We start from the raw sequence: 41,873 nt of genomic DNA, 5'->3' as shown, positions 1-41,873 counted from the left end.
TTCCTTGGGGGGGTTGTGAGGGGGAGGAGGGGCTGCCCCTACGACACTGGCTTCCCCCGCCACTCTAGTGGATCAGGCGCAGGTCAGGCGCCCGCGGCGAGGCGGACGAACCGCTTCACGGTCACACCGTTCTCCTTGAGGAGTTGGCCGACGGTCTTCTTGTCGTCGGACACGGACGGCTGCTCGAGGAGGGTGACTTCCTTGAAGAAGCCACCGAGACGGCCCTCGACGATGCGGGGGATGATGTTCTCGGGCTTGCCCTCCTCCTTGGCGGTGAGCTCGGCCACGTGGCGCTCCTTCTCGAGCACGTCAGCGGGGACGTCCTCACGGGAGACCCACTGCGGCTGCATCGCGGCGATCTGCATCGCGATGGCGCGGACGAACTCGTCCTCGCCACCGGTGTACTCGACCATCACGCCGACCTGCGGGGGCAGGTCCTGGCTGCGGCGGTGGAGGTAGATGGCAGCGGGCGCCTCGAAGGTGGCCACGGCAGCCAGCTCGAGCTTCTCGCCGATCTTGGCGGCCAGGGTGGCCACGGCCTCGTCGACGGTGGAGTCACCGAGCCGGACGGCCTTGGCGGCCTCAACGTCGGTGGCGCCGGCCTTGGACACGGCCTCGGCGATCTTTGCGGCCAGCGCGACGAACTCGTCGTTCTTGGCGACGAAGTCGGTCTCGGCACCGAGCTGGATCAGCGTCGTGCCGGCGGCGGCGACGAGGCCGTTGGTGGCCTCACGGTCGGAGCGGCTGGACACCTTGGCGGCGCCGGTGACACGCAGGATCTCGATGGCGGCGTCGAAGTCTCCCTCAGCCTCGGTGAGGGCCTTCTTCGCATCCATCATCCCGGCGCCGGTGGCGTCGCGGAGCTTCTTGACGTCCTGGGCGGTGATCGCCATGACAATCTCGCTTCCTGGTTGTTCGCTTGGGTGGGTGTCACTGCTCGTCGGACGCCGACGCCGGGCTGGCCGGGGAGTCGGGCGAATCCGGGGACGCGGGGGAGTCCGGGCTGTCCGGGGAGCCGGCGGACTGGACGGTGGCGGGGACGGGCTCGTCACCGACGGAGGCCGGGACCGGGGCCGCCTGGTCGACCTCGACGGACTGGGCGCGCTCGTCGACGCCGGCGGGCGCCGTGGCACCCAACAGCTCGCGCTCCCACTCGGCCATGGGCTCGGCCTCGGCCACACCGGTGGCGATGCCGCCCGAGCTGCGGGACAGCAGGCCCTCGGCCGCGGCGTCCGCGATGATGCGGGTCAGCAGGGCGACGGAGCGGATCGCGTCGTCGTTGCCCGGAATCGCGTAGTCGACCTCGTCGGGGTCACAGTTGGTGTCGAGGATGCCGACGATCGGGATGCGAAGCTTGCGCGCCTCGTCGATCGCGAGGTGCTCCTTCTTGGTGTCGACGACCCAGATGGCCTGCGGCAGCCTGTGCATGTCGCGGATGCCACCGAGGGTCTTCTCCAGCTTGTCCTTCTTGCGCTCCTCCTGGAGGAGTTCCTTCTTCGTGAGGCCGGACGCGGCGACGTTGGTGAAGTCGATCGCCTCGAGCTCCTTCATCTTCGCGGTCCGCTTGGAGATCGTGGCGTAGTTGGTGAGCATGCCGCCCAGCCACCGCTGGTTGACGTAGGGCATGCCGACGCGGGTGGCCTGCTCGGCGATGGCCTCCTGGGCCTGCTTCTTGGTACCCACGAAGAGGATCTGGCCGCCGCGGGCGACGGTCTCCTTGACGAAGGCGTAGGCCTTGTCGATGTAGGTGAGGGACTGCTGCAGGTCGATGATGTAGATGCCGTTGCGCTCACCGAAGATGAAGCGCTTCATCTTGGGGTTCCAACGACGGGTCTGGTGTCCGAAGTGGACACCGCTCTCGAGCAGCTGACGCGTGGTCACGACGGCCATGGCCGTTCCTTTCTCGGCGGACGGGCGCCGGCACGCTCACGCGCCCGGGCGAGACCGCCTGGTTCGGTTGAGGGCTGACGTTCAGCCCCGCCTGGTGCAGCGCCGCTCCCCCACCCCGTCACCGGGGACCTGCGGAGGTTCGACGTGGCCTGCACGCGAAGTCGACCCGGATCTGCCGGGTCGCTGGGGACATGCTATGGCCCAGCCGGGCCGTGCTCCAAACCACCGGCCAGCGTGCCGTTCAGGGAGTTGCCGGCAGGACGCGTTCGAGCGTCACCAAGGTGTAGCCGCGCTGGCGCAGCCCCACGATGATCGCCGGCAGGGCGTCGGCGTCGAGCGTCGTCCCGTCATCCGGGTTCGCGCCGAGGTGCATGAGGATGATGCCGCCGTTGCTGGCCCCGTCCAGCACCCGCTGGGTGACCTTCTCCGCGGTCATACCGCCCTTCAGGGTCCCCTTCCACCCGAGGGTGTCCACCGTCCATCGGAACGGGACGTAGCACTCGTCGTTGACGAGGGCGATCGTGCGCGCGTCCCGGTCCCCGTACGGGAAGCGGAAGTAGGGCCGGGTATCCACCCCCGTCGCGCGCTTGATCGAGGCGGCTCCGGCACGGATCTCGTCGACGACGCGCGTGTTCGACTGCAGGGTGAGCTCCGGGTGGTTCTGGGTGTGGTTCCCGATCGGATAGCGGGCTGCGATGGTCCGCGCCGCGTCGGGGAAGCGCTCCGCGAACTGCCCGGTGAGGAAGAACGTGGCCGGCTTGCTGGTGTCCGCCAGGGTGCGCAGGATGGACGCGGTCCCCGAGTTGTCTCCCCCGCCGTCGAAGGTGAGCGCGATCACCTTGCCCGTGGTGGGCATCCGGGTCAGGTCCACGCCGCGCAACCCACTGGGGATCGAGCACGCCGCCGACGGCTGGGTCGTGGGCGGTTTCGTCGTCGGTGCGCTCGTGGGCGGTTTGGTCGTCGGTGCGCTGGTGGCCGGCGGCGGAGTCGTGGGGGCGACGGTGGGCTCCGGCGCGGTCGGCAACCAACTGGCCGTGGGTTCCGTGGGCGGGAGGTTCGTGGCCGCGCTTGTCGGTACGGCGCTCGTCGGCCCCTCACTGGGACAAACGGTGCTCGCGGGTGTTGGCTCACAGTTCGGCATGGGCGTCGCCGGGGCGGCCGGGGGCGACGAACAGCCTGCGGCGACCAACGCCACCGCGACGAGCAGGAGGGCCCTCGCCCGGGACATGCTCCAGTGTCTCACCGCCAGCCCCGAGGCGCACGCCCGATGCCCAACTCGTAAGGCAACCGACGTGGAGGGCGCCGCCTAGTGTCCCCGGCATGCGGAGATTCTGGATGTGGGTGGTGGCGTTGGCCATGATGACGTGGTGGAGCACTCCGGCCGCGGTGGCGGCGTCCGGCTCATGGCCGCTGGCCGGCCCCGTGGTGCGAGGATTCGACCCGCCCGAGGTGCGCTGGGGTGCGGGCCACCGGGGCGTCGACCTGGCCGGCGAGCCGGACGCCGTGGTGGCCTCCCCCGCGCCCGGCGTGGTGTCGTTCGCGGGCGTGGTCGCGGGCAAGCCGGTGGTGGTCGTCGACCATGGCACCGAGCGCACGACGCTCGAGCCAGTCGTGGCCACTGTGCGGGTCGGCCACCGCGTGGGCGCCGGTGACGGGGTCGGACGCCTCGTGGCGGGGCACCAGCCCTGCCCGGCCGCCGCCTGCCTGCACTGGGGATTGAAACGGGGCGACGAGTACCTCGACCCCTTGTCGCTCGTCGCGGAGCAGGTCCGACTGCTGCCGGAGTCGGCTGTCGCCGGCGTTGCGAAGCGAGCAGCCTCGCGGGAGGCGGCGCGGGTGGTCACCAGCTTGGTGGGGCCTAGTGGCTCGGGTCCGCTCTCCCAGCCGACCGCCGGACGCCTCGGCTCCCGCTTCGGCATGCGGTTGCACCCGATCTTCCGGGAATGGCGCATGCACAACGGCGTCGACCTGTCAGCGGCCTGCGGCACACCCCTGTACGCCGCCGCCGACGGGGTGGTCACCCACCGGGGGTACGACAGTTCGGGCGGCTGGCGGCTGGTCCTGTCGCACGGGCAGGTCGGCGGCGTGGACCTGCAGACGATCTACCTGCACGCGGAGGGCTACCGCGTGCAGGTCGGCGACCGCCTCACGCGCGGTCAAGTGGTGGGCACGATGGGCAGCACCGGTTGGTCCACGGGTTGCCATCTGCACTTCGGCGTGAAGGCTGACGGGCGCCACGTCGATCCCTTGAGGTGGCTCGGTTGAGCAGCCACAGCACAGGCAGACTCAAGAGCCATCCAATTCAGCACAGCCACAGGAAAGTCCCTCGCCCTTCCGGGCGAGAGCCTCTCCGCTGGAGTTGCGAACGCCTCAGCGAGGCGCGAACCTCTCCCAGACCCGGTGACCGGCCAGCAGCCGGGTGAACTCGGCGACCACGGCGTCCGGGTCTGCGACCACGACACCGGCAGCCTCATCGGGGACGCCCGCCGCGGCGAGGGCAGCAGCGGCGTTCGGCGTCGCACCGATCGCCTTGCTGTGGCGGAACAGCTCGGCGACCAGCAGCGTGACGCGCGGATCGACGTCGGCCGGGCCCGGCTGGCCGGCCTTGGCGTCGAAGGTCGGGTCGGCGTCCGCGCCCGGAGCGGGGGCGTCGAGGAGGAGCACAGCGTCGAATTCGACCGACGCCGCGGTGAGGAAGGTCCGGTCGATGGTCGTCTTGCCGATGTGGCCGCCCTGCGGCGCCACCACGAACGGCAGCATGCCGGCGCCGACGACGGCGTCCCGTGCTGTCTTGAGGCGGGCGGCGGGGGTGTCGGCGTCCACCACGAGCGCGACCTTCCGGCCCGTCACCGGCCACGCCCGGCCGACCTGCGACAGGGCGGGGCTGGGCTGGACGTCGGTCGCCGGCGGAACCGTGGGCTCCGGGGCGGGCAGGCCCAACCCCTGGGCGACCTCGGCGCAGAGGGCGGCGTCGATGTTGGCCAGGCACTGCAGCTGGCGCACTCGGATCGACTCCTCGTAGCACTTGCCGAGCTCGAAGGTGTAGGCGCGGGCCAGGTGCTGGCGCTCGACCTCGCTCAGCGAGCGGACGAAGAGCGTCACCTGGCTGAAATGGTCGTCGAAGCTGGCAGACAGGGCGCGCACCTTCTCACCCGCCACCGGCGTCGGCACGTCGATGAAGGCGCCATCGGCGTCCGATGCCTCGGCCGGGTTGCCCCCGTCGAGCGAGTTGGGCCGGTAGGGCGCGACACCGCCGTGCACCGCGTGCTGGTGGAAGCCGTCGCGGAACATGTCGTTGACCGGGCAGTGCGGGCTGTTGATGGGGATCTGGCTGAAGTTCGGGCCACCCAAGCGGGTGATCTGGGTGTCGATGTAGGAGAACAACCGCACCTGGAGGAGCGGGTCGTTGGTGATGTCGATGCCGGGCACGAGGTTGCCGGGATTGAACATGACCTGCTCGGTCTCGGCGAAGAAGTTGATCGGGCGTCGGTTCAGGGTCATGGTGCCGATGAGCTCCACCGGGCAGAGTTCCTCCGGCACGATCTTGGTCGGGTCGAGCAGGTCGATGCCCTCGAAGGTCTCGTCCTCGGTGTCCGGCATCACTTGGACGCCGAGGTCCCACACCGGGTGGGCGCCGGCGTCGATGGCGTCGTAGAGGTCGCGGCGGTGGTAGTCGGGATCCTTGCCGGCCGTGAGCTGCGTCTCCTCCCATACCTGGGAGTGGACGCCCTGGCGCGGCTTCCAGTGGAACTTGACCAGGCTGGTCTCGCCCGCGTCGTTCATCAGGCGGAAGGTGTGGACCCCGAAGCCCTCCATCATGCGGTAGGACAGCGGCACGGCGCGGTCCGACATGCTCCAGGCGACGTGCGCCTGCGCCTCGGTGTGGAGCGACACGAAATCCCAGAACGTGTCGTGCGCGCTCTGCGCCTGCGGTATCTCCCGGTCGGGTTCCGGCTTGACCGCGTGGACGATGTCAGGGAACTTGATTCCCTCCTGAATGAAGAAGACAGGGATGTTGTTGCCCACCAGGTCGTAGTTGCCCTCGGAGGTGTAGAACTTCGTCGCGAAACCGCGCGTGTCGCGCACCGTGTCGGACGAGCCCCGGAACCCCGCCACGGTGGAGAACCGGACGAACGTCGGCGTCTCCACGCCGCGCTTGAGGAAGGCGGCCCGGCAGATCTTGGTCGCCCTGCCGTTGGCGATGAAGACGCCGTGCGCGCCGGTGCCGCGGGCGTGCACCACGCGCTCGGGGATGCGTTCGTGGTCGAAGTGCGTGATCTTCTCGCGGAGATGGTGGTCCTGCAGCAGGACCGGGCCGCGTGGCCCCGCCTTGAGGGCGTGGTCCGTGGTGCGGAGGCGAGCACCCTGGGCGGTGGTCAGGTACTCGCCCTGCTGCGCGAACGCCTCCGGTGGCGCGCCGGTCGGGGCGCCGGTCGGCGTGACCGTCGCCGGCCCCTGCTGCGACGGTTTGGGCGGCGGCGGTGCGACGGCAGCGGTGGGCTCGTCGACGGGTGGGTTGGCCACTCCCGGCCCTGACGGAGGGTTCAGCGGGACGTCGTTGCGCGGCTGGTTTGGGGACATGGCGGGGTTCCTCTGCTCGCCGGGCCGAACCCGGGTGCCCGGGCCGGAGGTTTGCCGGGTCTCGTACCCGCTTGGGCCGCGCCGAAACCGGCCGTGCGTGCGACGGTTCCCGATGGCGTCGGGTCATGCTCACGGGATGCGCCCCATCAGGGTGGGAGGGGACGCTCAGCGCAGGTCGAGCCTCATGAGCACGCGCGGGAAGCCGTTGATCACGGAGTCGGTGCCGGCGGCCTTGGTGAACCCGGCCTTCTCGAACAGGGCGCGCGTGCCAACGTAGGCCATGGTCAGGTCGACCTTCTGCCCTTGGTTGTCGACCGGGTAGCCCTCGATCGCCGGCGCACCAGACTGTCGGGCGAACTCCACCGCACCAGCCAGGAGCGCATGGGAAATGCCCCTGCCGCGGTGCCCGGGCCGCACCCGGATGCACCACACCGACCACACGTCCAAGTCGTCGAGGCGAGGGATCTTGCGGCTGGTCGCGAACGAAGTGTCGGCACGGGGGTGCACCGCCGCCCAGCCGACGACGTCGTTGCCGTCGTGCGCGAGCACGCCGGGTGGGCCCTGTCGCATCAGCTCAGCCACCCTGTCGCCACGGTCGGTGCCGAGCAAGGCGCGGTTCTCCTTCGCTGGGAGTCGATAGCTCAAGCACCAGCACACGTTGGCGCCAGGACGCTTGGGTCCCAACATCGTCGCCACGTCGGCGAAGTCCGTCGCCGGTCGTACTTGGATCCCCATGGTGGTGTCTCACATCTCCAGTTGGCCGCCCATCACGATCGTGCGTTCCCTGGGCAGGTGGAAGACGGTGGTCCGATCGGCGGCGTTGCGGGCCAGCCAGAGGAACAGTGACCGGCGCCAGCGGGGCAGCGTGGGAACATCCCGGCGGGTCAGACGCAGGGACGAGAGGAAGTAATAGGCCTTGTCGGGGTCCAGGTTGTTGGTTTCGCGTCCCTTGGCGCGGGCCCACTCCAGGGCGCGGGGGACGTGCTGGCTGTCGTTGAAACCGACGTGGTAGCTGATGTGGATGATGCCGTCGTCGACGTAGCCCAGGTCGTCGACGACGGCCCGGTCGACGTGACGGATGTGGGGCACGTTCTCGTTCACGATGCTGACGATGGCGATCTGCTGATGCAGCACGTGCGTGAAGGCGACAATTTGGCGCAGCGCGAGCGGTGTCGTGACCTTGTTGGGGTGAGGGAACACGGCAAGTCCAGGCACCCTGGGGATGGCCCGCGAGTGGAGAAGGTCGATGAAGTCCGACAGCGGGCCCTCGATCTCCTCCCGCCGGGCGTGGACGGACGCCGCGCCGGCGCGCCACGTGAGCATGACCACCACCACCGCACTGGCGATGAGCAGGGGCAACCAGCCCCCGTGCAGGAGTTTCGCCAGGTTGGCTGCGAAGAAGACCAGTTCGACGCCCATGATGAGCACGACCGCGACGGTGATCTTCCAGACCGCGACACGCCACACGAAGCGGGCCAGGATCAGGAAGATCGACATCTCCAACAGCAGCGTGCCGGTGACTGCGAGACCGTAGGCGCTGGCCAGCGCCTCGGAGCTTCGGAAGACAGCGATCAGCATCACCACGCCCACGAACAGGATCCAGTTGATGGCCGGGATGTAGATCTGACCGCCCTCCTCCTTGGAGGTGTGGTGCACGTTGAGTCGCGGCAGGAGGCCTGCGCGCACGGCCTGCCGCGACACCGAGAACGCCCCGGAGATGACTGCCTGTGAGGCGATGATGGTGGCCATCGTGGCGAGGACGACCAAGGGGATGCGGGCCCACGGGGGCGCCATCAGGAAGAACGGGCTGGCAACGGCGCTCGGGTTGCGCAGGATCTCGGCACCCTGGCCCAGGTAGTTGATCGTCAGGGCGGGGAAGACCAGCGCGAAACCACGCCAACCGGATCGGCCTGGCGCCGAAGTGGCCCATGTCGGCGTACATCGCCTCCACGCCTGTCACCGTCAGGACCACGGCGCCAGCTGCGATGAACGCGATCCCGGGGTGGGTGATGCCGAAGGCGAGCGCGTGGTGCGGAGAGATCGCACCGAGGATCTCCGGCGTGGTCACCACGTGCGGGATCCCCAGCGCGGCGAGGGTGAGGAACCAGGCCGCCATGATGGGTCCGAAGAGCCGGCCCACCTTGCCCGTCCCGAAGCGCTGCACCGAGAACAGCCCGGTCAGGACCAGCACCGAAAGAGGGAGCACCAGGCTGTGGAAGCTCTCGTTCACGACCGAGAGGCCCTCGATGGCCGACATGATGGAGATGGCCGGCGTGATCACGCTGTCGCCGTAGAACAGGCCGGCACCGACGACTCCCATGACAAGCGTGACGGCCATCGGCCGGCCGTTTTCCGACAGGTGGCGGCGCAGGAGAGCCACCAGTGACAAGATGCCTCCCTCGCCGTCGTTGTCGGCGCGCATGATCAAGGCCGCATACCCGTAGGACACCACGATGGTGATCGCCCAAAAGACCATTGAGATCACTCCGAAAACGTCCTCACGCGTCGGGGCGACTGCATTGTGCTCCGCGCTGAACACCGTCTGCAGGGCGTACAGGGGGCTGGTCCCGATGTCGCCGAACACCACCCCCAACGCCCCCAGCGTCAAAGCCCCCAAGGCGCCGTGCCCCCTCGCCAACTTTTGCTGTGGACTGGGGGGTGTCAACGCGTCAGCCTGCGCGGGGGTGGTCGGTTCCCCCACCTCGGCGAAGGTCGGCTCCGGGTTGCTGGTCATGGCAACTCCTGTGATTACCAAGGCTGGGAGGCACCCCTGCCACTGACAACTGTTCTCCCTGCGTGCGCGCAGCACAACCCTCCGAGGCTCGCCCCGCCATCGCACGGTTCCCGCCGAGGGCCACGTGGCCAGCTAGACTGCGGCCGCCCAGGGGGACGCCCGTTCGCGCGAGGAGCTGACATGGCGGTGGTCGACAATGCCATCTATGTGGATGGCCGACGCGTGGCGGAACCGTCATCCCTCGACATGGCGTACGAGGCCCTGCGCGATCAAGGTGGGATGGCGTGGATCGGCCTGTACCGACCACCCCGCGAGGAGGTCCTCTCCGTCGCGCGGGAGTTCACCATCCATCACCTCGCCATCGAGGACACGATCAAGGCGCACCAGCGGCCCAAGCTCGAGCGCTACGACGACGTCCTGTTCACGGTCCTGCGCCCTGCTCGCTACATCGAGACGGAGGAACGAGTCGAACTCGGCGAGCTTCACATCTTCACCGGTAAGGACTGGGTGGTGACCGTGCGCCACGCCGAATCGCCCAACCTTGCCTCGGTGCGCAGCAGGATGGAACGCACACCGAACCTGCTGAAGCTCGGCCCCGAGGCGGTGCTGTACGCCATCCTCGACCAGGTCGTCGACGAATACGCGCCGGTGGTCGCCGGCGTCGAGAACGACATCGACGAGATCGAGGACCAGGTGTTCTCCGGCGACCAGTCGGTGTCGCGGCGGGTCTACCAACTGTTTCGGGAAGTGATCGAGCTGCAGCGGGCCACCCGACCGTTGGCAGGCATCCTGAGCGCGTTGCGCGCGGGCTTCGACAACTACAAGGTCGACCCAGAGTTGCAGCGCTACCTTCGCGATGTCGAGGACCACGCGGTACGCGTCATCGAGCGAGTGGACGCCTTCCGTGTCCTGCTGGAGAGCATCCTCACGGTGAACGCCACCCTCGTCGGAGAGCGGCAGAACGAGGAGACGCATCGGCTCACCCAAGCGAGCCTGGCCCAGAGTGAAGAAGTCAAACGCATCTCCTCGTGGGCTGCCATCCTCTTCGCGCCCACACTCGTCGGCACCATCTACGGCATGAACTTCACGCACATGCCCGAACTCGACTGGGTGCTGGGCTATCCTTTCGCCGTCTTTCTGATGGTCCTGGTATGTGCCGGTCTCTACCTCGCCTTCAAACGACGCGGTTGGATCTGAGCAGGAACGCCAGTTGGCGGGACCCTCCCGGCGCCTTCACAGCGCCCTCGGCGCGACCGTGCGGGACACACCGGGTCAGGGCTGTCCGGCAGACAGCGGCGCCTCCCGACGAGCCAGGACATGGACGACCAGGCCGATGATCACGAATCCGCAGATGGCGGCGTGGGCGGGTGCCGGGCCCTGGGCGAAGGTGGCGAACCAGATCCCGGGGACGATGGCCATGCCGATGGCGCTACCGACTCGCTGTCCAGTCTGGAGGATCCTCCCACGGTGCCGCCACTCTCCACCGGCACGTCCACGAGGGCGAGGGTCTGGATCACGTAGACGTTGATCGTGCCGGTGTAGAAAACGCCAGGCAGGCGGAATCCATCCCCACCAGTTCTACCATCCGGCTGCGGCCACGGGCCGCCAGTTCTCGACCCTCGACGTCAACGCCCGCTACCGGGCGCGACCGACGGGCTCTCGGCGTCTCTCAGGCGCGCGGATGTGCCTGCCGGAACGCGTCGCGCAGGCGGTCGTTGCTGACGTGGGTGTAGATCTGCGTCGTCCCGACCGAGGCGTGCCCGAGGATCTCCTGAACCGATCGCAGGTCCGCCCCGCCCTCGAGAAGGTGCGTGGCCATGGCGTGGCGCAGCCCGTGGGGACCGAGGTCGGGGGCGTCCGGGACGGCGTCCAGGGCCGCATGCACCACCCGACGGACGACGCGCGGGTCGATCCGGCTCCCCCGCGCCCCGACGAAGACCGCGGCGCCGGCGTCCGGCCCGGCCACGTGGCTGCGCTCCCGCAGCCACGCCTCGAGCGCACGCCGCGCGGGGTCGCCGAGCGGGGTGGAGCGCTCCTTGTCGCCCTTCCCGCGCACGCGCAGCAGTCCGCGGGCCCGGTCGATGCCGGTGGTGTCGAGTCCGCACAGTTCGGCGACGCGCAGGCCCGCGGAGTACAGCACCTCCACCATGGCGAGGTCCCGGGTCGCCAGCGCACGCTCGGTGTCGTCCTCCGCGGCCCCCACGCGGCCCTCCAAGTGGGCGAACAGGTCCGTCATGACGCCGCGGTCGATGGTCGGGGGCAGGGTGCGCGCCGCGCGCGGCGACTGGAGCGCGCTACCGGGATCCGTGGCCACCCGTCCGTCCGCATGGGCCCAGGCGAAGAACACCCGCGCGGCGGTGGCACGCCGGGCCATCGTCGTCCGCTCGGCCCCGCGCCGGTGCAGGTCGGCGAGCCAGGCCCTCAGGAGGCGGTGGTCGACCTGTCCCCACGACGAGACGCCGCGGGTCGCGACCCAGGTCGCCAGGTCGAGCAGGTCACCGGCGTAGGCGCGTCGCGTGTTCTCGGACAGGTTGCGGCCCAGCCGCAGGTGGTCGGCCCAGGCCGCCAGGTCGCGCGCGAGGCCGGGGGCCACCGTGGCCTCGGAGGAGGGCTGCATACCCGCCAGCGTGCCAGAATGGTGGGGTTGCCCAGCGCACAGGCACGCGGAGGAGAGAGATGGCGATCGAGGAACTCATGACCGGCGGGAAGATCCTGCCCATCACCCGGTGGGGCACCCCGGTGATGCATGAGGAGACCGAGCCGATCACCGTGTTCGACGACGAGCTGCGTGAGCTCGTCCGCGACATGTTCGCCACCATGCGGGCCGCCCGCGGCGTCGGTTTGGCGGCCACGCAGGTCGGTCTGGGCCTCTCCCTGTTCGTCTACGAGTGCCCGGACGCCGACGAGCACGTTCGTGTCGGCGCCGTCTGCAACCCGGTCGTGACGACCCCCACCGGCAAGGATCGTGTGCTGGACAAGACCGACGAGGGCTGCCTGTCGTTCCCGGGCGGCTACCAGCCGCTGGCCCGTCCGGACCACGCGACCTGCACCGGCGTCGACCCGTGGGGCAACGAGGTGGTCATCGAGGGCGACGGGCTCCTCGCCCGCTGTCTGCAGCACGAGACGGACCATCTCAACGGCACCGTCTTCGGCGACAGACTCTCGACGCGCTCCTTCCGGAAGCTCCAGGAGCAGCACGACGCCCTCGTGCACCTCTACCCCGACGACTGGCCGGTCACGCCCAAGAAGGTCACCGGCAACGACCTCTGACGCGGCTCAGCGCAGCGACCTCTGACGCAACTCAGCGCAGCGCCCAGCACGCCACGGCGGTCGCGGCGGCGACGTTGAGCGAGTCGACCCCGTGCTGCATGGGGATCTGGACGACGATGTCCGCCTGCTCGACCCAGCGCCGCGACAGCCCCTCGCCCTCCGTCCCGACCACGACGGCGAGCTTGTCGGGCAGCCCCGCGGCCACGTAGTCGTCCAGCGCCACGGCGTCCTCGGTGAGCGCCAACGCCACCACGGTGAAGCCGGCCCCCCGCAGCGTCGGCAGGGCGGTGGCCCAGTCGTCCACCCGGGCCCACGGCAGCGAGAAGACCGTCCCCATGCTGACCTTGATCGACCGGCGGTAGAGTGGGTCGGCCGCGCGCGGGGCCAGCAGGACTCCGTCCCAGCCCAAGCCCGCAGCGTTGCGGATGATGGCCCCCACGTTCGTGTGGTCGACGATGTCCTCGGCGACGACGAGTCGGCGCGCCCCCAGCAGATCGACCATCGGGGTCGGCTCCGCCCGGTGCAGGGACGCCAGCGCCCCGCGGTGCACGTGGAACCCCGTCACCTGCTCGGCGAGCGCCTCGGACACGACGTAGACCGGGGCCTGGGGATGTCGCTCGATGACATCGGCCAGCCCCGGGATCCAGCGCTCGGCCAGCAGGAACGACCGCGGCACGTGCCCGGCCTCCACCGCACGCCGGATGACCTTCTCCCCCTCGGCCATGAAGAGCCCGCGCTCGGACTCCAGGTGCTTGCGCAGCGAGGTGTCGCGCAGGGCGACGTAGTCGGACAGCCGCGGGTCGGCGGCGTCCATGACGGGGACGAGGTTCACGCCCAAGTGACCCGGACGCGCTCGGCCCACTCGGCCCACCAGGCCGGGTCGGACGCCGTCGCCGCGTGACCGCGATTCCACACCGACAGGAACAACTCGCGGGCCGTGCCGCTCACCGTGACGTCGGCGTCCGGCGCGTCGCCGGTGTGGCGAGTGGTGATGGCGCCGTCATGGGTGAATTCGACACGCCAGGCGCGATCGACGTCCGTGGCACGGAACAGGACCGAGCCCGCGCGTGGCAGGTCGGTCTCAGGGGGGCGGCGCACGAGGAAGCCGGTCAGGAACTCGTCGACCCCGTCCGCGGCGAGGCCGGGCGTGAACCAGAGTTCCTCTCCGCGCGGGACGCGGCCCAGCCGTGCCGCCATCGCGTCCACCGCGTGGATCGTGGTCTCGTGGACCTGGCGCCGCAACCACGCGTCGCGCGGCGGTGGGGCGTCCGGGAGGAAGAAGCGGACGTCGAGGTCCTCGGGGGCGCCGGCCAGGGCGTTCAGCAGCTGCACCATGCCGTCGTCGAACCAGTCGAGCAGGTCGGGGACGGCTTCGGCCTCGGCCAGGACGAGCGCCTCGGGCTCACCGCGGCCCCCGGACACGCGGGAGGCGGCCCAGCGGTGGACGAGCCCGACATGGGTGACCAGGTCGCGGACCGTCCAACCGGGACAGGTCGGGACCGCCGCGTCCAGACCTGCCGCCACCGCGTTGCTGCGCAACACCGCGGACGCGTCCCCCAGTGCCTCGCCCATCTCGTGGAAGTCCCGTGCTACGACCATGGGTCAGAACAATAGTCGTGCCCGCACCGGGGTGCGGGGGCGGGCCAGTTGTGCGCACACGCGTCGGCGGCGCGGGCTAGTGTGTCGGGGTGGCAAACGCAGCACGGCTCAGGCTGGACCCCTTCCTCATGGCGATCATCGCGGCGGCCGTGGTGGCATCGTTCCTGCCCGCCTCCGGGGTGGGGGCCGACATCCTGTCGGTGGCCACCAAGGTTGCGATCTTCCTCCTGTTCTTCCTCTACGGGGCGCGCCTGCATCCGAGCGAGGCGCTGCAGGGCCTCAAGCACTGGAAGCTTCACCTGACGATCCTGACGTTCACGTTCGTGGTGTTCCCCCTCATCGGGCTTCTGATCGGGCTCCTGCCGCACTGGGCGCTGGCCCCCGCGTTGGTTCCCGGCATGGTGTACGTCACGCTCTGTCCGTCGACGGTCCAGAGTTCGATCAACTTCACGTCCATCGCCCGTGGCAACGTGGCCGGCGCCATCGTCAGCGCGTCGGCGTCCAACCTGCTCGGCGTCTTCCTGACGCCCCTGCTCGCGATCGCCCTGATGAACACGACGGGCAACGCCAACGTCGGCCTGGGCTCCATCGTCGACCTGGTGCTCCAGATCCTGCTGCCGTTCATCCTGGGCCAGCTGTCCCGCCGCTGGACCGCGGACTTCGTGAAGCGGCACAAGAAGCTCAAGCTGTTCGACCAGGCCTCCATCGTGATGGTCGTCTACTCGGCGTTCTCCCAGGGCATCCGCGAGGGCATCTGGTCGATGGTCGGCTGGACCGACATCGTGGCCCTCGTCGCCGTGTGTCTCGTCCTGCTGGTGTTCATGCTCTGGCTCACCTGGTTCACCGCCAAGCGTCTGGGCTTCAACCGCGCGGACGTCATCGCCATCCAGATGTGCGGTACCAAGAAGTCGCTGGCCACCGGCCTGCCCATGGCGGTCGTCCTGTTCGCGGGCCAGCCGATCGGCCTGATCATGCTGCCGTTGATGGTGTTCCACCAGGCGCAACTCATGGCCTGCTCGTGGTTGGCCTCGCGCTACGCGCGCCAACCCGAGGCGGACGCCGTGGCCGCCTGACGCTGCAACGGCGCGCTCAGGCGACCTTGCGCAGCACGGCGAAGCCGTCCCACCCCTTCTCCCCCACCGTCTGGGTGATGGAGACCTGGACGCGGTCGTCGGATTGGAGTGCACCCAGCGCGGCCACCACCCCCGCGACCTGCGGGTCGCTCCCGGGCTCGAGGATGCGTCCACCGCGCACGACGTTGTCGATGACGATGAGCGCCCCGACCCTGGTCAACGCGAGCGCGCGCTCCACGTACGTGGGCAGGGAGGCCTTGTCCGCGTCGAGGAACACGAAGTCGAAGGGTTCGACCCCGGCGGCGAGCATCCGCGCCGAGACGTCGGCGGCGTGTCCGCAGTGGATGTCCACCCAGGCCGAGACGCCGGCGTCCTCGAGGTGCCGCCGGGCCACGGCCGCGTTGCCGCGATCGACCTCGATCGACACGACGCGGCCGGACGGGCCCACCGCACGCGCCAACCAGATGGTCGAGTAGCCCGCCAGCGTCCCGAACTCGAGCACGCGACGGGCCCCGGACGCCGCCGCCAGCAGGTGGAGCAGGCGCCCGAACTGGCGGGAGACCTCGATGCCCGGGCTCGTCACCTCGGCGGAGGTGCGGGCCGCGGCCAGGGCGGCGTCCTCCCGGGCGAAGACGGCCAGCCGCTCGTCGACGGCCGCCCACTGCTCGGGCCCGGACGCCACCATCGGCTCAGACCTCCGTGGGAACGACCGGCGCCCACGCGGGGCCGGTCTCGCCGAGTTTCTCGTCCAGCTTCGTGAAGATCGGGGTGGGCTTGACCAATGCGGTCCCCACGGCGATCGGATGCGACTCCCACCGGGCCTGCTCGGACTTGTAGTCCCCCATGAGCACCGGGTAGTCCGGCGCTCCCTCCTCGGAGACGGTCACGATTTCGGGCTGCGCCGCCCAGACGCCGGTGCCCCCGAGCGCCTCGTGCACCTTCTGCGCCGAGTGCGGCAGGAACGGCGTCAGAAGGGTGTTGCAGTCCTGCACTGCCTGGAGGGCCACGTAGAGGATCGTGTCCCGGCGGGCCGGGTCTCCCTTCTTCTTCCAGGGCTCCTCGTCGGACAGGTACTTGTTCGCGAGCGAGACGATCCGCATGGCCTCGGTGATGGCCTGCTTGAACTTCGCGCGCCCCAGCAGTCCGCCGATGGTCTCGTAACCCGCGCGGCAGGCGTCCAGAAGGGCGCGGTCGGCGTCCGTCAGCTCGCCCGCAGCGGGGATGGCACCGACGTTCTTGTGCGCCATCGAGACCGACCGGTTGACGAGGTTGCCCCACTCGTTGGCGAGTTCGTAGTTGGTGCGGCGAACGAATTCGTCCCACGTGAAATCCGTGTCCTGGTTCTCGGGGCCGGCCACGGCGATGTAGTAGCGCAGCGCGTCCGGGCCGAACTCGGCGAGGAAGTCGCGCACGTAGATGACCTTGTTGCGGGAGGAGCTGAACTTGGACCCCGACATGGTCAGGAACTCCGAGCTGACGATCTCGGTGGGCAGGTCGAGGCGACCGAGCGTCTCGGACGGCGTGCCCCCCTTCGAGCCCTCACCGTTGGCACCGAGAAGGATGCCCGGCCAGATGACGGTGTGGAAGGTGATGTTGTCCTTGCCCATGAAGTAGTAGGACTCGGCGCCCCCGTCGTGCCACCAGTTCTTCCACGCCTCGGGATCGCCCGAGCGCCGCGCCCATTCCACGGACGCCGACAGGTACCCGATCACGGCGTCGAACCACACGTAGATGCGCTTCATCGCGGCGTCCGCCCACCCCTCCAACGGGATGGGGACGCCCCAGTCGAGGTCACGGGTGATGGCGCGGGGTTGCAGTTCCTTCGCGAACTGCTCGCTGAACCGGATCACATTCGGCCGCCAGTCGGTGCGCGTGGCCAGCCACTGCTGCAGCTGCTCGGCCAGGGCCGGCAGGTCGAGGAAGAAGTGCTCGGTCTCGACAAACTGCGGAACCTCGCCGTTGATGCGGCTGCGCGGGTTCTTCAGGTCGATCGGGTCCAACTGGCGGCCACAGTTGTCGCACTGGTCGCCGCGTGCCCCGTCGAAGCCGCAGTGCGGGCACTCGCCCTCGATGTAGCGGTCGGCCAGGGTCCGGCCGGTCGACGGGGAGATGGCGCCCATCTGCTTCTTCGCCACGACATAGCCGTTGCGGTGCAGGGAGGTGAAGAGCTCTTGCACGACGGCCCGGTGGTTCAGCGTCGTGGTGCGCGTGTAGAGGTCGTACGAGAGGCCGAGGGCCTGCAGGTCCTCGACGATGACCTGGTGGTACTTGTCGGCGGTCTGGCGCGCGGTCAGGCCCTCGGAGTCGGCCTTCACCTGGATCGCGGTGCCGTGCTCGTCGGTCCCCGACACCATGAGGACGTCGTTCCCGACCATGCGCTGGTAGCGGGAGAAGACGTCCGCGGGCACGGCGAAGCCGGACACGTGCCCGATGTGGCGCGGCCCGTTCGCGTACGGCCAGGCTGCGGCGGTGAGGATCCGAGAAGTCATGGGTTCGATCCTAGGGCAACGGCGGTTGCCGACCGGTCTGCGGCGGCCCCACGACCCACCCGTGGCAACCGGCTCGCCGAAGGTGAACTCTCGGTCAACACGAGGATACAAATTTTGAGACGTGACCCCCGAGCTGGTCCTGCTGGTGCTGGCCGTCGTGACGGCGCTGGCCTTCGACTTCACCAATGGTTTCCATGACACCGCCAACGCGATGGCCACCTCCATCGCCACGCGCGCGCTGACCCCGAAGCTGGCCGTCGCCCTCTGCGCCGTCCTGAACCTTGTCGGCGCCTTCCTCTCCGTGGAGGTGGCGCTCACTGTCACCAACGCTGTCATCCGCATCCAGAACCCCGACGGGACGCCCCGCGCCGAACTCCTCACCGACGGCGGACGCCCACTGCTCCTGATCCTGCTCGCCGGCCTCACCGGCGCCATCGTGTGGAACCTCATCACGTGGCTGCGTGGCCTCCCCTCGAGCTCCTCGCACGCCATGTTCGGCGGCCTGATCGGGGGGACGATCGCAGGCCTCGGCATCGACGGCGTCAAGTGGGTCGGTGAGGGCGCGAAGCTGGACGGCGTGGTGGGCAAGGTCATCCTGCCCGGCCTCGCGTCGCCCCTCATCGCCGTCCTGGTCGCGACAGTGGGCACGTGGCTCGTCTTCCGGATCGCCCGCGGCGTGGCCGAGGGCATCATGGACGAGGGCTTGCGCTGGGGTCAGGTGGGTACTGCGTCCTTGGTCTCCTTGGCGCACGGTGCCAACGACGCGCAGAAGACGATGGGCGTCATCACGCTGGCGCTGATCGGGTCGGGGCACTGGTTCGACACCCACGCCATTCCCCTGTGGGTGAAGGTCGCCTGCGCGGTCGCCATCGCATCGGGTACCTGGCTCGGTGGCTGGCGCATCATCCGCACCATGGGCAAGGGGCTGGTCGAGATCTCGTCCCCCCAGGGGATGGCGGCCGAGGCGTCCTCCGCCGCCGTCATCCTGTCGAGTTCCCAGCTCGGGTTCGCGTTGTCGACCACGCACGTGGCCACCGGCTCGATCCTGGGCACGGGGCTGGGCCGGCGGGCGGAGGTGCGCTGGTCCATCGTCGGCCGGATGGCCCTCGCCTGGCTCATCACGCTGCCCTGCGCCGGCCTGGTCGCCGCCGTCATGTGGTGGATCGGTACGGCCCTGGGACCCTGGTTCGGTCCGATCACGATCGTCGCCGTCATGGTGGGGCTCGCCCTGTGGATGTGGCTGCACTCCCGCCTGCGACCCATCGGCCACCACAACGTCAACGACGACTGGGAGGCACCGGACACCCCGGCCGCCCTGCACACCGAGGAGGTGCCCCGATGACGCAGGCCTTGGCGGCGTTGGATGCGGTGTGGAAGGTGCTCGCCGTCGGCCTGCTCCTCGGCGCCGGACTCCCGGCCCTGTTCTCCCTCGGTGTGCGGCAGTTGGCCTTCGCGACCGAGCCGGGCGTGAACGTCACGCTCCATCGTGCCCTGGCCTGGACGGCCTTCGGTGTCGTCGGGATCGCCGTGCTGCTCGGCATCGCCGGCATCGTGGCCCACGGCCTGGGCGTCAAGCTCTTCCCCTGACGCCCCTCACGCCGCGGCGAACCCGGGCGCCACGACCTCGGCGATGATCCGCTCGCGCTCCTCGTGCGGCAGGAAGGCCGCGCGCACGGCGTCCGTGGTGAAGCGCTCGAGGTCGGCCCGACCGTAGCCGAAGGCCTCGGCGAGCAACCGGGTCTCACGCGAGTACGAGGTGCGGCTCATCAGGCGGTTGTCGCAGTTGATCGTCACGACGAAGCCGAGGCGCTCGAGCAGTCCGAAGGGGTGCTCGGCCATGGTCGCGCACACGCCCGTCTGCAGGTTCGAGCTGGGACTCACCTCGAGCGGGATCCGCCGGTCCAGCACCCACCGCGCCACCGGCCCCAACCGCCAGCCGGACTCGTCGCGAGTGATGTCCTCGACCACGCGCACCCCGTGCCCGAGTCGGAGGGCGCCGACCTGCAGGGCACCGGCGACGGACGCCACGCCTGCGGCCTCGCCGGCGTGCACGGTGAAGGGGGTGAAGGTCTCGCGCAACCGGGCGAATGATGCCGCGTGCAATTCGGCACCGAAGCCGTCCTCGGGGCCCGCCAGGTCGAAACCTGCGACGAGGTGCTCCCCCGCCACCGCGAGCTCGACAACCTCGGGGTTCGGGGCGGTGTGCCGCAGCGACGTCACCAGCTGCCTCACCACGATCGGCGCACCGGACGCCGCGGACGCGGCCATGCCCTCGGCGAGGCCCGCGCCGACCGCCGCGACGGCGTCCACCAGCGAGAGCCCACGTCGTGTGTGTTGTTCGGGCGCCCAGCGCGCTTCGCCGTAGACGACGCCGTCGGCGGCGAGGTCCTCGACCCACTCTCGGGCGACCCGCTGAAGCTGTTCGGCGGTCTGCATGACGGCGATGGTGTGGTCGAACGTCGTCAGGTAGCGCACGAGAGAGCCGGAGTCCGCGGCGTCGAAGAACCACTCCGCCAGCTCGGTCGGGGGCGCGGGCAGGGGGTGGCCCGCTTCGTGGGCGAACTCGGCGACCGTCGCGGCACGCAGCCCTCCATCGAGGTGGTCGTGCAGAGCCACCTTGGGCAGCCGGGCGATGAGTTCATGGTCGACGGTCACGGGACTCCTCCACGGCATCGAGGTCCGCGACGCTGAACGCCTGGGGCAGCATCTCGTCGAGAGTGCGGAGCCCGAGTGGGGTCTCGAGGAGCAACGACGGGCCACCGTGCTCCCACAGCAGTTGTCGACAACGACCGCACGGCATGATCACGTCCGCGTCGGCGTTGCAGCAGGTGAACGCCACCAGACGCCCCCCGCCGCCGCGGACGAGGTCGGAGACCAACCCACACTCGGCGCACAGCGTGACGCCGTAGGCGGCGTTCTCCACGTTGCAGCCGGTGACGATCCGGCCGTCGGACACCAGGGCGGCGGCCCCGACCCGGTAGCCGGAGTAGGGCGCGTACGCCCGCGCGCAGGCCTCGTTCGCGGCCGCTCGCAGGGCTTTCCAGTCGATCTCCACGTCTCTCACTTCGTGTAGGGGACGCCGTCGGCCTTCGGCGAGCGCGAGCGCCCGATGAGGCCTGCCACCGCGATGACGGTGGCGATGTAGGGCAGCATCAGCAGGAACTGGCCCGGCATCGGCGTGTTGAGGGTCTGCAGCTGCGACGCCAGCTGGGTGACGAAGCCGAAGAACACCGCCATGAGCGCAGCGCGGACGGGGTGCCAGCGGCCCATGATGAGCGCGGCCAGGGCGATGAATCCGTTGCCGACGGTGATGTCCTTGACGAAGCCACCCGTCGAGCCGATCGTGAAGAAGGAACCGCCCAGGCCGGCGAAGACGCCGCCGACGAGGACCGCCTGCCAACGCACGGCGCGCACGCTGATGCCGACGGTGTCGGCCGCCTCCGGGTGCTCGCCCACGGCCCGGACGCGCAGCCCCCAGCTCGTGCGGTAGAGCAGGAACCAGACCAGCACGACCGAGAGGACGGCCAGGTACACGAGGATCGTCTGGTCGAACAGCACCGGCCCGAGCAACGGGATGGCGGACAGCCCGGGGATCTGGATCCGCTGCATGATCGGGGCGACGTTGAGCTCGCCGCTGTTGGGCTGGACGAGCTGGTCGAACAGGAAGCCGGTGATGCCGGTGGCGAGCAGGTTGAGCACGACGCCGAGGACGACCTGGTCGACGAGGTACTTGATGGAGAACGCGGCGAGCAGCGCCCCCATCGCGACGCCTGCCAGCACCGCGGCCAGCAGGGCGACCGCGATCGACCCGGTCACGGACCCCACGGTGGCCGCGGTAAAGGCCGCGACGAGGAACTGGCCCTCGATCGCCACGTTCACGACGCCCGCGTTCTCGCACAGCACACCGGCGAGCGCACCCAGGACCAGCGGGGTCGCGAGGGCGACCGTGCCGGACAGTTGGTTGGCGACGGGGAACGCGTACGCGCTCCCGGCCGCGGCCCAGGTGACGAAGCCGAGGGCAACGGCCACCCCGGCCACCGTGGCGGCGAGCGTCCTGGACCTGCCCCACAGTCGCCCGGACACGAAGCCGGCGCCCGCCAGCAGGGTCAGTGCGGCGCACGCGAGCACGGTCGGCAGCGCCGGGACGGTCAGGGTGGGTAGTTGGACCGCGGCGAAGGCGTCCGAGAGCGCGTAGCCGGCGGAGCCGCTGGTCTGGACGCCGAGGACGGCCATCAGCGCGCCGAGCAGCAGCAACAGGCCGCCCGTGGACAGGCGTGCGCGGCGTGCGGCGGCGGATTCCGTCGACTCGAGCTGGATGGGCGCGTTGTCGATGACGGTCTGGGTTGCTGCGGTCATGCGGCTTCACCTCCGACGAGGCTGGTGGCGCGGGGCGCCTTCACCTTGGGGAGCAACGCACCCACGAGGGCGGGCGCTGCGACGAAGAGGACGATCAGTGCCTGGAGCACGGTCGAGAGCGTCAGGGGGGTACCGGCGAGGCTCTGCATCGCCAGGCCACCCGAGTGCAGGCCGCCGAACAACAGGCCCGCGAAGACGATGCCCAACGGCCTGCTCCGACCCAGCAGGGCGACCGTGATCGCGTCGAAGCCGACGGTGCCGACCAGGCCCAGCGACAGCGGCGTGGCGATGCGGTCGGCCCCCGGCCCCAGCGCGTACTGCACGCCGGCGAGGCCGCACAACATCCCGGACAGCGCCATGGTGACGATGGTGGTCCTCGACACGTTCATTCCGGCGGTGCCGGCGGCGTGGGCGTTGACGCCCACCGCGCGGATCGCGAACCCCGTGGTCGACCGGTCGAGCACCCACCAGACGACGACGGCGGCCGCGACGGCGACGAGGAAGCCCACGTGGAACTGCTCGAAGATGATGCCGAACGCCGCGGTGTCCTCGATGACCGGGGCGATGGGGTCGATGCGCCCGGGGCGGAGGAACGCGGGCGTGAGCAGGAGCCACGCCAGCGCACTGCTGGCCACGTAGTTCAGCATGATCGTGACGATCACCTCGTGCGCCCCCGTCGTGGCCTTCAGGAAGCCGACGATGCCGCCCCACAAGGACCCGGCCACCAGGCCCGCCAGCACCGCGACGATGACGTGGAGCACGGGCGGCAGCTCCATCGAGAAGCCCACAAACGCCGCGGCGATGGCCCCCCAGATGGCCTGGCCCTGGGCGCCGATGTTGAACAGGCCCGCGCGGAAGCCGAGGCCGACACCCAGGCCCGCGCAGATCAGGGGTGCCGCCTGCCAGGCGGTGGCCGCCAGGGCGCCGGGCGAGCCGACCGCGCCGATGAGGAGGGCGACGTACGCACTGGACACCTTCGCCCAGGAGGCGCCCAGGGGGAGGGCGGGGGCGGTGAACAGGTAGGCGTAGAGGGTGATGACGTCAGGGTCGGAAACGACCATCAGGACCGCCCCGACGGCCAGGGCGAGGACGATCGAACCCGCGGTGATCGCCCAGCTACGGCCGCGCGCACGCCAGACGGAGGGCCGCCCTGCCTCAGCCATGCTTCTCCTCCTCGTTGTCGACGGCCGCCATGTGGGACGCCTCGTCGGCGGGGACCCCGGCCATCATCAGGCCGAGCACCTCCCGGGGCGTGTCCGGTGGGACGACGCCGACCACTTTTCCGCGATACATGACCAGCACCCTGTCCGCCAGCGCCTCGACCTCGTCCAACTCGGTGGAGACGAGCAGGACGGCCGTGCCCTTGTCACGCTCGGCCACGATGCGCTTGTGCAGGAACTCGATCGCCCCGACGTCGACGCCACGGGTGGGCTGGCTGGCCACCAGCACCGACAGCGGACGGCTCAACTCTCGGGCCAGCACGACCTTCTGCTTGTTGCCGCCCGAGAGGCTCGTGATGGGGTGGTGCACCGACTGCGCGCGGATGTCGAACTCCTCGCGCAGCGTCTCGGCGTTGCGTTCGATGGCCCCCAGGTCCAGAGCCGGCCCGTGGGAGAAGGGCGCCTTGGTCACCCGATTGAGCACCAGGTTCTCAGCGATCGAGAACGTGTTGACGAAGCCGTCGGCCTCCCGGTCCTCGGGAACGAAGCCCATGCCGGCGTCGATGGTGCGGCGGGGCGTCGCCCGGGAGACGTCGGCCCCGTCGAGTTCGATCCGCCCCGAGATCGGGGGGATGTTGCCCAGCAGGGCGTCGGCCAGCTCGGACTGGCCGTTGCCCTGGACGCCCGCGATGCAGAGGACCTCTCCGCCCGAGACCTCGAAGGACACCCCGTCCACCACGATGCCGCCGGCTGGGTTGGCGACGCGCAGGTCCTCGACGGACAGCCGGACGGCCGTGGTCCGGGCCGGTTCCTTGTCGACGCGCAGGTCGACGGCGCGCCCCACCATGAGCTCGGCGAGGTCGGTCTCGGACGTGCCCGGCTCGGCGTGGCCGACGATCTTGCCGCGCCTCATCACGGTGATGCGGTCCGCGATGGCGCGGACCTCCCGGAGCTTGTGGGTGATGAACACGATGGCCTTGCCCTCGTCGCGCAGCGCCTGCATGACGCGCATCAGGTCGTCGATCTCCTGCGGCGTGAGCACGGCGGTGGGCTCGTCGAAGACGAGGTACTTCGCGTCGTTGGCCAGCGCCTTCAGGATCTCCACGCGCTGCTGGACGCCGACGGGCAACTCCTCGATGACGGCGTCCGGGTCGACGGGCATGCCGTACTTCCGGGAGAGTTCGTGGACGCGCTGCCTCGCCGCCGCCGCGTTGAGGAGGGGACCGGTCTCCCGCCCCAGCATGAGGTTCTCGGTGACCGTGAACACCTCGACGAGCATGAAGTGCTGGTGGACCATGCCGATGCCGGCCGCCATCGCCTGGCGGGGATTGGCGAAGTGTCGGGCGACACCATCGACCAGGATCTCGCCCTCGTCGGGGGCCAGTAGCCCGTACAGCACGTTCATCAGCGTGGACTTGCCCGCGCCGTTCTCGCCCAGGAGGCAGTGGATCTCACCGGGGACCAGGTCGATGTCCACCCGGTCGACCGCCGTGAATGATCCGAATCGCTTGGTGATTCCACGCAAGCTCAAACCGGTGCTGGTGCCCTGGGCCACGGAGCATCCCTTCTTGGTCAGATGCGGACAGCGTAGGCGGCGGGGAGGCGACGGTGGTGTCGCCTCCCCGCACGCACATGGGAAATCAGGCAGCGGCGGTGGTCTCGACCATCACCTTCCCGCTGATGATGTCCTTGCTCAACTGGTCGATCTCGGCCTTGACCTCGGCCGGGATCTTGCTGTCGAACTCGTGGAACGGCGCCAGGAAGACGCCCCCGTTCTCCAAGGTGCCGACGTACGGCTCGTTGTCGAACTTGTCCTCGCTCGAGGCCTTGATGGCCTCGAACACGGCCACGTCCATGCCCTTGCCGACCGAGGTCGGGATCACCGACGCGTACTTCGACATGGACACGACGCCGTCGGAGTCCACCCACATGGAGACGACCTTGCCGCCGGACTCCTGGGCGACCAGCAGGCCACCCTCCGACGCCGGACCGGCGACGGGGAGGATCACGTCGGCGCCCTGGGACACCAGGTTCTGCGCGAGCTGCTTGGCGCCCGCCACGTCGGAGAACTTGTTGCCCGGGATGAACGTGCCGTTCTTGCTGGCGCGGTCCCAGCCGACCAGCTTGACGCTCTTGCCCTTGGTCTTGTTGAAGTGGTCGACGCCCTGGGCGTAGCCGTCCATGAAGATGGTCACGGTCGGGTACGGCGCGCCGCCGTAGGTGCCCACGGTGCCGGTCTTCGTGATGGACGCCGCCAGGTAGCCCGCGAGGAACGCCGGCTCGGCCGTGTTGAAGGTCAGCCCCTTGACGTTGGCCTCCGGCTTCTCGTAGGAGAAGTCGACGATCGCGTAGTCGATGTCGGGGTTGGCCTTCGCGGACGCGGCGGTGGCGTCACCGAGGGCGAAGCCGACGGTCACGATGATGTCGCACTTGGAGTCGACCATCGCCTGAACGTTCTTCGCGTAGTCGGACGTGGTCTGCGACTGGATCTCCTTGGTCTGGATGCCCAGCTTGGCCTTGGCGTCCAACATGCCCTTGTACGAGGTCTCGTTGAACGACTTGTCGTCGAAGCCGCCCTCGTCGGAGACCATGCAGGCCAAGAAGTCGGACTGCGCGGGAGCGGAGGCGTTCGGGCTCGCGGTCGAGGCGGGTGGCGGGGTGGCGCAGCCGGCCAGCAGGACCGCGACGGCCAGACCGGTTCCGATGAGGGACTTCTTCACGTTATGCCTCCTAGGCACGCGTCATGTGAGCCGGGCACGAGTTCCCGGGCTGAGGGGGAGCATAACTCGGGACGCACCTGCCCACGCGCGGTCAGAGCAGACTGACGGCCGTTGATACCGCTTTGTGATTCACTTTCAACTGACTTGCCGGACGAGCGCTTCCGCCGAGTCGATCATCCGGGTCGTCTCCCGCTCCCAGTCGGGCTCCTGGCCGCGGTAGGGCCCCGTGGCGAGCGAGATGATCACGGCGGCCGCCCGGAGCCGCAACTCGATGGGGTCGACGCGCTCGTCGAACACCGGCACCCAGGCGCGCAACAGGTCACGCACCCGCCCCTCCTGCTCCGCGTTCATGCGCTGGATCGTCGACAGGTGCGCGATCAGGCACGCCAGGTCGTCCGCGCGGCGCCCGGGACCGATGGTGTCGACGTCCAGGATCCCGACGACGCGGCCGTCCGCCACGTGCACCTGCCCCTCGTGGAAGTCGCCGTGGGTGGGTTCGTCGCCCGGCGGCAGTCCGGCCAGGCCGTCCCGAATCGCCCGGGTGAGGAGGTCGAGGCGCTGCTGCTCGGACGGCAGGGCGGCGCCCACCATGCGTGCGTAGTGGTCGACCGAATCGGCCCACGGTGGACGGCGCTCGAGGCCCGCGACGGCGGCCGGCATGGCGTCCAGGACCTCGACGAGGTCCTCGGCGGTGCACGGTGCCACGGGGTCGAAGACCGCACGGGCCAGCGGGCGCCCGGGCAACTCCCCCAGGACGAGGAGGAAGTCCGCGGTGCCGGCCGCGATGCGCGGGGCCGGGACGCCGGCGTCCAGCAGCAGCTTGTGGCGGCGCGACACGTCCGCGAACAGGCGCTCGCGGAGCACCTTCACGAAGAAGGTCTCCCCACCCCGGACGGCTGCACGCAGCACGGCCCGGCGTCGCGGCCGGTAGGTGACCATCTCGAGACTCAGGTCGTCGGCGGTGATCGGCTCGGGGACCGCCTTGTACGCGTTGAGGACGGCGGCCATGGACGTCGGGTACGCCGCACGCGCCAAACCCGGCAGGTCCGGGTCGTTGGGGTAGAGCCACACCGCAACCTCGCGATCACCGTCGGCGAAGATCTCGGCGCGGCTGTCGGACGGCGACAGGCCGTGCGCTCGGGCGCTCACCCCGAGCAACTCGTCGCGACGTCCGTAGGGCCAGTCGACGATCGCCGAGTAGGTCGCGGTCGTGGACTGGCTCGGGTTGGCGTCGACGTGGTCGAGGGCCCAGGCCACCAGGGATCCCCCGGCATGCGTGACGGCGGCCTCGAGCAATCCGCCCACCCCCTCGGAGGTGAGCAGGGCCGCGCCGTCGTCGGTTGACATGTCCCTCCGGGCTCCTCTGTCTCGCGGGGCAGGTTACTGGATCGGGTCCGTCGTCGCGCCGGCGCCCACGCGTGCCAGGCGGAGGCGTGACGCACGGCGTCCGTCGAGCTCGGTGACGGCGAACTCGACCTCTTGCGGGGCGGAGCCGGACCCCGGGACCGGCTGCAGCTCGCAGGTGACCGTGTCGCCCACCTCCGGCAGGCTCCCCAGTTCGGCCATGACGTAGCCTGCGACGGTGTCGTACGGCCCCTCGGGCAGGAGCAGCGCGAAGCGCTCCGCGAACTGTTCCAGGGTCGTCAGTCCGTCCACCTCGTCGGAACCGCCCCCCTCGGACTCGGGCGCCTCGAGGTCGAACTCGTCGGTGATGTCGCCGATGAGCTCCTCGACGAGGTCCTCGATGGTGACGATGCCGGCGGTGCCGCCGTACTCGTCCCTGACGATGACCATGTGGTCGTTGCCCGCCTGCATGACCGAGAGCGCGTGCAGGATGCGGACCGTTCCGGGCAGCGCCTGGATGGGGCGGACCAGCTCACTGATCGGCGCCTGCCGCGCCGCGGGGTCGAGGTCGAACAGGTCCCGCATGTGGAGGAAGCCCAGGACGTCGTCCACATCGCGGCCCACGACCGGGTAGCGCGAGTGGGCGCCGTCGGCGACGAGGCGGATGGCCTTGTGGGCGGGCATGTCCCCGTCGAGGAAGTCCACCTCGGTGCGCGGGACCATGGCCTCCCGCAGCGTCACCTGCCCCGCCGCGAACACCTCGTCCACGATCTGCCTCTCCTCGTCGCCGAGCGTGACCGAGCTGGACACCATGGCGCGCAGCTCCTCGTCGGTGACCTCCTCGCGGGACGCCCGGGGGTCTCCCCCGAACAGCCGCACGGCGACATTGGTCGAGACGCCCAGGAACCAGATGATCGGCCGCGTGATCACGGCGATGGCGTTGACCATGGGACCCAGCAGCAGGGCGAAGCTCTCGGCGCGCTGCATGGCCAGGCGCTTGGCGGTGAGCTCGCCCAGCACGATCGAGAAGTAGGAGATCACGAGGGTCACCAGCACGAGCGCGATGCTGGACGCGACCCCTTCGGGGAGACCCCAGCGCACCAGCACCGGGGTGAGTTCGGCAGCGAGCGTGGCCCCACCGAACGAGGCGGCGAGGAAGCCCGAGAGGGTGACCCCGATCTGCACCGCGGAGAGGAACAGGTTCGGGTCCTTGGCGAGCCGGGCGACCGTCGCCCCGCGCCTTCCCTTCGTGGCAATGGCCCGCACCTGGCTGTCACGCAGGGACACCAACGCCATCTCGGCGGCGGCGAAGACCCCGCCGATCAGGATGAACACGAAGATCAGCAGGATGTTCGACACGGTCGGACTCACCCGGCCAGCCTACCGGCGCTCACGCGGTCCACCGGACAGGGCCGCTAGGGTGGCGACCATGGGAGTCGACGCCTCGCTGGACCAGCGCGTGGTGGCCGTCGTGGTCGCCTGGAACCGAAGGGAGCTGCTGGCCGAAACCCTCTCCGGACTGGGGGCGCAGGAACGCCCCGCCGATGCGGTGGTCGTCATCGACAATGCCTCCACGGACGGCTCGGCCGAGCTCGCGGCGTCCCACCCCGTGGTGACGGAGGTCGTCACGCTCCCGACCAACACAGGGGGTGCCGGCGGATTCGCGGCGGGCATCGCCCGTGCCGTGGCGCACCACCAAGCCGATCTGGTCTGGGTCATGGACGACGACACCGTGCCCACCGCCGGAGCGCTCGCCGCCCTCCTCGCCGCGCGCGTCCGCTACCCGGGGCGCGTGACGATCGCCGCCTCGCGGGCCGACTGGCGCGACGGCCGCGAGCACCCCATGAACCGTCCACGACCCCGCCCGGGGGCCGGCCGCGTGGCCCGCGGCGCCGCGGAGATGGCCGGCGCCCATCCGATCCGCTCCGCGTCCTTCGTCTCGATCCTGCTCGACGCCGACGCGGTGCGCCGCCACGGGTTGCCGGAGGCCGACTACTTCCTGTGGAACGACGACTTCGAATACACCGCCCGCCTGCTGCGCGACGGGGAGGGCATCTACGTACCGTCCTCCCGCGTCTACCACCTCACGAAGGTGTTCGGCTCCTCCGACGCCGACCCCGGCGCGCGGTTCACCAACGAGGTCCGCAACAAGGTGTGGGCCTTCACCCGCTCGGACGCGCTGGGCCCCTTCGACAGGACGCTCTACGCCGGTTCCACCGCCGTCCGGTGGGCGAGGATGCTCGCCCGGTCCTCCGACCGCGTCGCACTCCTGCGGCACGGACGCCGTGGGCTCGCCCAAGGCATCCGCGCGCCGCGTTCGACCGCCGCGGTGCTGGCGGACACCCCCGTCGCCGAGGACGTCCTCACCATCGAACGGGGCGCCGGACGTGCCTGACCCCGGTGCGGGCACACCGCGGACGCCGCCGTTCAGCGTCCTCCTGCCGGTCTACCGCGGAGACCACGCGGCCTTCTTCGAGCGTGCGATCAGGTCGGTGACGGTCGACCAGGCCCTGCGTCCGAACGAGCTCGTCGTCGTCGTGGACGGCCCCGTCCCCGCCCCGATCGCGGACGTGTTGCACCGCGCCGAGGCCGGGGAGCTGACGGGGGGCGTGCCCGTCCGCGTCGTGGCCCTGCCCAAGAACGTCGGGCTCGCCCGTGCCCTGGACGCCGGGCTGGCCGCCTGCGCGCACGAGGTCGTGGCCCGGGCGGACGCCGACGACGTGTCGCTCCCCCAGCGCTTCGCCCGCCAGCTCCCGCTCATGGCCGAGGGGGTCGACCTGCTCTCCGGCACCATCGTCGAGTTCGAGTCCGACGAGTCCCGGCGCGGACTGCAGCGGGGCTGGCCCGCCGATCCGGACGAGATCGCCCGCGTCGCCAGGCTCGCGGATCCCTTCAACCACCCCTCGGTCGTCTACCGGCGGGCGGCGGTCGCGGCCGCCGGCGGGTACCAGCACCTGGCCCGCCTCGAGGACTACTGGCTGTTCGTCCGGATGATCCACGCGGGGGCGCACGTGACGAACGTCGAGGAACCCCTGGTGCTCTACCGGGTGGGCGCTGGCGCCTATCGGCGCCGCGGTGGGTGGCAGTTGTTCACCAGTGAGGCCGTCCTGCAGTGGCGCATGCTCCGGCTCGGCTTCACGACGCCGGTCCAGTTCGCGCGGAACCTGCTCGTCCGAGGGCTGTGGCGGTTCGTGCCGCCCAGCCTCCGGCGTCCGGCGTACGCCGCCTTCACCCGTTGGCGCGACCGGGTCTGACTCCGGCAGGACCAGCTTTCATGGGCGGGAACGCAGGTGGGCGACAGCCTCAGAGCAGGGCCCGTCGAAGACCTTGCGGCCCTTCTCCATGACGACGCCACGATCGCAGATGTCCTGAACGAGGTCCAAGTCGTGGCTGACGACGACCAACGTTTTGCCCTCGGCGATCAGTTCCTTGATGCGGGCGATGCACTTGCGCTGGAAGGGTTCGTCGCCCACGGCGAGGATCTCGTCGACGAGAAAGACGTCCGGATCGGTGTGCACGGCCACTGCGAACGCGAGCCGCAGGTACATGCCCGAGGAGTAGAACTTCACTTCGGTGTCGATGAACTCCCCGATCTCGGAGAAGGCCACGATGTCGTCGAACTTGGCGTCGATCTCCTCCTTGGTCATGCCGAGGATCGCGGCATTCAGGTAGACGTTCTCACGTCCGGGAAGGTCGTGGTGGAAGCCTGCTCCCACCTCGATGAGTCCCGCAACGCGTCCACGGACGCCGACCTTCCCGCTGTCAGGTCTCATGACTCCGGAGATGATCTTCAGCGTCGTCGACTTGCCCGACCCGTTGAAACCGAGCAGCGCCACCGACTCGCCCTCGCGGATCTCGAGCTCGACCCCGTCCAAGGCTTTGAACTTGGCGGACAGGTCTCCCTTGCGGCCCTTGACCAGCCAGACGAGGGCCTCCTTCATGGATCGAGTGTGTCGGAGGACGAACTCCTTCGTGACGCCGTCGAGGCGAACCATGAGTTCCCCCATCACAACTCCTGGGCGAAATTGCCCTCGAAACGCCGGAAGACGGCATCGCCCACGAGGACAAGCAGCATGGAGAGCAGGAGCACCAGTGGAGTCCAGACCGAGAACAGGAGCGGTGGAACGCTCCATGCACCGAAGTCCGATGTGGTGGCCGACCAGAATCCGTAGTGGAAGAGTTCGACGGCCACCGTCAGGGGGTTCGCCATGTACAGGCTGAGCGCCCAATCGGGCGACACCTGCCGCACCATGGTCCACACATAAAGGACCGGACTGGCCCAGGTGGCGACCATGGCGATGAGGTCGACGATGTTCTCCGCGTCGCGGAAGAACACGTTGGCCGTGGTGAAGAGCAGGCCGAGGCCCACCGCGAACACGGCGACGATGACGAAGCCACCGCCGATGGCCGCGAGGTGGAGCAGGTCCGGACGCCAGCCGACGACGAAGCACGCGACGAGGAGCACCAGTAGCTGCGGCATGAAGTGCACCACCGCCACCCACAGCGAGGACACGGGGAACAGTTCGCGCGGGAGGTAGATCTTCTTGATCAACTGGCCGTTGCCCACCACCGACCGGGCCGCGTTCCCGAAGGCCTCGTTAAAAAAGTTCATCACCACGATGCCCGAGAACAGGTAGACCGCGTAGTTGGGCATCCCCTTGTTCAGACCGAGGAAGACGCCCATCGCGATGTAGAACACCACGAACTGGATCGCCGGCTTGATGTAACTCCAGACGATCCCAAGTACAGACCCGCGATAGCGGACCTGTACCTCCTTGCGGACGATGAGGCTGAGCAGGTAGCGGTTGCGCCAGACGTCCAGCAGTCCCCGCCCGCTCCCGGGGGCGGCCAACGCGGTCGCGGTCACTAGCGTCTGAGCTCCGACTCCGTGTGTCGAGCGAACGTCTGACCCCAAGCCTCCAGCGACGTGATGCGCGGCAGTGCCTCACGATAGGCGGCCCTCAGTCGCGGCCACTCCGTGAAGATCTGGACGTGTAGTCGGGTGGCCTCGGCCAAGTTCTTCCGCACGACCCCCGGATCCCGACGGTACCAAGACGAGGCAGTGCCATCTGCGTTGCTGACGATGGCGGAGTCGTATTGGGCCATCCGCCACCACTTGTTGTCCTGGTGGGCGATGATTGCTTGGGGGCGCTCCTTTGCTTGTTTCTTGACCGGCAGTCCGATCTGACGAACGAGCGTCTTGAGTGCCCACGGGACGACTCGGGTGACCGAAGGCTGCTGGAAGCCCTGCCCCCGTTTCGGCGGCTTGGTGGTACGGGGCGAGGGGAAGTCATCGAATCGGGGCTTGAAGACCGCATCCGAATGCTCCGGCACCATGCCTCGGATTTGCTTGATGCGCTCGTCCAGGATGTCATGCAGCTGGTCCGGGCCAGCGAGGATGTCGCGGAGGGCCATCAGGCGCCCGGCCTCGGTGTAGTACTGCATGGAGATAAGGTGCTTAACATCCATGTAGTTTGACTCGCGGATGAGGCGCCCTCCACGCTCATAGGGAGAATGGATCAGAGCCGCGATGAAGCGGTTCCGCTCATGGAAGTACGCCTGCCACCCGACAAGGTCGTCCTTGTCACCCCAAGAGATGTGCCACACCGCTGCGCCGGGCAGAGACACAGTCGCGTAGCCGGCAGCCTTCGCACGCAAGCCGAACTCCACGTCGTCCCACTTGATGAACACGGGGAGGGACAGTCCGATCTCCTTGATCACGGACGTCGGGATCAAGTCCATCCACCAACCGTTGTAGTCAGCGTCGATCCGACGATGCATCCAAGCCGTGCTGCGCAGATTGGAGACCGCGAGATCATGGCCCGTCACTTGGTCGGCGACTGGCTTGTCGGGCTGGAAGCGCCACGAATTAACCACCTCGCCCATCGTGTGCAAGGCGGTGCGGTTGTACAGGTCGAACATGTGACCGCCCACGAGCGTGGGGCGCACACAGTAACTGGCGAAAGTCAGGAGCCGGTTGATCGACGCCGGTTCAATGACAATGTCGTCGTCACACAGGAGAACGTAATCGGACCCGTTCTTGACAGCTTCGAACATCCCGCGACTGAAACCGCCCGAGCCGCCCAGGTTGGACTGGTTGATGATGCGGAGCCGGCCTGCCAGCCCGGCGGCCGCCACCTCGAACCCCTCCTGGTCGGCCACTTTCTGGTTGCCCTGGTCCACGACCAGGACCTCCTTCACGTGGGCCAAAGCATCTGGGTTGTCACCCAACAGCTCGATGTTGTTGACGCAATAGTCGGGCTTGTTCATCGTCGTGATCTGCAACGTCACCTGACCCAGCCCACGGCCGTGGTCCTCGCCCAGCCACATCGCCTCCACCAGCGCAAGACCGGCGCCACCGGCAGCGAGGTCGAACCAGTACCATCCCCCATCCCCGAACGGCTTCAGCGGAAGGTCAACCGTGACCGTCTCGCGACCCTGAACGTGCTGGGACTGGATACGCTGGAGGGAACCCTTCGCGTTGGACTTGTACACGATGATCGTCCCCGCACCGTCCAGCGTGACCGACAAGCGGACCGACTGCAGTGACGTCCAGCGACGCCAATAGCTCGCGGGGAAGGCGTTGAAGTACGTGCCAAAGGAGATGCGCTCCCCTCCCCGCACCCGCATCGAGTGCCTGCCGGCGAAGTCCTCCGCGTGGACGTCCTCCGAGACCATGGCCACGGTCTGGCCGGGCTGCGACGACTTGCCGTTCATCGTGTCGAATCGGGGGCCGAGTGCGGCTCCCGCATCGACGTACAGGGGCACCGTGTCGAGTTGCGACTCCGTGGGAAGAATGACCCGCTGGAGAATCCGCATGCCTGAGGTGACCTCGTCAGGAACAATGGGCTGTGTCACCGTGGCACTCATGCGTCCACACCTCCACTCTCCAGCGCCACACCTTCGGAGAAGTGGGGCTTGATCTTGTTGTCGAACATGGACAGCGCCGACCCGATCGCCATGTGCATGTCGAGATACTTGTAGGTGCCGAGGCGCCCACCGAACAGGACGTCGGTCTCAGCCTTGGCCTGGTCTCGGTACTTCAGCAGACCCGCACGATCCGCGTCGGTGTTGATCGGATAGTACGGCTCATCCCCCTTCCCGGCGAAGCGACTGTACTCGCGCATGATGACCGTTGCGTCCTTGGTGTAGTCACGCTCGGGGTGGAAGTGGCGGAACTCGTGGATGCGGGTGAACGGGACATCTGGGTCCGGGTAGTTCATGACGGACGTGCCCTGGAAGTCCTCGATTGGGAGGACCTCCTCTTCCAGGTCGATCGTCCGCCAACCCAGTTCGCCCTCGCTGTAGTCGAAGTACCGGTCGACCGGGCCGGTGTAGATGACTGGGACCTGCCCGACCGCCGCGGCCTTGCCGAACTGGGGATCGGCGAAGAAGTCGGTGTCGAGCTTCACGGTGATGCGGGGGTTGTCCAGCATCCGCTCGAACCACGCGGTGTACCCGTCGACGGGGAGCCCTTCGTAGGTGTCGTTGAAGTAGCGGTTGTTGTAGGTGTAGCGGACCGGGAGGCGACTGATGATGGACGCCTCGAGTTTCTCCGGGTCGGTCTGCCACTGCTTCGCCGTGTAGTGCATGATGAACGCCTCGTAGAGGGGGCGCCCGATGAGCGAGATGCCCTTCTCGACGAAGTTGGCCGGCTCCTTGTCGCCCAGTTCGGCTGCCTGCTCGGCGATGAGGGCGCGCGCCTCAGCAGGTGAGTAGGCGGCCCGGAAGAACTGGTTGATCGTGCCCAGGTTCACCGGCATCGGGTACACCTCGCCCTTGTGGCACGTGTAGACCTTGTGCTGGTAGTTCGTGAAGGCGGTGAACTGGTTCACGTAGTTCCACACGCGCTCGTTGCTGGTGTGGAACAGGTGGGCCCCGTACCTGTGGACCTCGATGCCCGTGTTCGCCTCCTTCTCAGAGTAGGCGTTGCCACCGATGTGGTGGCGGCGGTCGATGACCACCACGTTGAGGCCGAGTTCGTTGGCCGCGCGCTCCGCGACCGTCAAGCCGAACAAGCCCGCCCCCACCACCAAGAGGTCTGCGTCCACAGGGAAACTCCGATCTGGTCGAGTGGCCGGCTCTGCGCCGGCATGCCATGTCAAAATTCTCGTCCACCCTATCCGAGCCGAGCCCTCACCCGGCATTCCGGCCAAGAAGTCTCAGGGCAGCGGGTCCCCCTATCCTGTGTGACATGCGCATCGCACTCGCCCTCGGCTCGGGCGGAGCCCGCGGTTACACGCACATCGGCGTCATCGAGGAGCTGCGTTCCCGCGGGCACGACCTGGTGGCCATCGCCGGCACGTCCATGGGTGCCGTGATCGGCGGGCTGGAGGCGGCCGGGAAGCTGGACGCCTACGCCGAGTGGGTGGGAACGCTTCGCCAGACCGACGTCCTCCGCCTCCTCGACCCGGCCCTCACCGGGCCCGGTGTCTTCTGGGGCCAGCGGGTCATGGAGCGGGTGGCCGACATCCTCGACGGTGCCCGCATCGAGGAGTTGCGGATCCCCTTCACGGCGGTCGCCACGGATCTCACCCACAGCCGCGAGGTGTGGTTCCAGCGCGGCTCGCTCGCCACGGCCATGCGCGCCTCGATCGGCATCCCCAGCGTGTTCACCCCGGTGATGGTCGATGGGCGCCTGCTGGCCGACGGCGGCCTGCTCAACCCCGTCCCGGTCGACGCGCTGCTCGGCACGTCGGCCGACCGGACGGTCGCCGTCTCCCTGTCCGGACGCCGCGCCTCCGAACCCACCAGCACCCGCCCCGTCACCGCGGCCGCCGAGACCGAGGGCATGTTGTCCGAGCTCACCGAGCGCCTCCGCGGCGTCCTGGACTCAGACCCCGTCCGCGGCGTCCGCCAGTGGTGGTCGCAGCGGTTCGGGGAGGGGGACGAGTTGGCGTCGGCCCTTGAGCAGCCGCGCGACTTCGATTTCGGGATGTTGCCCAAGGGGCTGCGCACGTCGGACGTCATCTCGCTGTCGCTCGAGACCGCGGAACAGCTGATCACCCGGTTCCGGATGGCGAGCAGCCCGCCCGACGTCCTGATCGAGTTCCCCCAGGACATCGCCTCCACGTTCGACTTCCACCGCGCGAGGGAACTCACCGCCCGTGGTCGCGAGAAGGCGGTCGAGGCGTTCGACGCGGCCGGTCTCTGACACGGGGCTGGACCCGGGGCAGGGGCCGGTAGAGTCGACGGCCGTGACCGACTCGTCCCACTGGGTGCTGACTCTGGAGTGTCCCGACCGCCCCGGCATCGTCCATGCCGTCAGCGGAGCCGTGGCGGCCGCGCAGGGTAACATCACCGAACTGCAGCAGTTCAGCTCCGACTCCGGTCGCTTCTTCATGCGGGTCCAAGTGCAGTCGGGCTTCGAGCGCAGCGCCTTCGAGGAGTCGGTCCGTCCGTTGGCCGCGTACCTGCGCGCGACCTGGAACCTCGACGAGGTCGGACGCCCGCGACGGACCCTGATCCTCGCGAGCAAGGCGGCCCACTGCCTGAACGACCTCCTCTTCCGCCAGCGCTCCGGCCTGCTGCCGATCGAGGTGGCGGGCGTCATGGCCAACCACCCCGAACTGCGCCCGCTCGCGACGTTCTACGGGGTGCCGTTCAGCGAGCACGTCGTGCTCCCGGAGACGAAGGCCGACTTCGAGCGGTCCGTCCTGGACCGGGTCGAGGCCGAGGGCATCGAGTTGGTGGTGCTGGCGCGCTACATGCAGATCCTCTCCCCGGAACTCTGCTCCGCGCTGACCGGGCGAGCGATCAACATCCACCACTCGTTCCTCCCGGGCTTCAAGGGCGCGAACCCCTACCGGCAGGCGCACGACCGCGGCGTGAAGTTGGTGGGGGCCACCGCCCACTTCGTCACCGAGGACCTGGACGAGGGCCCGATCATCGAGCAGAACGTCACCCGCGTCGACCACACCAAGACGGTCCCCGAACTGGTGGCCCTCGGCCAGGAGCAGGAGAGCAGAACGCTCGCCGAGGCCGTCCGGCTGTACGCCGAGCACCGCGTCTTCCTGGACGGTCGCCGGACGGTCATCTTCCGCTGACGATGCCGGTCGTTGAAAAATACAACATTTTCAACACCAAGATACTCGACGTCGACAATCATCACGGAATCACAACGATCCGCCGTACGCCCCCGAAGTGGTGTTGACGACCTACATGAGGCCCCCACTAGTGTGCGGCTGCCAGCCCATCGCCGGCTCTGACCAACGGAGGTTCCATGTCCGACCCCAACGCGCCAAAGCCGAAGATCTCGGAGGAGGCGTTCCTCGAGGTGCAGAACTCGGAGGAGTTCCACCACCTGCGCAAGACGTTCCGCGGGTTCGCGTTCCCGATGACCATCGCGTTCCTCGTGTGGTACTTCGCCTACGTCCTGGCGTCCGTGTACGCCAAGGACTTCATGTCCCAGTCGATCTTCGGCCTGGAGTACTTCAACATGGGCCACTTCCTGGGCCTCATGCAGTTCGTCACCACCTTCCTCATCACGTGGCTGTACCTGCGCCACGCCCGAACCAAGGTGGATCCCCTCGCCACCATCATCCGTGAGCGCCTGGAAGGAGCCGCGAAGTGACCCAGCTCGGCAACCCGATCTTCAACATCGTCATCTTCGCCCTCTTCGTCGTGGTCACCCTGACCATCGTCATCCGGGTGACCGCCAACCAGAGCAAGGCGGCCGGTTCGTTCTACACCGGCGGCGCGGCCTTCTCGGGCACCCAGAACGGCTTCGCCATCGCGGGCGACTACCTGTCGGCCGCTTCGTTCCTCGGCATCGCGGGCGCCATCGCCTTCAACGGCTATGACGGCCTGCTGTACTCCATCGGCTTCCTCGTCGCCTGGCTCGTGGCCCTGCTGCTCGTCGCCGAGCCGTTGCGCAACACCGGCAAGTACACGATGGCCGACGTGCTCAGCTTCCGCATGAACCAGAAGCCCGTCCGCCTGGCCGCCGCCTTCTCGACGTTGGCCATCTCCTTCTTCTACCTGCTCGCCCAGATGGCCGGCGCCGGCGGCCTGGTGTCGCTGCTGCTGGGCCTGTCCGGCGAGATGGCGCAGAACATCGTCATCGTCATCGTCGGCGTCCTGATGATCGCCTACGTCCTCATCGGCGGCATGAAGGGGACCACCTGGGTCCAGATGATCAAGGCCGTCCTCCTCATCACGGGCGCCGGCATCATGACGGTCTGGGTGCTCGCCCTGTTCGGCTTCAGCCTTGACGCCGTCATGGGCGAGGCCGTCCGGATCAACGACCACCCGCAGATGCTCGCCCCCGGCGACAAGTACAAGGACCCGCTGGGCTTCATCTCGCTGTCCATCGCCCTCGTGCTGGGCACCGCGGGCCTGCCCCACGTCTTGATGCGGTTCTACACGGTGCCCACCGCCAATGCGGCCCGCAAGTCAGTGACGTGGGCCATCGGACTCATCGGCGCGTTCTACCTGTTCACGCTGGTGCTCGGCTACGGCGCCGCGGCGCTCGTGCCCGGGGGGCAGGAAGCCATCTCCGCGATGCCCGGCAAGGCCAACGCTGCGGCCCCGGCCCTGGCGTTCTTCCTCCCCGGCGCGGGTCTGGGCGGCACGATCTTCCTGGCCGTCATCGCCGGCGTGGCGTTCGCCACGATCCTCGCGGTGGTCGCCGGCCTGACCATCACCGCTTCGGCGTCCTTCGCCCACGACATCTACAACTCGGTGATCAAGGACGGCAAGGCCGACCCCGCCGCCGAGATGAAGGTCGCCCGCTACACCGTGCTCGTCATCGGTGCACTGGCCATCTTCGGCGGCATCTTCGCCAAGAGCATGAACATCGCCTTCCTCGTCGCGCTGGCGTTCGCCGTCGCGGCGTCCGCGAACCTGCCGTCGATCCTGTACTCCCTGTACTGGAAGCGGTTCAACACCCAGGGTTCGCTGTGGTCGATCTACTCCGGCCTGATCAGCTCGCTGGTCCTGATCGTCTTCTCGCCCGCCGTCTCGACGCCGATCGGGGGAGCCCGGGTCGCCACTGCGATGTTCCCGGACGCGAGCTTCGCCTGGTTCCCGTACGACAACCCGGCCATCGTGTCCGTCCCGCTCGCCTTCTTCATGGGCTGGCTGGGCACCGTCCTCTCCCGTGAGGTGATGGACCTCGGCAAGGCCGCCGAGATGGAGGTTCGCTCCATGACCGGCGCCGGCGCCGACGGGGCGATCGCCCACTGAGCGGCTCAACGCACCTGACCGGGGCCCATCGGACGACGTCCGATGGGCCCCGGCGGTGTTCCTGAGGGAACCGCGTTGCCGATCCGTCAGTCCCGACCTTGCCAGGTGGACACGCAGGCCTCGTTGCCGTCGGCGTCGGCCAGGGTCGTGAAGGCCGGCGCGTTGGCGTCCGACACGATCCGGCCGCCGGACGCCAACGCCGCCGCGATGCGCTGCTCGGCCACGTCGTGGGCGACGGTCACGTCGAGGTGGATCCGGTTGCGCTCGGGGCGGGGCTCGTCCATCTGCTGGAACCACACGCCCGGGCCGATCCGCTGGGGGTCGACCAACGCGGCATCGCCGTCGCGCTCGTAGCCCAGCACGGCGGCCCAGAACGGCAGGATCGCCTCGGCGTCCATGGTGTCGATGGCGATCTCGAGTTCGGTCAGCGCGGTCGGGACAGGACGGCCCCCGCGCTGGTGGACCAGGACGGACACGCGGTTGGCGAGGTCCACGTCCAGGCCCGTGACGGCCCCCACCGCGGGGGTGCCGACCGCAAGGTGGACCCGCTCGCGGCGGAGGTCGACCTCGGGATGGTGGTCCATGCCCTCGGCCACCTCGGCCACGGCCGAGACGAACGAGGCCGCCTCGCCGAACGAGGGCCAGTCCACGGTGAGGTGGAGGCGACCGAGGAGGTAGCGCCACCCCGGCGCCGCCGCACTGGCCTCGGCCCGGGACAGTTCGACGAACTCGGGCGTGGGCGTCGGCGAGGCGGGCCATTCGTCGGGCTCCTCGATCTCGTCCCAGGCCACGAAGGTCCAGCCGGCATCGCCGTCGCCCTCCAGGGTGACCACGGTGGTGTTGCCGAGGCGGCGTCCGACCACCTCGGCCAGGTCGATGCCCTGCACCCGTGCGGCGATCCACATGCGCAGCGCCGCACCGTGGCTCACCAGCAGCGCCGAGTCGTGACCCGCGGACGCGATCTCGGCGACAGCGGCGTCGTAGCGGTCAAAGAAGGCGTTCGCGTCCTCGCCTCCGGGGACGCTCGCGACGAGGTCTCCCTCACCCCAGGACTTGAGCGCACCGATGTAGCGGTCCCAGAGCGGGGACATCTCATCCTCCCCCGCCTGGATCTCGCGCAACCCGCCGATGATCGTGACGTCCAACCCGCGCTCGGCGGCCAAGGGGGCGGCGGTCTGCTGGGTCCGGACGAGGTCGGATGCATACACGGCGCCGACGTGGTGGTCGGCGAGGCGATCGATGAGGGTTCGCGCCTGCTCCCGGCCCGTGGCGTCCAGGTCGGCCCCGGGGATCGCCGTGTCCAACAGGCGAGCAACGTTGCTGGGGGTGCGTCCGTGGCGAACGAGGTAGAGGCGCATGGCACCAGCCTAGATGTACTGGGCCAAGAGGTTGGTGACAGCGCGTCGGTATTGACGTGAGGGAGGACCCCCGGGTGGGGTGTGGCTTGTCGAAGGTCACATCTCACACCCGGAGGTCCTCGTGTCCCACCGTAACGCCCGCCTCAACTTTCATGGCCGCAAGCTGCTGGTCGATCGGGTCCGATACCAGCACTGGCCGGTCGCCCATGCAGCGAAGGCGATGGGGATTTCACGTCAGTGTGCTCACCGCTGGCTGGCACGCTGGGACGCCGAGGGCGAGGCCGGTCTGCATGACCGGTCCAGCCGTCCTCACGCGTGCCCGACCGCGACACCAGCCACGGTGGAGGACCTGGTGGTGGCCGCCCGTCAGGAGCACCGACGCGGCCCTGACTGGATCGCGGCCGAACTCGGGCTCGCGCCGCGGACCGTGACCCGGATCCTGCACCGACGGGGCATGCCGCCCCTGACCTGCCTGGACCCGATGACCGGCCAGGTGATCCGCACCTCGAAGCAGACCGCGGTCCGCTACGAACGCGAACGTCCCGGCGAACTGGTGCACGTGGATGTCAAGAAGCTGGGCAAGATCCCCGACGGTGGCGGCTGGCGGGCCCACGGACGCTCCGACACCATCGTCGCCAAGAACAAGCGGCCCAAGATCGGCTACGACTACGTCCACTCGATGGTCGATGACCACTCCCGCCTGGCCTACAGCGAGATCCACGACGATGAACGCGTCGACACCTGCGCCGGCTTCCTGCTGCGAGCCGCGGCCTACTTCGCCACCCACGGCATCACCAGCATCGAGCGAGTGATGACCGACAACGCGTTCGCCTACCGACATGGTCGAGCGTTCATCGACGCGGTCGAGACCATTGGCGCGAAGCAGAAGTTCATCAAACCCCACTGCCCCTGGCAGAACGGCAAGGTCGAACGCTTCAACCGCACCCTGACCACCGAGTGGGCCTACCGCCACGTGTTCACCAGCAACCAGGCCCGCCGCGACGCCCTTGACCCCTGGCTGGAGACCTACAACACTCAAAGACGCCACAGCGCACTCGGAGGACTACCCCCGACCAGCCGCCTGTCATGAACGTCGTGGCCCAGTACACCTAG

38 protein-coding genes and 1 pseudogene are annotated in these 41,873 nt (G+C 69.0%); 14 read left to right on the top strand and 25 right to left on the bottom strand.

The window, feature by feature from the left end; genetic code table 11:
* Positions 1-83: 83 nt before the first annotated feature.
* From tsf to AC5YDV_RS01235, 3 genes are all read right to left on the bottom strand, one after another.
* Positions 84-893, bottom strand: a complete 810-nt coding sequence (tsf, locus tag AC5YDV_RS01245; RefSeq protein ID WP_496181786.1) for a translation elongation factor Ts — start codon at positions 891-893, stop codon at positions 84-86.
* Between the two features lie 37 nt (positions 894-930).
* Entirely contained in the window at positions 931-1,890 is a 960-nt protein-coding gene (gene rpsB, locus AC5YDV_RS01240) for a 30S ribosomal protein S2 (RefSeq protein ID WP_496181785.1), read from the bottom strand.
* A 241-nt stretch (positions 1,891-2,131) separates the two neighbouring features.
* Positions 2,132-2,761, bottom strand: coding sequence for a polysaccharide deacetylase family protein (locus AC5YDV_RS01235; protein ID WP_496181784.1), 630 nt, complete (start codon positions 2,759-2,761; stop codon positions 2,132-2,134).
* On the opposite strand from AC5YDV_RS01235, the gene AC5YDV_RS01230 reads away from it, so the two are divergent.
* Both AC5YDV_RS01230 and AC5YDV_RS01225 read left to right on the top strand, forming a co-directional pair.
* Positions 2,736-3,200, top strand: a complete 465-nt coding sequence (locus tag AC5YDV_RS01230) for a hypothetical protein (RefSeq protein WP_496192321.1) — start codon at positions 2,736-2,738, stop codon at positions 3,198-3,200. The genes AC5YDV_RS01235 and AC5YDV_RS01230 overlap by 26 nt on opposite strands.
* Positions 3,201-3,210: 10 nt before the next feature.
* Positions 3,211-4,155 (top strand): M23 family metallopeptidase, encoded by a 945-nt coding sequence (locus AC5YDV_RS01225; RefSeq protein WP_496181782.1) that lies wholly within the window; start codon positions 3,211-3,213, stop codon positions 4,153-4,155.
* Between the two features lie 105 nt (positions 4,156-4,260).
* On the opposite strand, the gene AC5YDV_RS01220 is transcribed toward AC5YDV_RS01225, so the two are convergent.
* The 3 genes and pseudogenes from AC5YDV_RS01220 to AC5YDV_RS01210 all read right to left on the bottom strand — a co-directional run bounded on the left by AC5YDV_RS01220 (position 4,261) and on the right by AC5YDV_RS01210 (position 9,088).
* On the bottom strand, positions 4,261-6,471 hold the full coding sequence (locus AC5YDV_RS01220) for a catalase (RefSeq protein ID WP_496181781.1): 2,211 nt from the start codon (positions 6,469-6,471) through the stop codon (positions 4,261-4,263).
* 165 nt (positions 6,472-6,636) lie between these two features.
* Entirely contained in the window at positions 6,637-7,080 is a 444-nt protein-coding gene (locus tag AC5YDV_RS01215; RefSeq protein WP_496181780.1) for a GNAT family N-acetyltransferase, read from the bottom strand.
* A 135-nt stretch (positions 7,081-7,215) separates the two neighbouring features.
* Positions 7,216-9,088 (bottom strand): annotated as a pseudogene (locus AC5YDV_RS01210) (potassium transporter Kup).
* Positions 9,089-9,385: 297 nt separating this feature from the next.
* Between AC5YDV_RS01210 and AC5YDV_RS01205 the strand changes: the two are divergent.
* Positions 9,386-10,402, top strand: a complete 1,017-nt coding sequence (locus AC5YDV_RS01205; RefSeq protein WP_496181779.1) for a magnesium and cobalt transport protein CorA — start codon at positions 9,386-9,388, stop codon at positions 10,400-10,402.
* Positions 10,403-10,477: 75 nt separating this feature from the next.
* On the opposite strand, the gene AC5YDV_RS01200 is transcribed toward AC5YDV_RS01205, so the two are convergent.
* On the bottom strand, positions 10,478-10,624 hold the full coding sequence (locus tag AC5YDV_RS01200; RefSeq protein WP_496181778.1) for a hypothetical protein: 147 nt from the start codon (positions 10,622-10,624) through the stop codon (positions 10,478-10,480).
* 250 nt (positions 10,625-10,874) lie between these two features.
* Positions 10,875-11,822, bottom strand: coding sequence for a tyrosine recombinase XerC (locus AC5YDV_RS01195; protein ID WP_496181777.1), 948 nt, complete (start codon positions 11,820-11,822; stop codon positions 10,875-10,877).
* Positions 11,823-11,881: 59 nt separating this feature from the next.
* On the opposite strand from AC5YDV_RS01195, the gene def reads away from it, so the two are divergent.
* Positions 11,882-12,475: a peptide deformylase gene (gene def / locus AC5YDV_RS01190; RefSeq protein ID WP_496181776.1), complete on the top strand. Its 594-nt coding sequence runs from the start codon at positions 11,882-11,884 to the stop codon at positions 12,473-12,475.
* Positions 12,476-12,506: 31 nt separating this feature from the next.
* Here def and AC5YDV_RS01185 read toward each other — a convergent pair whose 3' ends face one another.
* Positions 12,507-13,289, bottom strand: coding sequence for a TrmH family RNA methyltransferase (locus AC5YDV_RS01185; RefSeq protein WP_496181915.1), 783 nt, complete (start codon positions 13,287-13,289; stop codon positions 12,507-12,509).
* Between the two features lie 14 nt (positions 13,290-13,303).
* A complete protein-coding gene (locus tag AC5YDV_RS01180; RefSeq protein WP_496181775.1) occupies positions 13,304-14,074 on the bottom strand; it encodes a maleylpyruvate isomerase family mycothiol-dependent enzyme in 771 nt (256 codons plus the stop codon).
* A 128-nt stretch (positions 14,075-14,202) separates the two neighbouring features.
* Here AC5YDV_RS01180 and AC5YDV_RS01175 point away from each other — a divergent pair, with 128 nt between their 5' ends.
* Positions 14,203-15,147 carry a bile acid:sodium symporter family protein gene (locus tag AC5YDV_RS01175; RefSeq protein WP_496181914.1) on the top strand — a complete coding sequence of 315 codons (945 nt, stop codon included), beginning with the start codon at positions 14,203-14,205 and terminating at the stop codon, positions 15,145-15,147.
* Positions 15,148-15,163: 16 nt separating this feature from the next.
* On the opposite strand, the gene AC5YDV_RS01170 is transcribed toward AC5YDV_RS01175, so the two are convergent.
* Both AC5YDV_RS01170 and metG read right to left on the bottom strand, forming a co-directional pair.
* Positions 15,164-15,832: an O-methyltransferase gene (locus tag AC5YDV_RS01170; RefSeq protein WP_496181774.1), complete on the bottom strand. Its 669-nt coding sequence runs from the start codon at positions 15,830-15,832 to the stop codon at positions 15,164-15,166.
* A gap of 4 nt (positions 15,833-15,836) precedes the next feature.
* On the bottom strand, positions 15,837-17,636 hold the full coding sequence (metG, locus tag AC5YDV_RS01165) for a methionine--tRNA ligase (protein WP_496181773.1): 1,800 nt from the start codon (positions 17,634-17,636) through the stop codon (positions 15,837-15,839).
* A 121-nt stretch (positions 17,637-17,757) separates the two neighbouring features.
* Here metG and AC5YDV_RS01160 point away from each other — a divergent pair, with 121 nt between their 5' ends.
* Positions 17,758-18,978, top strand: a complete 1,221-nt coding sequence (locus tag AC5YDV_RS01160) for an inorganic phosphate transporter (RefSeq protein WP_496181772.1) — start codon at positions 17,758-17,760, stop codon at positions 18,976-18,978.
* On the top strand, positions 18,975-19,223 hold the full coding sequence (locus AC5YDV_RS01155) for a hypothetical protein (RefSeq protein ID WP_496181771.1): 249 nt from the start codon (positions 18,975-18,977) through the stop codon (positions 19,221-19,223). Before AC5YDV_RS01160 ends, AC5YDV_RS01155 begins: the two co-directional genes overlap by 4 nt.
* A gap of 6 nt (positions 19,224-19,229) precedes the next feature.
* On the opposite strand, the gene AC5YDV_RS01150 is transcribed toward AC5YDV_RS01155, so the two are convergent.
* From AC5YDV_RS01150 to AC5YDV_RS01115, 8 genes are all read right to left on the bottom strand, one after another.
* The gene (locus tag AC5YDV_RS01150; protein WP_496181770.1) at positions 19,230-20,309 is read right to left on the bottom strand and encodes an adenosine deaminase; all 1,080 of its coding nucleotides are present in this window, start codon (positions 20,307-20,309) and stop codon (positions 19,230-19,232) included.
* The gene (locus tag AC5YDV_RS01145; RefSeq protein WP_496181769.1) at positions 20,275-20,691 is read right to left on the bottom strand and encodes a cytidine deaminase; all 417 of its coding nucleotides are present in this window, start codon (positions 20,689-20,691) and stop codon (positions 20,275-20,277) included. The genes AC5YDV_RS01150 and AC5YDV_RS01145 overlap by 35 nt, the downstream gene beginning before the upstream one ends.
* A gap of 5 nt (positions 20,692-20,696) precedes the next feature.
* Positions 20,697-21,992 (bottom strand): ABC transporter permease, encoded by a 1,296-nt coding sequence (locus AC5YDV_RS01140; protein ID WP_496181768.1) that lies wholly within the window; start codon positions 21,990-21,992, stop codon positions 20,697-20,699.
* Positions 21,989-23,155, bottom strand: a complete 1,167-nt coding sequence (locus tag AC5YDV_RS01135; RefSeq protein ID WP_496181767.1) for an ABC transporter permease — start codon at positions 23,153-23,155, stop codon at positions 21,989-21,991. Before AC5YDV_RS01135 ends, AC5YDV_RS01140 begins: the two co-directional genes overlap by 4 nt.
* On the bottom strand, positions 23,148-24,707 hold the full coding sequence (locus AC5YDV_RS01130) for an ABC transporter ATP-binding protein (protein WP_496181766.1): 1,560 nt from the start codon (positions 24,705-24,707) through the stop codon (positions 23,148-23,150). The genes AC5YDV_RS01135 and AC5YDV_RS01130 overlap by 8 nt, the downstream gene beginning before the upstream one ends.
* 85 nt (positions 24,708-24,792) lie before the next feature.
* Complete coding sequence (locus tag AC5YDV_RS01125; RefSeq protein ID WP_496181765.1) at positions 24,793-25,872, bottom strand: BMP family ABC transporter substrate-binding protein; 1,080 nt, start codon at positions 25,870-25,872, stop codon at positions 24,793-24,795.
* A 135-nt stretch (positions 25,873-26,007) separates the two neighbouring features.
* The gene (locus AC5YDV_RS01120; RefSeq protein ID WP_496181764.1) at positions 26,008-27,219 is read right to left on the bottom strand and encodes an aminoglycoside phosphotransferase family protein; all 1,212 of its coding nucleotides are present in this window, start codon (positions 27,217-27,219) and stop codon (positions 26,008-26,010) included.
* 33 nt (positions 27,220-27,252) lie between these two features.
* A complete protein-coding gene (locus tag AC5YDV_RS01115) occupies positions 27,253-28,587 on the bottom strand; it encodes a hemolysin family protein (RefSeq protein WP_496181763.1) in 1,335 nt (444 codons plus the stop codon).
* A gap of 58 nt (positions 28,588-28,645) precedes the next feature.
* Here AC5YDV_RS01115 and AC5YDV_RS01110 point away from each other — a divergent pair, with 58 nt between their 5' ends.
* Positions 28,646-29,611 carry a glycosyltransferase gene (locus AC5YDV_RS01110; protein ID WP_496181762.1) on the top strand — a complete coding sequence of 322 codons (966 nt, stop codon included), beginning with the start codon at positions 28,646-28,648 and terminating at the stop codon, positions 29,609-29,611.
* Positions 29,604-30,470, top strand: coding sequence for a glycosyltransferase (locus tag AC5YDV_RS01105; RefSeq protein WP_496181761.1), 867 nt, complete (start codon positions 29,604-29,606; stop codon positions 30,468-30,470). Before AC5YDV_RS01110 ends, AC5YDV_RS01105 begins: the two co-directional genes overlap by 8 nt.
* An 18-nt stretch (positions 30,471-30,488) precedes the next feature.
* Here the strand turns inward: AC5YDV_RS01105 and AC5YDV_RS01100 are convergent, their stop codons facing one another.
* The 4 genes from AC5YDV_RS01100 to glf are packed head-to-tail and all read right to left on the bottom strand — an operon-like array spanning position 30,489 to position 35,267.
* Complete coding sequence (locus AC5YDV_RS01100) at positions 30,489-31,223, bottom strand: ABC transporter ATP-binding protein (RefSeq protein WP_496192320.1); 735 nt, start codon at positions 31,221-31,223, stop codon at positions 30,489-30,491.
* Complete coding sequence (locus AC5YDV_RS01095; RefSeq protein ID WP_496181759.1) at positions 31,223-32,083, bottom strand: ABC transporter permease; 861 nt, start codon at positions 32,081-32,083, stop codon at positions 31,223-31,225. Before AC5YDV_RS01095 ends, AC5YDV_RS01100 begins: the two co-directional genes overlap by 1 nt.
* A complete protein-coding gene (locus tag AC5YDV_RS01090; protein WP_496181758.1) occupies positions 32,083-34,086 on the bottom strand; it encodes a glycosyltransferase in 2,004 nt (667 codons plus the stop codon). Before AC5YDV_RS01090 ends, AC5YDV_RS01095 begins: the two co-directional genes overlap by 1 nt.
* Positions 34,083-35,267: a UDP-galactopyranose mutase gene (gene glf / locus AC5YDV_RS01085; RefSeq protein WP_496181757.1), complete on the bottom strand. Its 1,185-nt coding sequence runs from the start codon at positions 35,265-35,267 to the stop codon at positions 34,083-34,085. Before glf ends, AC5YDV_RS01090 begins: the two co-directional genes overlap by 4 nt.
* A gap of 143 nt (positions 35,268-35,410) precedes the next feature.
* On the opposite strand from glf, the gene AC5YDV_RS01080 reads away from it, so the two are divergent.
* The 4 genes from AC5YDV_RS01080 to AC5YDV_RS01065 all read left to right on the top strand — a co-directional run bounded on the left by AC5YDV_RS01080 (position 35,411) and on the right by AC5YDV_RS01065 (position 39,402).
* Positions 35,411-36,370 (top strand): patatin-like phospholipase family protein, encoded by a 960-nt coding sequence (locus AC5YDV_RS01080; RefSeq protein ID WP_496181756.1) that lies wholly within the window; start codon positions 35,411-35,413, stop codon positions 36,368-36,370.
* A gap of 43 nt (positions 36,371-36,413) precedes the next feature.
* A complete protein-coding gene (gene purU / locus AC5YDV_RS01075; RefSeq protein WP_496181755.1) occupies positions 36,414-37,262 on the top strand; it encodes a formyltetrahydrofolate deformylase in 849 nt (282 codons plus the stop codon).
* A gap of 176 nt (positions 37,263-37,438) precedes the next feature.
* On the top strand, positions 37,439-37,789 hold the full coding sequence (locus tag AC5YDV_RS01070) for a DUF485 domain-containing protein (RefSeq protein ID WP_496181754.1): 351 nt from the start codon (positions 37,439-37,441) through the stop codon (positions 37,787-37,789).
* Positions 37,786-39,402, top strand: a complete 1,617-nt coding sequence (locus AC5YDV_RS01065; RefSeq protein WP_496181753.1) for a monocarboxylic acid transporter — start codon at positions 37,786-37,788, stop codon at positions 39,400-39,402. The genes AC5YDV_RS01070 and AC5YDV_RS01065 overlap by 4 nt, the downstream gene beginning before the upstream one ends.
* Before the next feature lie 86 nt (positions 39,403-39,488).
* Here the strand turns inward: AC5YDV_RS01065 and AC5YDV_RS01060 are convergent, their stop codons facing one another.
* Positions 39,489-40,760, bottom strand: coding sequence for a histidine phosphatase family protein (locus AC5YDV_RS01060; RefSeq protein ID WP_496181752.1), 1,272 nt, complete (start codon positions 40,758-40,760; stop codon positions 39,489-39,491).
* A gap of 121 nt (positions 40,761-40,881) precedes the next feature.
* Here AC5YDV_RS01060 and AC5YDV_RS01055 point away from each other — a divergent pair, with 121 nt between their 5' ends.
* Positions 40,882-41,850 carry an IS481 family transposase gene (locus tag AC5YDV_RS01055; RefSeq protein WP_496181913.1) on the top strand — a complete coding sequence of 323 codons (969 nt, stop codon included), beginning with the start codon at positions 40,882-40,884 and terminating at the stop codon, positions 41,848-41,850.
* Positions 41,851-41,873 lie beyond the last annotated feature (23 nt).

The sequence above is a fragment of the Propioniciclava sp. LT432 genome, from assembly GCF_059515965.1.
The sequence above is the reverse complement of the archived record's forward strand: the minus strand, read 5'-3'. Positions and strand labels throughout refer to the sequence as shown.

Excerpts from the sequence above, each read along its gene's own strand:
- tsf (WP_496181786.1), bottom strand. The coding sequence starts at position 893 with ATGGCGATCACCGCCCAGGACGTCAAGAAGCTCCGCGACGCCACCGGC.
- rpsB (WP_496181785.1), bottom strand. The coding sequence starts at position 1,890 with ATGGCCGTCGTGACCACGCGTCAGCTGCTCGAGAGCGGTGTCCACTTC.
- AC5YDV_RS01225 (WP_496181782.1), top strand. The coding sequence starts at position 3,211 with ATGCGGAGATTCTGGATGTGGGTGGTGGCGTTGGCCATGATGACGTGG.
- AC5YDV_RS01220 (WP_496181781.1), bottom strand. The coding sequence starts at position 6,471 with ATGTCCCCAAACCAGCCGCGCAACGACGTCCCGCTGAACCCTCCGTCA.
- AC5YDV_RS01205 (WP_496181779.1), top strand. The coding sequence starts at position 9,386 with ATGGCGGTGGTCGACAATGCCATCTATGTGGATGGCCGACGCGTGGCG.
- AC5YDV_RS01200 (WP_496181778.1), bottom strand. The coding sequence starts at position 10,624 with ATGGCCATCGTCCCCGGGATCTGGTTCGCCACCTTCGCCCAGGGCCCG.
- AC5YDV_RS01195 (WP_496181777.1), bottom strand. The coding sequence starts at position 11,822 with ATGCAGCCCTCCTCCGAGGCCACGGTGGCCCCCGGCCTCGCGCGCGAC.
- def (WP_496181776.1), top strand. The coding sequence starts at position 11,882 with ATGGCGATCGAGGAACTCATGACCGGCGGGAAGATCCTGCCCATCACC.
- AC5YDV_RS01185 (WP_496181915.1), bottom strand. The coding sequence starts at position 13,289 with ATGGACGCCGCCGACCCGCGGCTGTCCGACTACGTCGCCCTGCGCGAC.
- AC5YDV_RS01180 (WP_496181775.1), bottom strand. The coding sequence starts at position 14,074 with ATGGTCGTAGCACGGGACTTCCACGAGATGGGCGAGGCACTGGGGGAC.
- AC5YDV_RS01175 (WP_496181914.1), top strand. The coding sequence starts at position 14,203 with ATGGCGATCATCGCGGCGGCCGTGGTGGCATCGTTCCTGCCCGCCTCC.
- AC5YDV_RS01170 (WP_496181774.1), bottom strand. The coding sequence starts at position 15,832 with ATGGTGGCGTCCGGGCCCGAGCAGTGGGCGGCCGTCGACGAGCGGCTG.
- metG (WP_496181773.1), bottom strand. The coding sequence starts at position 17,636 with ATGACTTCTCGGATCCTCACCGCCGCAGCCTGGCCGTACGCGAACGGG.
- AC5YDV_RS01155 (WP_496181771.1), top strand. The coding sequence starts at position 18,975 with ATGACGCAGGCCTTGGCGGCGTTGGATGCGGTGTGGAAGGTGCTCGCC.
- AC5YDV_RS01150 (WP_496181770.1), bottom strand. The coding sequence starts at position 20,309 with ATGCCGTGGAGGAGTCCCGTGACCGTCGACCATGAACTCATCGCCCGG.
- AC5YDV_RS01140 (WP_496181768.1), bottom strand. The coding sequence starts at position 21,992 with ATGACCGCAGCAACCCAGACCGTCATCGACAACGCGCCCATCCAGCTC.
- AC5YDV_RS01135 (WP_496181767.1), bottom strand. The coding sequence starts at position 23,155 with ATGGCTGAGGCAGGGCGGCCCTCCGTCTGGCGTGCGCGCGGCCGTAGC.
- AC5YDV_RS01120 (WP_496181764.1), bottom strand. The coding sequence starts at position 27,219 with ATGTCAACCGACGACGGCGCGGCCCTGCTCACCTCCGAGGGGGTGGGC.
- AC5YDV_RS01110 (WP_496181762.1), top strand. The coding sequence starts at position 28,646 with ATGGGAGTCGACGCCTCGCTGGACCAGCGCGTGGTGGCCGTCGTGGTC.
- AC5YDV_RS01100 (WP_496192320.1), bottom strand. The coding sequence starts at position 31,223 with ATGGGGGAACTCATGGTTCGCCTCGACGGCGTCACGAAGGAGTTCGTC.
- AC5YDV_RS01090 (WP_496181758.1), bottom strand. The coding sequence starts at position 34,086 with ATGAGTGCCACGGTGACACAGCCCATTGTTCCTGACGAGGTCACCTCA.
- AC5YDV_RS01080 (WP_496181756.1), top strand. The coding sequence starts at position 35,411 with ATGCGCATCGCACTCGCCCTCGGCTCGGGCGGAGCCCGCGGTTACACG.
- AC5YDV_RS01070 (WP_496181754.1), top strand. The coding sequence starts at position 37,439 with ATGTCCGACCCCAACGCGCCAAAGCCGAAGATCTCGGAGGAGGCGTTC.
- AC5YDV_RS01060 (WP_496181752.1), bottom strand. The coding sequence starts at position 40,760 with ATGCGCCTCTACCTCGTTCGCCACGGACGCACCCCCAGCAACGTTGCT.